This is a genomic window from Pseudofrankia coriaricola, assembly GCF_032027725.1.
Classification (GTDB): Bacteria; Actinomycetota; Actinomycetes; order Frankiales; family Frankiaceae; genus Pseudofrankia.
Genome location: NZ_JASNFO010000019.1, coordinates 173,014 through 219,036, shown reverse-complemented (window position 1 = coordinate 219,036; position 46,023 = coordinate 173,014). Strand labels below are relative to the sequence as shown.

Below are 46,023 nucleotides of genomic sequence, written 5' to 3'. Positions count from 1 at the left end.
CCCCCCCCCCCGGGGGGGGGGGGGGCGGGGGGGGGGGGGGGCCGGGGGGGGGGGGGGGGGGGGGCGCCCCCCCCCCCCCCACGCCGGTGCGATTGCTGGATCTGGCGGATCCGAGTGCCGGAGTGGCGTGCTAGCTGGCGATCGGGGTGTTGCCGAGGACCTTGTACGCGGCGGGCTGGCCCTTGTCGTCGAGGGTGGTCGACAGACCGCCGAGGACGCAGACGGCCTGCTGGTCGGGGATGGCCTTGCCGTTGCAGCGGAACTTGATGCCGCCGCCGCCGGGCAGCTCGGTCTCCTTCATGCCCTTGATGGCCGAGGTGATGGTCGCCGGGGTGATGTCCCCGGTGATGCCCTGCGTCGCGGCCTGGAAGCCGGACATGATCGTGAACATGATCATGCCGTCCTGGAAGCTGAGGTCGATGTCCTTGCCGTAGGTCTCGGCGACCTTGGTGTAGAGCTGCATCGACGGGCTGTCCGGGCCGATCGGCACGGTGGCGCTGATGACCATGTCCTTCAGCGTGGCTCCCGGGACCGACTTGCGGGTGGAGTCGGTGATGCACTGGGAGATGGCGCTGATGGTGCCGGTGAAGCCGACGGACTTGAGGCCGTTCATGGCGCTGATGCAGAACGAGTCGTTGCCGATGATGAAGACTTCGTCCGACTTGTTCGAGACGATCTGCTGCATCTGAGGCGTCATGTCGGCGGTGCCGGGCGCGACGCGGACGAGCTCGTAGCCGATGCCGGCCTTCTGGAACAGCGGCGGCGCGATGTCCTGGGCGGAGTGCAGGGCGGCGGGCACGTCGATGACGACGGCGGTGACCTTCTTGTTGCCCTTGTCCTTCGCGACCTGGATCGGCAGGTCGATGATCGGGAAGGTCGGGTTGCCCAGGACGAACGTCGTCGGGCTGGCGAGCAGACCGGGGTCGCTCGAGCCGTAGAGCATGACCGGGATCTTCGCGTCGTTCAGCGGCTTCCAGGCACTCTCGACGACGCCGGAGGTGCCGATGAGGACGGCGGAGACGCCCTTCTCGACCATCTGGTTGCCGCAGTCGGAGGCCTTGGAAAGGTCGCCGAGGGTCTCGCAGATGGTGATCTCGATCGGCCGGCCACCGATGCCGGCCTTGTGCTCGTTGAGGTACTTGGCGGTGGCCTCGGCGACCTTGTTGTCGTTGGTGTGGTCGGCGGTCGGGCTGGGCCCGTCCGTGATCACACCGATCTTGACGGGCGCGCCGGTCGCCTTCGCAATCGGGCCGAGAACGTCCGCCGACCCGGCGGAGCCGCTGGCCGCGGGGGTGTCATCGCCCTTGTCGTCGGAGCCGCCGCCACAGGCCGAAACGAAGGCCAGGCTCGCGGCCAGAACGGCGACGCCAGCCAACCGTAACCTGGCCGGGCGGGTGGACGACTGCGCGGATGCAACGGGCTGGAGCGGCTGCTCGGGCGTTCGCCGGCTGGCCAGTCGCCAGAGATGCGACATGTTTCCCACCTTGTCGTCGGACGTCGGGTGACTGCGAAGATCGCCAAACCCGGATGCGAGGCGTAACTGGCTGACGGGGCAAGGCCTCCCGGGCACCTGTTCGTTCGGGTACGACTCGCTACGGGTTCACCGATGGTTCGCCAATGGAGCTGCGCGTGCAGCGACCAGATGGTCGCAGTGTGGTGCTGCATGTGAATACTCGATTCCGACGTCGGCGTCAACAGATGGTGGTCCGCCAACGTGTGAGAGGGGCCACGACCTGCGCGTTTTCGCGGCGATGGCCTGGCGGGTCGGTGGGCCGGCGGCCTGATCTTGCGCCACCGCGTGGGCCGCCCGCGCCCCATGATCGTTGTCACCTCTGGCGCGACGACCTGAACGTCTCGGAGTTGGCGTAACGCGAAACGGCCCCGTCGCACGCGACGGGGCCGTTCGGGACGGGACACCTGCCGGGCGGGGCGCTGACGAGGCCCGCCCGGCAGGTGCGCCGGTCTAGAGGGCCAAAGGGTGTGCGAAAATGATCTTCCTTCGCACGCCCGGCGGCCGTTGTCCCCAGGATCACTAGAGGGCCAAAGGGTGTGCGAAAATGATCTTCCTTCGCACGCCCGGCGGCCGTTGTCCCCAGGATCACTGATGGGTGGATCGATGTCGGGCGGGGCGTGCTAGCCCTCGATCGGGGTGTTGCCGAGGACCTTGTACTCGGCGGGCTGGCCCTTGCTGTCCAGGGTCGTCGTCAGGCCGCCGCGGACGCAGACGGCCGGAGTGGCCGGGTAGGCCTTGCCGTTGCAGCGGAACTTCAGCCCGGCGCCGCCGGGAACCTCGGTCTCCTTCATCGCCTTCATGGCGGCCGTGATGGTCGCCGGGGTGACGTCGCCCGTGAGGCCGTCCAGGGACGCCTGGAAGCCGGACATGATCATAAACATGATCATGCTGTCCTGGAAGCTGAGGTCGATGTCCTTGCCGTAGGTCTCGGCGACCTTGGTGTAGAGCTGCATCGACGGGCTGTCCGGGCCGAGCGGGGCGGTGGCGCTGACGACCATGCCCTTGAGGGTGGCGCCGGGGACCGACTTGCGGGTGGAGTCGGTGATGCACTGGGAGATGGCGCTGATGGTGCCGGTGAAGCCGACGGCCTTGAGGCCGTTCATGGCGCTGATGCAGAACGAGTCGTTGCCGATGATGAAGACCTCGTCCGACTTGTTCGAGACGATCTGCTGCATCTGGGGCGTCATGTCGGCGGTGCCGGGCGCGACGCGGACGAGCTCGTAGCCGATGCCGGCCTTCTTGAACAGCGGCGGCGCGATGTCCTGGGCGGAGTGCAGGGCTGCCGGGACGTCGATGACGATGGCGGTGACCTTCTTGTTGCCCTTGTCCTTGGCGACCTGGATCGGCAGGTCGATCACGGGGAACTCCGGGTCACCCAGGGTGAAGGTCGTCGGGCTGGCCAGCAGCCCGGGGTCGCTCGAGCCGTAGGACACGACGGGGATCTTGGCGTCGTTCAGGGGCTTCCAGGCGGCCTCGACGACGCCGGAGGTGCCGATGAGGACGGCGGAGACGCCCTTCTCGACCATCTGGTTGCCACAGTCGCCGGCCTTGGCCAGGTCGCCGAGGGTCTCACAGATCGTGACCTCGATGGGCCGGCCGCCGATCCCGGACTTGCGGTCGTTGAGGTACTTGGCGGTGGCCTCGGCGACCTTGTTGTCGTTGGTGTGGTCGGCGGTCGGGCTGGCCCCGTCCGTGATCACACCGATCTTGACAGCCGCGCCGGTGGCCTTGGCGATGGGGCCGAGAATGTCCTCGGACCCGGCGGAGCCGCTCGCCGTCGTGGTGGAGCCGTTGTCGTCGGAGCCGCCGCCACAGGCCGAGACGAAGGCCAGGCTCGCGGCCAGGACGGCGACGCCAGCCAGCCTTAACGCGGTCGGGCGGGTGGACGACTGCGTGGACGCGACGGACCGGAGCGGCTGCTCGGGCGATCGCCGCCCGGCCAGCCTCCAGGGATACGACATGTTTCCCACCTTGTCGTCGGACGTTGTGTCATCGCGAAGATCGCCAAACCCGTTTGCGAGGCGTAACTGGCTGAGGGGCAGGCCTCCCGGGCACCTGTTCGTTCGGGTACGACTCGCTACGGGTTCGCCGATGGTTCGCCGATGGAACTGAGCGTGCAGCGACCAGGCGGTCGCAACATGGTGCTGCATGTGAATACTTGATTCCGACGTCGGCGTCAACAGATGCCTCTCGTGACGACACGATGATCATGAGCGCTGCCGGTCGGGCGGGTGTTGATGATCACTGGTGGTGTAAGGGAACCGGCGTCGGTGGATCCGCCGAGAGCACCGCCCGGAAGATCCACAGGAAGGGCCCGGCAGCCGTGGCATGGCTGGTGCTGGACCGCACGCCGTCGGCGCGGTCACGCAGGTCGTGCACACCACGGCCAGGGGATTTGGCTCGCCAAGTACAGCATTCAGCGCGGGGATGACCGGTTCGGCGCCGTACATCCCCGCGCTGCCCTACCTGGGAGTGATCGCCGCCGCCGCTCTTCTGGTCCTGCTCACGTCCCGCACCATGGACGTCGGCCGCGGGGCGCTTACCGATCCCCTTCGGGGAGGAGCGCGCATCCGCCGCGAAGGGGACGACGCGGGCTGGCGCCCTTCCCTTTCGCTGCGCTCGCTGGTCGCCGCGCTGCCGCCAGGTCTCACCGTCGACCTGGACGTCCCCGAACCGGTGGGGCGGCCATCGGAGGCCAGGTTGGACCGGGCCGCCGCGGAGACGCTGCGCCGGGTCGTCCAGGAGTCGCTGACCAACGTCCTGCGCCATGCCGGGCCGGACACCCATGTCCGGGTCACGCTGACGGTGGACGCCACGCACGCGGAGGTGGAGGTGGAGGTGGTCGACGATGGTGCCCGCGCGTCGGCCGCGCCGACGCCGACCATGGTCCCGCCGTCACAGCGGCCGTCGACGCCGCCGCTGCCGGATGGCGCCGGCGGCCGCGGCTTGGTTGGCATGCGGGAACGGGTGGCCCGGCTCGGCGGGACCTGCCAGGCCGGACCGGTCGAACCCACCGGCTGGCGGGTGCGCGCCCGCCTCCCGGCGAAGGCGGTCTGAGTGATCCGCGTTCTGCTGGCCGACGACGAGGAGCTCATGCGGGCCGGGCTCCGGATGATGTTGCACACCCAGCCCGACCTGACCGTCGTCGGTGAGGCCGGGGACGGCCGCGAGGCCGTGCGCCAAGCCCGGATCTGCGCAGCGGACGTCATCCTGATGGACGTGCGGATGCCGGTGATGGACGGCGTCGCCGCGACTCGTGCCATCCACGCCGACGCCGACGCCGCCGGGGACGGGCGCGTCCCTCGTGTGCTGGTGCTCACCACGTTCGAGTTGGACGAATACGTGTTCGCCGCGATCCGCGCCGGTGCAGCTGGGTTCCTGTTGAAGCGCACCCCACCGGAGGCCCTCATCGAGGGCATCCGTACCCTCGCCGCCGGCGACGCTCTGCTCGGCCCCTCGGTGACCCGGCGCCTGCTGGCGGAGTTCGCGCGGGCCACTCCCGCAAGCCCCGGCCCCGAGATACGCCACCGTCTCAACAAGTTGACCGAGCGCGAACACGAGGTGCTGCTCCTACTGGGACGAGGCCTGTCCAACGCGGAGATCTCCGCCCGGCTGCACGTCGGCGAGGCGACGGCCAAGACCCACGTCAGACGGATCCTGGACAAGCTCGGGCTACGTGACCGCATACAGGCCGTGGTGTTCGCGTTCGATCACGGTCTGGTGAGGCCGGGCCAGGGTCCGGTTCCCGGGACCTGACGTCCGCCAGGCCCGCGGGCCTCTGTACTACGACGATCTCGAGGCCATCGACCGCGGCGTATTCCACATCGCCGACTGGTTCACCAGGCACCTGGCGTGAGGGAACTCGGCCAACGTCATCGGCGCTGCGGCTGCCGGGGTAGCCGGGCACCAACTCTGCCTGCTCCGCCGGCACCCACCTGACTACATCGAACTCATCGCCGTGCCGGCCAGTGGGATGGGGCGAGATCATCGCTCGTCGCGGCGAGGTGGCGTCCGGGTCACGGGAGTGGCTTGTCGCTGTGGTCGTACTCCTCGCGTGCGGTGTCGACCTCGGTGAGATGGCCTGTGGACCAGGTGACGAGGGAGGCGAAGACGGGGGCCAGGCTGCGGCCGAGGTCGGTGATCTCGTACTCCACGCGTGGGGGGATCTCGCCATACATCGTGCGGGAGACCAGGCCGTCGCGCTCGAGCTGGCGCAGGCGTTGGGTGAGCACCTTCGGGGTGATGCCGCCGACCAGCGCACGCAGGTCGCTGAAGCGTTGGCGGCCGTGGGTGTTGAGCTGCCACAGGATCGGCGTGGTCCAGCGACTGAAGACGATGTCGACCACGGGGGTGATCGGGCAGGACGCCAGGGTCGGCGCCGCCGTGGCTTCGGATGTCATGCGCCGCACTCCCGATAGTTTCCTCTAGGTACCTAATGTCGCAGTGTAACTAACGTGGCGTCGTCCCGGTCCCAAGAACCTGGAGGAGACGACCGATGACGACCCTCGACCTCGCCGCGGCCACCGACGACCGGCCAGCCGCCTCGCCGGCTGGATGGGCCGCGACCCGGCGCCATGGCGATGACCGGGCTCGAAACCGGATCGGCGACGATCGCCGTGCGGGCGGGCCGTGCGCAGGCCATGGCGCGGTATCCGTCAGGATCAGGTCTGACGGAGCAGGGCGGCGCCGAGGCTGGCGTCGGCGCGCGGAGGGCGGCCAGTGCGGCACGAGGGGAAGACCGAGGCGCGGCTGTCCCGCATCCGCGGATCCGAGCCGCCGCGGCGGCACAACGCGCGGACGATCGCGGCGCTGACCAGCAATCCGGGGTGCGCGCGGCGGGCGGTGCTGGACGCCGCTGGGGTCGACAAGGAACGGCTCGCGGAGCGGGTCGGCTTCCCGGCGGCGTTCGGTCAGTCGCGGTTCGCGATCGTGCGAGGCAACGCGTTCGAGCGTCAGGTCAAGGCTGACGGCTGCGCCGAGCTGCTGCGGCTGCTGCGCGACCTGCTCGCGCTGGACCTGCGCGACGCGGCGTACACCGACCTCGGCGCGGACGGTTCCGGGGAAGGCCTGGACGCCCGGCACGTCGCGGCGCGGGAGCGGCTGACCCGCGCGCCGGGCGGCGAGGACGGCGAGGGCAACCCGGGCGGCGAGGGCAACCCGGACGGGGCCCTGTTCGACCATCCGCTCCTGCGGCTGGAGGTGGCCGGGCAGGCGGTCTACCTCGAGCCCGACCTGGTGGCGTTCCAGCACGGCGGAGCGTTCCACGTCGTCGAGATCAAGTCGTTCCCGGTGATCGACGGGCAGGCGGACGCGGAGAAGGTCGCGGCGGCGGCGGTCCAGTCGGCCGTCTACGTCTTGGCGCTGCGCCGGCTGCTCGGCCGCGACGACGCCGTCTCGCACGAGGTGGTGCTCGTCTGCCCGAAGGACTTCTCCAATGTGCCGGTCGCGGTGCGCCTCGACGTCCGTCGCCAGCTCATCGTGCTGGAGCACCAGCTCGCGCGACTGACGCGGATCGACACCCTGCTCGACGCCCTGCCGGACGACCTGGCGCTCGATCTCGGGCAGGACGGTGCCGGGACGCCGGTGATGGCGGTGGACCCGCTGACGGCGGCACTCGGCCGGGTGACGGCGCGCTACGCGCCCGGGTGCCTGTCGACGTGCGAGCTGGCCTTCTTCTGCCGGCGGGAGGCCTCGGGGCGCACCGCCGCACTGGGGATCGGCGTCCGGGAGGAGCTGGGCGGGGTGGAGACCGTCGCCGAAGCGCTCGGGCTCGCGCACGGGACGGCGACACCCGACGACGACCAGGCCGAGTCGGCGGCGATGCTGCGGACCACCGCGCGGGTCTACGCCGAGGCGCTCGGAGCCATGCCGGAGACGCCCGCGGGCGGGGCGGCTGGATGAGCGTGATCGGCGCGTACGCGCGGGCGCTGGCGGTGCGGACCGGGTTCGCCCAGCCGGTCGCGTCGGTTCGGCACATCCACCTCGCCGAGGCGCCACTGGTGCTGGTGCCGCTGAGGATGGCCGGCGAGGCGAACGCGCCGCTCGCGGCCATGGCCGGCACCGACGAGCTCAGCGGGACCTTGCTCGTCGTCCCACAGCCGCGCGACCGCGATCTGCGGTTCGCGTTCGCCGGCCTGCTCGGGGACCTTCTCCTCGGTTACGTCGAGCGGTGCGCGGCCGCGGGCAGCGAGCCGGTGAAACCACCGAGGACGCCGAGGCAGCCAGCCGGTAGGCCTCTGCCCGACAGCCTCCTGTCCGGCAGTCCCTCGTCCTCACCGGGTGGTGCCGGCGGTGCGGCGGTCGCGGCCGGGCCCGAAGGGACCGCCGGCGCCGCCGACGGAGACCTGCGCGCCGACGAGGACGCGCTGGCGGCGGCGGAAGCCACCGGGCCGGAGCGGTTCCTCGACGCGCCCCAGGTGCTGGTGCCCAACCGGGCCGGCGTCGAGTTCGCGCGGCTGTTCGGCCGGTCCACGCGGTTTCGCTCGACACTCGGGGAGTACGCGGTTCCGGCCGGGGTGCCGCTGCTGGGCCGGTGGCTCACCTTCCTCGCCCAGCGGGCCGAGCATCCGGGCTCGTCGGCGCTGGTGGCGATGACGGAGGCGCTCACGCTGCACTGGGCGACCGGCCAGAGCGCGCTGGAGGACGCGAACCTTGCCGCGCTGATGGCCTGGATCGACCCGCCGGACGGCCTGTCCGGCCCCGAGGCCGCCCGGTTGGCCGAGGACCCGCGGACCTGGCCGCCGGCGGGTCCGACGACCGACCCCCAGTTCGACAACCGGGTGCTCGCGCCCGCCATCGCGGCATACGACGAGGCGATCGCGCTGCTGCGGGAGCAGGCAGGGCTCGCCGGCGCTCCCGACCCGTTGCTGGCGGATCCGGACGTGATCGACAGCCGCTTCCGAGCCGCGGACCTCGGTGCCGCGCGGGTGTGGCCGGGGGCGCCCGACGCGCCGGTTCAGTCGTGGCTGCGCGCCCGGGACGAGGTCGAGCGCGCGGTGCGCGGGCAGATCGAGCCGACGTGGCGGCTGATGTGGCGGGCGGTGCGGCGGCTGCGCGAGCTGCCGGATGCGGCGTCCGTGCCGCGGCGCTGGGAGCAGGACAGGACGCGGTTCACCTCTTACTACGCCTACCTGCGGGACGAGGACGGCGGGCTGCCGCAGGCGCGACGCGACGGCGCGGTCGCCGCGGCCCGCCGCCTCGCCGTGCTGGAGCGAGAGCTCGCCGCGTACGAGGCCGACCAGGCCTTTGACGACCCGCTGGTGCTCGCGAACCAACGGGTGACCGGCGACGCCTTCGTAGGCACGGTGGTCGCCGCCGAACGGGACCGCCGGATCGCGAACGAGCGCGGAACGCTCGTCACCAGGCCCCTCGTCGAGGTGGTCACGGTGGACCCGGTCCGGCTCCCGATCGGTACGAAGGTCTGCTCACCCGCGCGGGTCGGCCAGACCGGGGTGATCATGTCGCTGGAGCCGGCGGCGGACGGGCTGCTGGTGTCGCTGGAGCTCAGCGGCGGGATGGGGCGGGCGAAGGTGCCGCCGCCGGGCAGTGTCCCGGACATGGACGAGGTGATCAGCTACACCAGCGTGCTGCCGGACGGCGCGTTCTCCGCCGCGCTGCCCGCGCCCGAGGACACTCCCTGGACCCACGGCGGGCCGCCGACACCCTATGAGCCTACCGACGGCGACGCCGAGGAGACCTGGGCGTGACGGCCGGAGCGAGTGCGGCGACGGAGCGAACCCGAGATGCGGCGAGCGCCGCCGCGCGGGTGCCGCCGACGCCTCGGAAGGGGACCCGGGCATGCTGACCGTCCGGCCCGGTCCGCGCGACTCGCCGGCGGCCCTGGCCGCGCGAGTAACGGACGCGATCCTGGCGGACCTGCGGTCGCGGCGGCACCGGGGAGTGGTCGTCGACTCGCCGCCGGGGGCCGGCAAGTCGACGCTGGTGGTGCGGGCCGCGACCGAGTTCGCGCTGGCCGACGAGCCGCTGATGATCGTCGCGCAGACGAACGAGCAGGTCGACGACCTCGTCGAGCGGCTCGCCGCGGACCTCGCCGACAAGGCGCCCGAGGCGCGGGTCGGCCGGCTCGGCCGCGCCGGCTACGTCCCACCGCCGCGGATCGACGGGCTGCCGAACGTCGCCGTCGGCAGCGACCTCAGGACGCTGGGAGATCCGCACCTCGTCGTCGCGACCGCCGCCAAGTGGGCCTACGTGAAGGACCGGGCCTGGCGGTGGGCGATCGTCGACGAGGCCTACCAGATGCGCTCGGACGCCTTGCTGGCGATCGCGAGGCTGTTCGAGCAGGCGCTGTTCGTCGGCGACCCCGGCCAGCTCGACCCGTTCTCCACCGTCGACAACGACCGCTGGCGCGGCCTGACGTGGGACCCGATGCAGAGTGCCGTCGCCGTTCTGCTGCGCAGCAACCCGGACCTGCCCGTGCACCGGCTGCCGGTGTCGTGGCGGCTGCCGCGCAGCGCGGAGCGGGTCGTCGCCGACGCGTTCTACCCGTTCACCGGCTTCCAGACCGGCAACGGACCGGGCGATCGTCTGCTCACCTTCACCGGCACGTCCCGCCCCGGCGCGGCTGGCCCCGGCACGGCGCGTGCCCGCCCTGGCGGCTCGGGCGGGACGCTGGGCCGCGCGCCGGCCGGAGCGGTCGACGACGTGCTGGACATGGCGGCGGCGACCGGATGGGGACTGCTGGAGCTGCCCGCCCGGCACACCCTGCGGACCGACGCCGAAGCGGTGCGCGCGGTCGCGGACGTCGCCCGGCGGCTGGTGGCCCGCGGCGCCGTGGCCCGCTCGCTCGACCGCGGCGGCGAGGAGCATCCGGTGACGGCGAGCCGGATCGCGATCGGCACCGCTCACCGCGACCAGGCGGCGGCGGTGCGCGCCGCGCTCGGCGACGACCTGCCGGGTGTCGTCGTCGACACCGCCAACCGGCTGCAGGGCCGGGAGTACGACGTGACGGTCGTGCTCCACCCGCTGTCGGGCCGCCGGGACGCGACGGCGTTCCACCTCGAGGCCGGCCGGCTGTGCGTGCTGGCGTCGCGGCACCGCCAGGCGTGCGTCGTCGTCGCCCGCGCCGGCATCCGCGACCTGCTCGACACCCACCCGTCCGGCGAGCCCGTCCACCTGCACGAGCCGGTCCGTTTCCCCGACGGCTGGGCCGCGAACCAGACCGTGCTGGCCCACCTGGAACGCCACGCGGTCCGGCTGTGAGGCGGTCCCGCGGCCGGACGCTTCGCGCTCGCGCCGGAACGTTCACCCTCACGCGACCATTGAGCCAATCGGCGGGGACCCCGCGGAGGAGTCAGGGCAGAAGAGCCGCCCCCGTGGTGGCGAGGCGGAGGTGGCAGACAGTGGATGGGACGGGCACGGCGCCGGTGGAGGTGCTGCGCGCCGAGGGCGTCGACCTGGTGCGGGGCGGGCGGTACCTGCTGCGCGGGCTCGACCTGACCGTGCGGGCAGGGGAGCACTGGACGCTGCTTGGCTCGAACGGGGCGGGCAAGAGCACCCTGCTGGGCCTGCTCGGCGCCGTGAACCACCCGACACGCGGCACGGTGCGCGTGCTGGGCCGCCAGCTCGGCAAGGTCGATGTCCGCACGCTGCGCGCCGACATCGGGCACGTCAACCCGCGCCACCCGCTGCTGTCGCCGCTGACGGTACGTGAAGTCGTCCTCACCGGTGCGACGAGCACGATTGACCTCGTTCCCCGCTGGACGCCGTCCGCCGAACAGGAGGGCGACGCCGACGAGCTGATCGACCTGCTTGGTATCGATGGCCTCCGGGACGCGCGCTGGCCGGACCTGTCGCAGGGCGAGCGCGGGCGGGCGCTGATCGCCCGCGCGCTCATGCCCCGCCCCCGGCTGCTGCTCCTCGACGAGCCGACGACCGGCCTGGACGTGGCCGCCCGTGAGCAGCTGCTCACCGGGCTGGACGAGCTGCGCGCCGAGCACCCCGACCTCGCGAGCGTCCTCGTCACCCACCACCTCGAGGAGATCCCGGCGAGCTCCACGCACGCCGTGCTGCTGCGGGCCGGCGAGGTGGTCGCCTCCGGCGACATCGACGAGGTGCTGACCACCGACCGGGTGAGCGCCTGCTTCGGCCACCCGATCCGGGTCGCGCGCCTCGACGGCCGCTTCGTCGCCCGCGCCCAGCCCGGCCGTTCCCTCACGGACCGCCGCTCCCGGCCCGCACAACGCTAGAGGGCCAAAGGGCGTGCGAAAATGATCTTCCTTCGCACGCCCGGCGGCCGTTGTCCCCAGGATCACTAGAGGGCCAAAGGGCGTGCGAAAATGATCTTCCTTCGCACGCCCGGCGGCCGTTGTCCCCAGGATCACTGAGGGGCGTCCCGGCGCGTGGCCCCGCGGGCACGCGTGTCAGGGAGGGCGCCTGCCAGCGCAGGGCGGGCCCGTGCCAGGGCAGGAGCGGCGTCAGCTGGCGGGGCCGCAGGCAAAGGCGGGGTCTTCGGGGGGCGGGCCGGGCGCCGCCGCCCACGCGGCGGCCGGCTGGGGAGCGTGGGCGGCGGGGACCGGCGCGGCACAGGTGCGGTAGGACGGAGCGCCGACGCCGGCACAGGCCGCCCAGGTCAGGAGGCAGCCGGCGGCGACGGCGACCAGCCAGAGCAGCTGCGTGCCGCCTGGCTCAGGGGCGCGGGCACGGTCATTGGTCATCGCGGCTCCTCGGGGACTGGCTGGGACGTGGCGGGTGGGGCCGCCAAGCGGTCCGTGGCGCGTCCCGCTCGACGCTGGGTGGGGTACTGGTGCGGACGCCGGGCATGTGGGGTGATGACAGAGATGCGGATCGCCGTGGGTTTGACAACGGCGGCGAGGCGGACGGGGAAAGCCGTTGGCTGAAACCTGAAATCGGGCCGCGGCGCGTAACCCGGGCGATAGGCGCGGCCTCGGTATGGCGGCGCCCCGGCGCGTCGCGCGAAACGGTGGAACGCCAGGTGGTGGGGAATGGCGCGCCTGACGGCCGTCGCGCCGGACAGATATCTCGCTGGACAAACATCGCGCCACACCAGGCCGTCGGTTGTCAGGTGCGCGCCCTGGGGTGCGGTGTGGAGGCGACGATAGCCGGGGTCGGGGAACCCGGCAAATGGCGGCGTTTGCGCGCGGGGACCGCGCCGACCACGCCGGATAGGTAGGCAGAGCCGCCTGAGCGGCGGGGCCCGGTGACGGTATGTGGCGTCGCGGCGCGGTCGGCGCCGGGATGGCGGGCTGCGCGGCCCGACGGGTGCCCGATCGGGTAGGTGTCCGCTCGGCGGGGGCCCCAGCCGTGGCGGCGCCCCCGCGGCCGTCGGCGGGGGCAGTGAGTCGGGGAGGACACCGCTGGTTGGCCGTGCGACGGCGGGGCTGGTCGGATGTGTTCTCCTCGTTACCGTCGGCGGGCATAGGGGGGTGACCAAGCGGCCGGGACGTTCGGGCGGGACGTAGGGCTCTCGATCGATCACTTTATGTAATCTTCGTGTGGATGGTTCCCTCGATCGGCGCGCGATACTTGGTTGGCGCGCCCCGATCCGGCACGATGGCCGACATGAACGCGGTGGGTGAGGGACAGCAGGGCCCGTTACGGGTCCGCAGCGCCCTGTTCGTCGACTTCGAGAACATCCACATGGGGCTCCAGCGGCTGGATCCCGCCGCCGCCAACCGGTTCGCGGTCAATCCGCAGGGCTGGCTCGGCTGGCTGGAGAAGCTCGGCTATCCCGCACTGGCATCGGACGACTTCCGCCGCGATCTTCTTATTCGGTATTGTTATCTCAACCCGGTGAGCTCGGCCCGTTACCGAGCCTATTTCACGCGGGCGGGCTTCCACGTCGTCGACTGCCCGCCGCTCACCGCCGCGGGGAAGAACTCGGCCGACATTCACATCGTCATCGATGTTCTGGACATCCTCGTTCATCCGACCCGGTTCGACGAAGTCATCCTGCTGTCGGCCGACGCGGACTACACCCCGGTCATGCTTCGACTGCGCGCCCACGACCGCCGAACGGTGATCATCACGAGTGGGCCGTCGGCCCGGGCGTTCCGCGCGGCCTGCGACCACGTGGTCGGCGAGGACGCGTTTATCGACGAGGCGCTGTCCGCCGACTCCCGGCCGCTCAGCAGCAACGGCGGCGCGCATGGCTACAGCGGTACACAGAGCTACAGCGGTACACAGAGCTACAGCGGTACACAGAGCTACAGCGGTACACAGAGCTACAGCGGTACGCATGGCTACGGCCACGACGCCACCCCCGCGCTGAACGGGGTCGGCCACGCGGCCGGCCATGTCGCCAGTCCGCCGGGCATGGCGGTGCATCCGGGCGAGGCGGGCGCGCTCGTCCACGGTGGCCAGGCGACACCCGAGGCGGCGGACCCCGCCCCATCCGCCGCGGACCGGCCGGCGAGCGACCCGGCGCCGGCCGGCAACCCGGCCGGCGCCGGCGCGGTGCCCGACAGGCAGTGGGAATCCCACGCTGACGGCCCCGTGCGGTCCTTATCCACGTCCACCGACGTCACCACGGGGCACTTATCGGTGCCCCCGCGCTACCTCGCGTCCCCGCGGCCGTCGCCCGCATCGCCCCCGCACTCCCCGGCGTCGCTGCCGGTGCCGACGCACCCGCCAGTGCCGACGCATCCGGCCCTCCCCGGGTTCGTACCGATTCCGGCACCGCCGAACGGCCAGTACGACGGCCAGCTGCGCCGCGTCATCGCCGCGAAGGTCGGCGGACTGGTCGCCGCGTCCGACCGGCCGATCACGCTGGCGTCGGCCGCCCAGCTGGTGCGCGCCGACCTCGGCCAGGACGTCACCGACGGCTGGGCGGGCACCGGCTCGTTCAAGAAGCTGCTCGCCCAGGCCGACCTGCCGGGGCTCGCGATCTCCGCCGCGCCGGAGTACATCTACGACCCGCGCAGGCACAGCCCCCCGCCCAGCGGCCAGACCTCCGGCGCGGGCCAGCCCGAGCAGGACGGCCCGCGCTTGGACCTCGTCAACCGGATCTCGCAGGTCACCGACATTCCGCGGCTGTCCGCGCGCGAGTTCCGGGCGCTGTTCGAGGAGCTCGCCGCCGAGGTCGCCGAGCACGGCTTCAGCCGCACCGGCACCTCGCGCGCCGTCCGCGACCGATGCGCCGAGCGCGGTGAGCACGTCGGCCGGGGCGCGGTGAACTTCGTCCTCAACGGTCTGCTCTACGCCGGCCGCCCGCCGCGCCCGGGCGACGACGCGGGCACACTGGCCTGCGCGTTCGCCGACAACGCCATCGTCCTGTGCCAGAACGCGCGGATGGAGCTGTCCGCCGACGAGGTCGCCCACCTGCGCGCCTGGATCGTCGACGCGCCGGTCGTCGTCGCCGACGCCCCCACCGAGCGTGCTGAGCCGGCTGAGCCCGCCGTTCCCGCCGGGCCGATGTCCGCCGCTGAGCCGGCGGCCCCTGCCGAGCCGGCCGCCCTCGCCGAGCCGGCTGTCCCTGTCGAGCCCAGCGCCGATCTGGTCGGCCAGGCCGGCGCGTGACGCCCGGCCGCGGTCCCGGGAGGGAACGGCCCGACAGCCCTCGGCCCCGCCCGGTGGCCGGGCGGGAGCCGAGGGGGCCATGGCGTCAGTGGGACGGCTGCGCGGCGACGCCGAACTGCGCCAGCAGACCGGTGTAGGGCTTGGGCGGCGGCGTGGCGTACTCGCCGCGCGGGCTGGTGACCAGGCCGAGGCGGATCAGGCCCTCGACGAGGACGGTCGCGGCGGCCACGCCGTCGATGACGGGGACACCGAGCTCCGCCGTGAGCGTCTGGCACAGGTCGGCCATGCCAGCGCAGCCGAGGAGGATCACCTCCGCCTCGTCGTCGGCCACCGCCGCGCGGCATTCCGCGAGGATCTTCGCGCTCGCCAGTGGATCGGTCTCCAGTTCCAGTACGGGCACCTCGCAGGCCCGGACGCCGCGGCACAGCGCCCGCAGACCGTACCGGTCGGCCAGGTCCCACGTCCGGCCGCGGGAACGGGCAAGCGTGGTCACCACGCTGAACGACCGGCCGAGGAGGCTCGCCGCGTGCATCGCGGCCTCGGCGATCCCGACCACCGGGCCGCGGGCCAGTTCCCTGGCCGCGTCGAGGCCCGGGTCGCCGAAACAGGCGATGACGTAACCGGCAGCCCCCGCCGCCTCGCCGCGCGCGATCTCGGCCAGCACGCCGGGCACGGCGAGCGCCTCGTCGTAGTGGCTCTCGATCGACGCCGGCCCCATCGCGGGGCTGGTCGCCTCGACCCGGGTGCCCGGCCCGGCCACCTGCCGGGCGCTGGTGCCGATCAGTTCGGTCATCGCCCGCGAGGTGTTCGCGTTGATGAGCCGGATGAGCGGCCCGGCCGGGGTGGTCGGGATCGCCGCCAGGCCCGTCGTGGCCGCGGGGTGTGTCCCGGCCGCGGGAACGGCCCCCAGGGTCAGGGCGGGCTGCTCTTCCTGCGTCGTGGGCATCGGGGGCGGCTACGCCTCGGGCGTGACCGGCGCCGCGTTCGGCGCCGGCTGCGCGGGGATGCTCGCGGTGGCGGTGGCGGTGGCGGTGGCGGCGGCGGCGTCGAGGGCGGGGTCGCCCGCCGGCCGCAGTGACGTCGCGGTGATCGGCGAGCGGCTGGCGAGCAGGTAGTAGACGACGAAGCCCAGCCCCATCCCGATGAACCAGCTGTACTGGGCCGCCGTGCCCATCCAGCCGACCGCCGAGTCGGGGACCACCACGGGGATGACGGCGATGACGGCGCCGACGGCGGTCGCGATGACCGCGGGCGGGTTCACGCCCTTGCGGTAGAAGTAGGTGCCGCGCGGGCTGAGGGTGAACAGGTCGTCGACGACAACCACCTTCTTGCGGATCAGGTAGAAGTCGCAGATCAGCACGCCGAACAGGGGGCCGATGAAGGCGCCCAGCGTCTCCAGCGTGTAGTGGATGACATCCGGGTTGTTGTAGAGGTTCCACGGCGTGATGAGGAACGAGCCGACCGCGGCGATCATGCCGCCGGCGCGCCAGCTGATCCGCTGCGGGCTGACATTCGAGAAGTCGAACGCGGGGGAGATGAAGTTCGCCACGATGTTGATGCCGATGGTGGCGATGGTGAAGGTCAGCGCGCCGAGGACGATCGCCGTCGTCGAGTCGATGCGGGCGACGGTCTCCACCGGGTCGGTGATGAGCTCGCCGTACACCGGGACGGTCAGCGAGGCGGTGAAGACGACGAGGAGGGAGAACAGCAGGAAGTTCACCGGCAGGCCGAGGAAGTTGCCGGTGCGCACCGAGCCGAAGTTCTTCCCGTAGCGGGAGAAGTCGCCGAAGTTGAGCATCGGGCCCGAGAAGTAGGAGACGACGAGCGCGATCGCGCCGAGCATCAGGGAGAACGTCGAGTCGCCGCCCTTCCTGGCCCCGCCGAGGTTCAGCGACAGCTCGCCCCAGCCGGCCTTGTAGATGAGGTAGCCGGTGAGCGCGAACATGACGACGTAGACCGCCGGGCCGCAGAAGTCGATGAACCGGCGGATCGTCTCCATGCCGGTCCAGAACACCGCCGCCTGCAGCACCCACAGCACCGCGTAGGTGATCCAGCCGAGCGTCGACAGGCCGAGGAAGCCGTGCTGGTCGACATCGGCGTACGGGGTGAGGCCCGACCACAGCTTGATCAGCACGACGTTGAGCGCGGCCGAGGCGAGGTAGGTCTGGATGCCGTACCAGGCGACCGCGATCAGTCCGCGGATGATGGCCGGGACGTTCGCGCCCAGCACACCGAACGGCGCCCGGCAGATCACCGGGTAGGGAACCGCCGCCTGCTGGCTCGGCCGGGCGACGAGGTTGCAGAAGAAGTTCACGATCGTGATGCCGACGACCAGCGCGACGAGCACCTGCCAGCCGGCGAGGCCGAGGGCGAACAGGCTGCCGGCCGTCACGTACCCGCCGACGCTGTGCACGTCGGACATCCAGAACGCGAAGATGTTGTACCAGGACCAGGTCTGCTTCCGCAGCGGGGCCAGGTCCTCGTTCGACAGCCGTGGGTCGTACCCGGGCTTGAGAAGGCCCGCGCCGATGGGCATTCCCGCGGCCTCCGCCAGGTCGTCGTGTCCGGCGGTCGCGCCCGGCGGGCCGGGAATCGCGGCGAGCTCGCTCATTCTCGCTCACTTCCTTACTTGGCGTCTGGTGGCGTCCCCGCCGCGGGTCTCCGTGTCATCTCGGTCGCCGCCCGGCCGTAGAGGGGCGGAATTCCCCGCGGGTGGGCGCGCGGAGAAGCCGCCCGCGCACGGATTTCCGGGGCGGCCGGCGGAACTGGGAAAGGAAGGCGGAAACCCGCTCAGGGGACCGGTGTTCGGACGTGTGGGGATGGTCAGGCGGGGCGGCCGGCATGCCTGGAATCAGGCTAGGATCTTGCTGTTTCGCCACCGTCACCGGCGAGATATATCTGCGTCGGCAACTGTCCACCGGCGCCGGGGCGCCGGCCACGATGGTGACGGCGCATCAGCGCGGCGCCCGGGTCCTGCCGGATCGGCGACAGATCCCTGCCGGATCGGCGACAGGGTCCCTGCCGGATCGGCGGAGCCGATCTGGGAGGTAAGCGATCTGGAAGGTAAGCGATCTGGGAGGTCTGTGGCGCACCGCCAGCCTCAAGCGGGGAAACGGGCCGATTCGTCGGGGAGCGCGGCGACGACGGTCTGCAGGCGGGAATGGTGCGCGCGGGAGGCGGCCAGCAGAGCCCCGACGTCGCGGGCGACGAAGGCGCGCAGCATTCGTTCGTGGTCGGTGACCAGCGCCTCGACGGCGTCCCTGGACGCGTAGTCCATCGGCCGCACGGGCTCGGTGACGTTCCAGGCCGAGACATACATGTGCTCCAGCCGGGCCATCCCGGCGGGACCGACCAGCGCGAGGTGGAAGCGGCGGCTTTCCCGGTGGTGGCCGCGCGAGTCGCCCGTCTCGACCGCCAGTGCCATCGCCTCGTGCGCGGCGAGCGCCCGGGCGTCGTCCTCGGCGGTCGCCTGCCGCACCGCCGCCGTCAGCGCCGCCGCCTCCAGCACCTCCCGCACGACGTAGAACTCGCGCATCTCCGCCGGGGTGAGCGCCGCGACCGTGTAGCCACCGCGGGCGCGGTGCACGACCAGCCCCTCGCCGACCAGGCTCATCAGCGCCTCGCGGACGGGGATCCGGCTCACCTGGTAGTGCGCGGCGACCTCGTCGACGGGGATAGGGGAGCCCGGCGCCGCCGCGCCGTCCAGGATGACCCTCTTGACCTCGCGCAGGATCACCTCGCGGACGGAGCCGCATCCCCGCGCGTCGGTGTTCAGCGTCCCGGCCCACGCCGCGCTCGGCCGTGGCATCCGCATCTCGCCCGTCCTTCCGCTCGGGACTCCTCCGGCGGGCGCGTCCCCGGTGCCGGCGCCGTCCGGCCGGACCATCCGCCCCCGACTGCCCCCGACCTTCGGTACGCGCACGTGCGGCGGGACGATAGTTGCCGACTGTTTCGGACTGTCGGCGATCCGATATCCGCCGGTTGACATCCCTCGGGGCGTGGCGGAGTTCGGCCGCCCGGACGGGGGCGCCGGCGCGACGCCGCGGTCCAGACGTGTTCCCGCAGGGCGGCCCGGCGGGCTCTCGGCCCGGAACGCCGGACGGCCGTCGAGGGGGAACACCAGTGGTGCCGGACCGGGTGCGCTCCGGGGCGGTTCGCGTCGGCGCCCCGGCGGTAATGTGACCACGAACAGCGCGGAACGGGGCCGGGGCACGACGGCGGAAGGCACGGCGCCGACGGGTGGGCCGCCGCGCGGCGCGGTGGGCCGCCGCCGCGCCGGCGCGAGGCGACGGTCGGGACAACGGCGGGTCTAGACAGCATCGGAGAGCGGTCGGCGTGCAGGACATCGCGTTGCCGGTGCGGCTGGGGCCGACGACGCTGATGGCGCGGATCGGCGCCGGCGGAATGGGCATCGTCTACTACGGCCTACTCGGGCAGACGCCGGTGGCGGTGAAGGTGATCCGCGCGGAGCTGGCCGACGCGCCCGAGTTCCGCGCCCGGTTCCGCCGCGAGATCGAGCTGATGCGCCGGGTGGGCGGCGTGTGCACCGCCCGGGTCCACGCCGCCGACCCCGACTGGTACCCGCCCTACCTCGCCACCGAGTTCCTCGCCGGGCCCACGCTCGCCGACTGGATCCTGCGCAACGGCCCGGTCACCGGGCCGTCGCTGCGGACGCTGGCCGTCGGGCTCGCCGAGGCGCTGCTGGCCGTGCACCGCGCCGGCGTCGTGCACCGCGACCTGAAGCCCGGCAACGTGCTGCTCACCCAGGCCGGCCCGAAGGTCGTCGACTTCGGGATCGCGCTCGCCACCGACGTCACCGTCCTCACCCGGGTGGGCACCCCGGTCGGCACCCCCGGCTACATGAGCCCCGAGCAGCTCAACGGCATCGACGTCGTCGGGCCGCCCGCCGACGTGTTCGCCTGGGGCTGCACCGTGGCCTACGCGGCGACCGGGCGCACCCCCTTCGGCGCCGGCCCAACCGACGCGGTGCTGTTCCGGGTGCGCCACGACCCGCCGAACCTGGCCGGGATCCCGGACGACCTCGCCGGGCTGGTGGACGAGACGCTGCGCAAGGATCCGGCGGCCCGCCCGGACGCGGCCGAACTGCTGCGCCGGCTGCTGGCGCTCGTCCTCGGCCCGGACTGGGCCAGCGCCAGCCCCGCGCGCACGGGCGGCCCGGCCGCTGGCGACGTCCTCGCGGACGCCGGCGCCGCGGGCGACGGGGAGCGGGGCTGGACACCCGAGACGGACGCGGATCTGGCCCGCGGCGTGCTGCTCGTGCTCGATCGACACTGGCCGATCCGTACCTACCTGCCTCCGCCGGTGGTGGCGCCGGCGCCCGCGGCCGCCGGCCCGGCGCGCCCCACGCCCGCCGCGCCGCCGGCGGCACCGATGGCTCCCGCCGCGCCACCAGGACCCGTGCCCGCCTCTCGGCCCGCTCCCGGCCCTGGCCAGGCTCCCGGCCCCGGTCTGGCACCCGGTCTCGCGCCCTGGCCCGCCCGTCAGTGGCCGCCTCCGGTCGGCCCGCCGGTGGGTCCTCTGCCGGTCCTCGGCCGGCCGGCGGCTCCGCTATCGGCCGCGGGGCCGGTGCCGACCGGTGCCCCACCGCAGACGGGTGCTCCACCGCTACCGCAGCCGCCCGTGCGGACGGGGATGCCGCTGCCGCCGGGCGCGCGGGGTCCGCTGGGCCCGCCCCCGACGTCCGGCCCCCCGTCGTCCCCGTTGGCCCCGGCGCAGCGCGGGCCGGGCGGGCACGGGCCGGGCGGGCGTGGGCCGAGCAGCCCTCCCTCCGGGCCGCATCGCCTGCCGACGGGCGTGCCCGCGTCGGGTGGTCCTCGGGCCTCGGGCGGCGTCTGGCGACGCCCTCGCCACGGCCTGGTCGGCGCGGGTTTCGTCGCGGTGGTGGCGGTCGTGGTGGTGTTGGTGCTGGTAGCCGTCTCGCTGGTGGCCCTGCGGCTCTTCACCCATGACGACGACGGCGGGACGCCCAGCTCGACGCACACGCAGCAGGGGCCAACCGCCCCGGTAAGCACGAACCCCGTCTCCCCAGGGGACGGCGCGACGCCACAGGCCGGGCCGAAGACCGCGGACGGACCCGGCGCCGTGAGCTCCGCGGGGCCGTGCCGGTACGTCGCCACAGACGCGCGCGGCCCCGCCGCGCCCATCCCGCCGTCGGTCGGGCACCTGCCGACCGGCACCGCGACGATGACCATCCAGACCAACGGCGGCATCATCACCGCGGAGCTCGACGCGGCGCTCGCCCCGTGCGCCGTCTACGCGCTGCGGCATCTCGCCGGCGAGGGCTACTACGACAACAGCCTCTGCCCCCGCCAGACGGACGGGCCGAACCAGGCCTACTACATCCTCCAGTGCGGCGACCCGACGGGAACCGGGTCGGGCGCGCCGGGCTTCGCCTACGACGCGGAGCACCCTCCCAGTGACTTCCGCCGAGGCGTGATCGCGGTCGTCCACGGCTCGTCCGGCGCGAACGGCGCCCAGTTTGTCATCAGCTACGCCAACCCGAGCCAGGAGGGCCGGGAGGAGATGGCCGACCGCTACACCCCCGTCGGCCGGGTCGTCGACGGGTTCGACGTCCTCGACGACCTCGTCGCTCCCGGCGCGGATGGCGGCTACGACGGGCCGCCGGCCAGCGACGCGCGCATCCTGTCGCTCACCGTCGAGCCGTAACCCGGCGTATCCCGCCGGCCCCGTGGCGGCGTCACCGGGAGCTCTGATGTCCGTCAGCGCGCCGGGGACACAACCGATCGGCAACGCTGACCCCCCTTAACGGGGGATGAGCCGTACTTAAGCAGTCACACAGCAGGGCTTCCTAGTGTCCCGGACGGCTCACACGCCCGACCCGTCCGCGATCCCCGCGGGTCCGGCCAAGGCCCTATCCGGACCCCCACCTGGACCGCAGGGAGACCCATGCTGTTGACGTACGTCCGCCGCGAGCTCAGGGGGCGACTCCGGCAGACCGCGATCGTGGCGGTCGGCCTCGCGCTCGCAGTCGCCCTCATCCTCGCCGTCACCGCCGCCTCCTCGGGGGTGCGCAACGCGCAGTCGAGCGTGCTCGACTCGATCTACGGCGTCGGCACCGACATCACGGTCACCCAGTCCGCGCAGCCAGGGCAGGGCGGGGGCGAGCAGTTCACGTTCGGCGGGCAGGCCCCTGGCAGCACCTCCTCCGACGCCAACACCAACGTGTCCTCGGACAACCTGCGCCTCGCTCCCGGCTCGGCCGCGATCAAGGACGCCTCGGTCAACTCGGTGCGCTCGACGCAGGGCGTCGCCGACGTGACGGCGACGCTGATGCTGCGCCAGACCAACTTCAGCGGCCAGGTCTCGGGGCAGAACCTCGACGACCTGCGCCAGCAGTTCCGTGCCCAGCGCGGCGGAGGCGTCACCGGCCCGCAGGGCTTCACCGGCTTCGGCGGCGGCGACTTCAACGTCAACAGCCTCACCGTCGAGGGTGTCCAGCCCGGCGCCACCGCCCTCGGGCCGCTGTCGGGCGCCGAGGTCGTCAGCGGCGGCCGCGCCTTCACCGCCGCGGACGCGAAGGCCAACGTCGCGTTGCTGTCCAAGAGCTACGCGGACACGAACAAGCTCGCCGTCGGCGGCACCGTGACGGTCAAGGGCACGGCGATGAAGATCGTCGGCCTGCTCGACTCCGGCACGTCCGGCACGTCGCTGTCCGACGTCTACCTGCCCCTCGGCGTCGCCCAGAGCCTCGCCGACCTGTCCGGCCAGGTGACCAACCTCTACGTCCAGGCGAGCTCCTCCGGCTCCGTCGACACCGCCGCCGCCGCGATCAAGAAGGTGCTGCCGGACGCCACCGTGCAGACGCAGTCCGACCTGGCCAACGGCATCTCCGGCTCGCTGTCGAGCGCGTCGTCGCTGGTGAGCAAGCTCGGCAAGTGGCTGTCGATCGCCGTTCTCGCGGCCGCGTTCGTGCTCGCGATCCTGTTCACCATCTCCGGGGTCACCCGGCGCACCCGGGACTTCGGCACCCTGAAGGCGATCGGCTGGAGCAACGGCCGGATCGTCCGCCAGGTCGGCGTCGAGTCGCTCGTGCAGGGTGCGATCGGTGGCCTCGTCGGTCTGGGGGCGGGCCTGATCGGGATCTGGGCGATCAACTCGTCGCACATCAAGCTTGCCGGCACGACCAGCTCGGGCGCGTTCAGCGTGGCCCGGGGGGCGGCCTTCGACGGCGGCGCGGAGGGCGGCGGCCCGTTCGGCGGTGGCGGTGGCGGGTATGGCGCTGGCGGCGCCGGCACCGGTGGTGGCGGCGGCGCTCGGCGGACCGCGAGCAGCACGGTCGACGTCCTGCTGCACGCGCCCGTGCACTGGTCGGTCATCGGACTCGGCATCGGCCTGGCGCTCGTCGGCGGCCTGCTCGCCGGGATGTTCGGCGGCTGGCGCGCCTCCCGCCTGCGCCCCGCGGCCGCGCTGCGCAGCCTCGACTGACGGCGGCGTCGACCGGCGGCGGCCTCGACCCGCTGGTGACGGCGCATCAGCGCGGCGCCAGCCACCTTCTCGACCAGTTCTCTCGGCGCGACGGAAGAGACAAACAGACGATCATGTACACACTTACCGGCGTCACGAAGACGTACTTGAACGGCAAGAAGGCGGTCAACGCCCTGCAGGGCATCGACCTGAACATCCCCGACGGGCAGATGGTCGCGGTCCAGGGCCCGACGGGCGGCGGCAAGTCGACGCTGCTGCAGATGCTCGGCGCGCTGGACCGACCCACCTCCGGCTCGGTCCTGCTCGGCGACGAGGACCTGGCCAAGTCGTCCAACTCGCGGCTGACGAAGCTGCGGGCCAGCAACGTGGGCATCGTGTTCCAGAGCTTCAACCTCATCGCGACGCTGACGGCACTGGAGAACGTCGAGGCCGCACTGGTCCCGCTGGGCGTACCCAAGGCACAGCGCCGCGAGCGTGCCACCGCGGCGCTCGCCTCGGTGGGGCTCGCGGACCGGATCGGTCACCGGCCCGCCGAGCTGTCCGGCGGCCAGCAGCAGCGGGTGGCGATCGCCCGCGCCCTGGTGAAGGACCCGAAGGTGCTGCTCGCCGACGAGCCGACCGGGAACCTCGACGAGGAGACACGCGACGAGATCATCGCGCTGCTCGAGGGCCTGTGGCGGGACCAGGGCCTCACCCTGGTGATCGTCACCCACGACTCCCAGGTCGCGGCCCGGGCGCAGCGGCGGCTGCACATCGCCAAGGGCAAGCTGCGCGACACCACGCCCGCGTCGAAGACCCCCGCCCAGGCGCGGCCGCCCGCCGACGAGCAGCCCACCTGGGCAAAGCCCGCCGACGATGCCTCCCCGCCCGCCGATGCCTCCCCGCCCGCCGAAGCCGCCGCGGCCTCTCCAGCTGCTGCCGCCTCTCCAGCTGCTGCCGAGTCCCCGGCCGCTGCCGTCTCCCCGGCCACACCGGCCGACGAGGCATAGCTCCACGCCGCCCTGACATCGGCCTGCCCCGCGCCGATCCGCGCCGGACCCCAACCCGGCGCACGCGGCCCCGTGGCTCGATCCGGCGCCTCCCCCCGACCGGACCGGGCTGCGGGGCCGCCGTCTGCCCGTTGGCGACGGACGCCGTCAGCGCGGCACCGCGCCCCGGACATCGATCACAGGCCGTGACCGGCTCGGCCATCCGGGATCTCGCCCACATCCGCCATACCCGCGCGCCGGTTCGGCCGTCCACCGCCAGCGACCGGGGCGGACTTGCCAGGGCCCACGGTCGGGACATGCGTGACTGATCAGGACCACCCGTCGTTCTCTCCGCCGCGAGATCATCGGATTGAATGCCCACATACGTACCGTGACGGCGAAACCGTTCTTCGCCACCGGAGTGACGCATCGCCTGGCCGTCGCGCGGCGGCGTGCACCATCGTCCGCCGGCGCTTTCACTGGCGAACTCGACGGACCAGGCCGGTCATGTTACGTCGGGGTGTCGGATACGAGCATCTTGCACCGCTCTGCTACACTTTGCGGCAAGGCGACGGGAAGACGAGGTACTACCGGGGGGGAGAAGAAGCCCGGAGGCTACCTTGCCGCGTGCGACGTCAATACTCGATGTGGTATCGCCACGCAATGTGCACGGTATAGCAATGCACCAAGCCGCGGATCCGGCGGTCCGGCCAGGCGTCACCACTGATGCGACCCTGGGTCACATCGCCGGCATATTTGGTTACACCGCGTTTTTCTTCATGGCGGCCACCGTCATCTGGGGCCTGTTCCTCATCACCCGGCTGCCGGAGCGGCATATCCGCAGGCAGACGCTGTACGGCGGCCACATGATGCTGGCGATTCTGGCGCTCGCCGCGTCGGTGGTACACGCCCAGGTGCACTACTTCCGGCACGACGCTTACTACACCGAGAGCCGGATCTGGTTGGTCTGGGGCGGAGCCAAGGCGGACGTCCTGCCCGGCATCCTTGGCCTTGAGGTCCTCGTGCTGGTGGCGTTCTCGATCTGGTTCCAGCGTCGCATCGGCTATCGGCGGTGGCACCGGTTCCACTGGTTCGCGTACCCGGGATTCGTCCTGATCGCGATACACAGTGCCTGGGCTTCGCGGGAGCAGCACTTCGGTGTCATCTGGGCGGCCATGGCGGCCGCGATGTTCGTTCCCCTGGCGCTGTTCGTGCTGCGAGTGCTCTCGCCAGCCGGGCGCAGGGACGAGGCCGACCCCTGGTTCGACGTCGTGGAGGCATTCGAAGATGGCATCTACCGCCGGTAACGACAACCAGCCTCACGATTTCCGGCAGACTGCCTGGGACTCGCGGTGGATGCGGCCCCCGTCGCCGGGCGAGGACCTTCGCCAGCCCGGGCCGCGCACTCCGCCCGACCCGGGTTTCACGGTGACGGGCCCGGCCTGGTCGCTGCCTCCGGAGCCTTCACCGGGGGAGTGGCAGGCCGCGTCAGCAACGTCGCCGCCGGTACCGGGGCAGTCCCCGCCACCGGGATCCGGTCCGTCGGGGCCGGCCGGGCCGCCCTGGTCCTGGCCGCCGTCGCCGCCGTCGGTGCTGCCGCCGGGAGAGGGGCGCGTTTCCGCGGGATCGCCCGGCGACTGGCGCATGGTCCCGCCACCGCCGCCCCCGCGTTTCGACGAGTCGCACCCGTCCTGGCCGCGTGACGCGATCGCCCCGGTGCCGTTCACCGGCCCGGCTCCCGTGCCGTCGGTGCTGCCGCCGGGAGAGGGGCGCGTTTCCGCGGGATCGCCCGGCGACTGGCGCATGGTCCCGTCACCGCCGCCCCCGCGTTTCGACGAGGCGCACCCGTCCTGGCCGCGTGACGCGATTGCCCCGGTGCCGTTCACCGGCCCGGTTCCCGTCACCGGCACCGGCTCGATGCCCATACCGGCCACCGGGCCGCGGTACCCCTTCGCGAGCCAGGCCACGCACGTCGACCCGGCGCCGATGACCGGGCCGGTACCGACCGCCGGCCTGGCGCCGAGCCTGGGCCCGGCCAGGTCGGACACCGGGCCTGGCGTCGTCGTGCCGAGTTCCTCGCTCCCGGTGCCCGCGGAGCGCACCGGCCCGCTCGCGGCGGGAGCCGGGACCGGCCCCCGTCCCGCGATGGGCACCGGCCCACTGGACGTCACGCCGCTGGCCCGCCTCGGCGGCTCGGCCGTGGGCCGGCAGGCTGGCCGGCCCGCGTTCCAGCCCAACCTGCGGCGAAGGCCCGGCGGCCCGCGGCGCCGGTCCGAGCCGGCGGTGGTGAGTGTCGACAACAACCGCTGCCATCTTTACGCCATCTGCCAGCAGGAGGCGCCGTCGAGCTTCCTGCTGGCAGATGACCACCGGCTCTACTACGACGCGTCGCCGCCGTCGCACCAGATGGCGAGCGTCCGGCAGGCGGCCCGCCTGTGTCCCATGCAGGCGATCACTCTCGAGAACGGCGCGAGATGACGAGGCCTCGGCCCAGGCCCGACATAGCGCACGCACTGGCACGCGTCGGCTGGGCCAGGATCGAGCACCGGCCGCGGCCGCACTCCGTCGTCATCGCGGGTGCGGGCATCGCCGGGCTGCGCGCCGCGGAGCGCCTGCGCGAGCGCGGTTTCGACGGGCAGATCGTGTTCGTCGGCGAGGAGCCCCACAAGCCCTACAACCGCACCCCGCTCTCCAAGCAGCTGCTCGCCAGGACGGGCCGCCTCGGTGACCTGAAGCTGCCCGTCTTCAGCGACCTGGACGCGATCTGGCGGCTCGGTACCAGGGCACTCGGCCTGGACGTCGCCCGCAACCGGCTGCTGCTGGCCCGCGGCGAGGAGGTCGAGTACGACGGCCTGGTGATCGCCACCGGGGTCGAGGCCCGGCACCTCCCCGGCACGCCCCTCTGGTCCGACCACGTCTGGACGCTTCGTGACATGACCGACGCGCGCGGCCTGAGCCGGCGGCTGGCCGACGGTGCCCGGCACATCGCCGTGATCGGCACCGGCTTCATCGGCTGCGAGATCGCGTCCAGCCTCCGCGGCCGGGGCCTGGACGTCACCGTCATCGGCAGAGGCGGGGCGCTGATGTCGTCCGCCATTGGTAAGCAGGTCGGCGGCCTGATGACGCGCCTGCACCGGAACAACCAGGTCGCCCTGCTGCTCGGCCGCAACCCGGTGCGCTGGGCGACCGCGGACTCGCTCACGGAGCGGCCGCGGTCCGGCGCCGGCGTCAGCATCTGGCTGGATGACGGCGGCCGCGTCGACGCGGACGTCGCCGTCGTCGCGGTCGGTGCGCTGCCGGCGACGCGCTGGCTGCAGGGCTCCGGCCTGGACGTCACCGACGGCGTGCTCACCGGGCCGACCACCCACGCGGTCTACATGGACGGCACCACTCCGGTGCTCGCGCCGTCGGTGGTGGCCGCGGGCGACGTCGCTCGCTGGCCGAACCTGCTGTTCGACTGGACGCCTCGGCGCGTCGAGCACTGGATCACGGCGTCCGAGCATGGCCAGGCGGCCGCCGACGCGCTGCTGCTCGGCCCCGACCAGGCGTCGGCGTTCACCCCGACCCCCCGGTTCTGGACCGAGCAGTTCGGCGTCCGCCTGCAGGGTGTCGGCCGCCCCGGCCTGGCCGACGCCTGCTGCCTGGCGGAAGGCTCGACCAAGTCCCTCGAGTTCGTCGCCGTCTACACCCGCCAGGGCGTGGTCGTCGGCGCCGTCAGCGCCAACGCCGGCGTGCGCCTCCTCGAGTACGCCGACCTCATCGGCTGGCCGCTGGACGCCCCGACCCCGGCTGGCATGCCCGCCCCCCGAACACCGATGGCCACGGTCTGAGCGACGTCTCTCAGTCGAAGAGGTGGCGGACGTCGTCCTCGGTGAGGGTGGCGCCGAAGGCGGCGCCGTCGTCGATGACGCTGGTGAACAGGTGCGCCTTGCGGGCGGCCAGCGACATCACCTTGTCCTCGATGGTGTCACGGGCGACCAGCCGGTAGACCATGACGTTGCGGGTCTGACCGATGCGATGCGTGCGGTCGACGGCCTGCGCCTCGGTGGCCGGGTTCCACCACGGGTCGAGCAGGAAGCAGTAGTCGGCCTCGGTGAGGTTCAGGCCGAAGCCGCCAGCCTTGAGGCTGACGAGGAAGACGCTCGCGTCGCCGGACTTGAACCGTTCCACCACCGTCGCCCGGTCGCGGGTCTTGCCGTCGAGATAGCAGTACTCGACGCCCGCGGCGGCAAGCCGGTCGCGGATCTTGCCAAGGAAGCCGGTGAACTGGCTGAACACGAGCGCGCGGTGGCCGCCCCCGACGACGTCGGTGAGCTGCTCCAGCAGGCTCTCGATCTTGGCGGACGGCAGGTCGGCATGGTCGTCGTCGACGAGGCCGGCGTGCAGGCTCAGCTGGCGCAGCAGGGTGAGCGAGCGCAGGATCGTGAACCGGTTGCGGCCCAGGTCGCTGACCAGGCCGAGGACCTTCTGCCGCTCCCGCTGCAGGTGAGTCTGGTAGAGCCGGCGGTGGCGCGGATGCAGGTCGACCTCGAGCACCTGTTCCTGCTTCAGGGGGAGCTCGGGGGCGGCCTGTTCCTTGGTGCGGCGCAGCATGAGCGGCCGGATCCGCCCGCGCAGCCGGGCGAGCAGCTCCGGGTCGTGCCTGCGCTCGATCGGCTGGGCGTAGTAGTCGCGGAACCGGGCCGGATTCGGGAACAGCCCCGGAGCTGTGATCGACAGCAGCGACCACAGCTCCATCAGGTTGTTTTCCATCGGCGTGCCGGTGATCGCGAGCTTGAACGGCGCGGGCAGCCGCCGGGCGCACTGGTAGGCCTTGGACTGGTGGTTCTTCACCATCTGCGCCTCGTCGAGCACCAGGGCCGACCAGTCGAGCGTCGCGTAGTCGTCGATCTCGAGGCGGAACAGTGTGTAGGACGTGACGACGATGTCAGCGCCGGCCGCGACGTCGCGCAGCGCGGCGCCGCGACGCTTCGCCGTGTCGACGATGGTGACGGCCCGCAGGTCCGGCGCGAACCGGCGCGCCTCCGTCGCCCAGTTGGCCACGACGCTCGTCGGCGCGACGACGAGGAACGGCGCGAACGTCTGGGCCGGCCCGGCCGCCGGGTGCGGCCCGTCCTCGGTGCTGGAACTGGCGTCGGCGCCCTCCGGGGCGTCGGCGGGCGTCGCCGCGGCGGCAGAGGTGGTGGTGGCACCGCCTGTGGTGGCACCGGTAGTGGCGGCGGCGGTGGCGGTCTCGCGGGCGTGGCAGATGAGGGCGAGGGTCTGCAGGGTCTTGCCGAGCCCCATGTCGTCGGCCAGGATCCCACCCAGCCGGTTCTCCCAGAGGAACGCCAGCCACCGGAAGCCATCGAGCTGGTACGGGCGCAGCGTCGCGGCCAGCGCCGCCGGCGCCGCGAGGTCCGCGCGCGGCGCCGTGACCGCGAGCAGCCCGCCGACCTGCTCGCGCCAGGCGGCGGCCTGCCGCTCGACGACGCCGAGCGTGGCCAGCTCCTCCCACAGGCCGGCCTGGAACCGGCTGATCCGCGGGCTCTCGCCCGACCAGTCCCCGAGCGCCCTGGCCTCCTCGATGAGCCGGCGCAGCGCCGCGAGCTCTGGCTTCTCCAGGCTGAAGTAGGCGCCGTCGGGCAGCAGCAGGTACTCGTCACCCCGGTCCAGCGCGACGAACAGGTCGCGGAAGCTGACCTGGCGGCCCTCGACGGTGATGGTGACGCCCAGGTCGAACCAGTCGTTGTCGCCCTCGACGTCGTCGACGGACAGCGCGATGCGCAGGCTGTCACCGGCCTCCCGGTAGTCGGCCGCCTCGCCCTCGACCTCGACCCGCAGCCCCGGCCGTCCCGCCAGCAGCGGGAGCACCTCCGTCGTCACCCGCATCGTCTCGGCCCCGCGCAGCCGGGCGGTCCCTGGCGCCGGCAGCGACGACTGGCCGGCCACCCCGGGCGCGTCGCCGGGCCCGGCCAGGAACCGCTCCGCCTCGGCGGCCTCCGTGGCCGCGGCCAGCAGTTCGGCGGCGGCGGGCGGCAGGTCGAGCGCGGCGAGCACCCGCTGCTCGGCGCGGACATCCCGCGGCCCGGCCAGTGCCCCCGCCGCCAGGTCGCCCTCAGCCGCCGTGCCGCCGGGCGGACCGGCGGGCAGCAGCGGGGCGCGGACCTCCTCGCCGCCGATCTCGTACGCCCACTCCCAGAACAGGTCGAGGTCGTGGTCGTCGCCGTAGGCCGCCCGCAGCACCAGCGTGGGCGGGGACACCTCGGGCACGTCGAACGAGCCGTCGCTGGAGACGACGGGCGCCAGGCGGCGCAGACGCGGGTAGAACTCGGCGAGGAACCGTCCCTGCCCGGCCGCCGGCACGACCAGCCGCCGGCCCTCGAGCGTCATCCGCCGCAATGGCGGTGCGACGGGCTCGGCGAGGCGGGCGAGGTGGATGTGCCAGTCGCGGCGGTCATCGGTCGCGCGGGCTTCCGCCCGGTCGACGTAGACGACCCCGTGGCCGTTCTCGCCGATGAAGCAGAACGGCGCCAGCTGAGGGGCGAGCTCGCCGTCGAGGCGCAGCACGGGGACGATCGTCAGCGCCCCCGGTCCGCCGCCGTCACCACCACCGCGGCCGTCGTCGCTGCTCGGCTCGCGGGTGACGTCGAGGACCAGCTCGCCGTGACGGTAGGGCGCGACGTCGCCCAGTTTCTTGCGGCCGTGGACGAACCGCAGCCCGACCGTCTCGGCCTCGTCCAGCAGCGCCCACAGCGCCCTGCTGTCGAACGTCGACAGGTCGAGCCGCCTGCCGTCACCCTGGCGGTAGCCGTAGGGGTACGACGACTGCCGCGCCCTGGACAGCGCGAACATCTCCCGCAGCAGCTGGACGTGGGCCGGGGCGTAGTCGGTGACATGGTGCCAGGCGGTCAGCTGGTCCCAGCTGACGGCGTTCACCCAGCCGGTCCTGCCCTGCCTGACGAGCCGCGCGGTCACCCGAGGGTCCGCACCGGCGTCCGACACGAGGCTCAGCTCCACGGCGAGCGGTGTCGCTCCGGCGAGCGGCGGCGGCGTCCACCCGGCGCCGTGCCGGGCGTGCGGGTCGTCGTCCGCCTTGAGCTCGAGGAGCTCGCCGAGGGACCGCTCCCAGGAGGGCGGCGCCGCGGCCCGTCGTGCGGGCCTTTGCGTCGCGGCGGCGCCCGGCTGCTTCCTGGCGGTGCCCGGCCGTGCGGCGTTCACGCCCACGGAGACAGTGCCCGCCCGCCGTGCCGCCGCGGCCAGCGTCTCCAGCGCCTGCGTGGCCGCCCGCGCGGCGGAGGATGCCGACGCGGCCGGGCCGCCGCCGGCCTGGTCGCCGCCGGCGGCCAGAACCAGCGCGACGACGTGCTTGCAGTCGGCACCCACCGGGCAGGAACAGAGGCCCGTGCCGAAGCGGCGCGACGCCCCGTCGCCCTCGAACCGGACTATCGTCGAGTAGGGCCTCAGCCCGCTGCCGCGCACCCGGCCGAGCAGCTCACCCGCGGCCTCGTCCCAGCGGATGTCGACGACGTTGCCGCGCAGCGCGTACGACGAGCCCCGGGCGTAGGTCGCGTCGGAGACGGCCTCGCGCAAGCCGACGACGGTGGGTCCTAGGTTCGGCCCGGCGGCGGGGGAGCGCCGTGACAGGGGAGCCATGGTCGGCAACTTAGCAGCGGCGCCGTTTCCGCCGGCTAGGTGCTTTTGCTCCCGCGGCCACGGCCCACCACTGGCCCACGCACTCTCACGCTTCCGCGGGCCCGGGGTGTAGGCCACTGGCGGCCGGCGTGGCCTCGGGGTCGGAAGTGAGCCGCTGGGTGCCGACGACGCGTAGGAGGGCGAGAGCGTCGGCCTCGGGGGTGCCGGGCGGCGCGGAGTAGACGACGACGGACTGGTCGACGTCGGGGACGTGCAGCGCGTCGCAGTCCAGCGTCAGCGGGCCAAGCGACGGGTGGACGACGGTCTTGCGGTGGCTGCGCCAGCCGCCGGCCTGCCCGCTGGCCCAGAGGCGGCGGAAGTCGGCCGAGCCGGCGCGCAGCCGCGCGAGCAGCTCCGCCAGGCCCGGGTCCCGGGGGTACCGGGCCGCGGCGGAGCGCAACGCGGCGACCGCCTGCGCCGCGGTCGACTCCCGCTCCTCCTCCGTCTCCCCGACGCGGCTGCGGCGGGCGTCGAGCTCCGGGCCGGGCAGGAACCGCAGCAGGTTGATGTTGCGCCACTCCGGCGGGACGGCCGACCAGTCGCCATGCAGGGCACTGGCCATGGCGTTCCAGGCCAGCACGTCACCCTTGGCGCTCACCACGACCGTCGGCAGGTCGACGAACCGGTCGATGAGGCGCAGCACGCTCGGCCGGACATGCATCTCGATCATCCCCGGCGCGGGCGGTGCCCACCCGGCGAGGTGGAGCAGCTCGTCACGGCCCGCGGTGTCGAGGCGCAGCGCCCGCGCGAGCGCCTGCAGGACCTGCGTCGAGGGCCGCGGCCCGCGGCCCTGCTCCAGCCGGACGAGGTAATCGACGCTGATCCCGGCGAGCAGGGCGAGCTCCTCGCGGCGCAGCCCGGCGACCCGCCGGGACGCCCGCGGCCCGGCGGGCAGTCCGACGTCCTCCGGGCCGACCCGCTCCCTCGCGCGCCGGATCGCCGCGGCCAGCCCGGCACGGTCGACAGTCACGCTCCCAGCATGCTCCCGCGCGGCGCGGTGAGGCCGGCCGTGGACGGGATGAAGGTGGTACCGCCGGTCCCACGACCGCGCGGCCCTCCTGCCCACCGCGCGGCCGCCGGATGCTGGTCCCATGACAACCGCGCTGATCACCGGGGCCAACAAGGGCCTCGGCCTGGAGACCACCCGCCGCCTCGCCACCCTCGGCTGGACCGTCTGGCTCGGCTCCCGCGACGCCGACCTCGGCGAGAAGGCGGCGGCGTCGATCGCCGCCGACCAGCCCGGCGCCGACGTCCGGGCCCTGCCGCTCGACGTCACCGTCGACGACTCCGTCGCCGTGGCCCTCGCCGCCGTCCGCGACGCGGGCACCGGGCTGGATGTCCTGGTCAACAACGCCGGTCTCGCCGGCGCCCGCAAGCCGCCGGCTGAGACGGTGCCGGCCGACTTTCTCGCGGTCTTCGGCGTCAACCTGCTCGGCCCGGTCCGGATGACGCACGCCTTCCTGCCGCTGCTGCGCGAGTCGGCGGCGCCCCGGCTGGTCATGGTGTCCAGCGGCATGGGCTCGTTCGGGATCACGACGGACCCGGACCGGCTCGAGTCGACCCTGCACGGCCTCGTCTACCCGTCGTCCAAGGCGGCGCTGAACATGGTCGCGACGATGTACGCGAAGTCGCTCTCCGACATCGACGTCCGCGTCGTCGACCCCGGCTACACCGCGACCGGTCTCAACGGCTTCAGCGGCCACCAGACCGTCACCGAAGGCACCGACGCCATCGTCGAGGCCTGCACCGCGGCGACCGCCCCCGCGCTCTTCTTCGACCGAAACGGCGCCGTTCCCTGGTAGCCGTCCGGGACCGCCCGGCCGGGTGGGCGGCGGTGCGCCGGCATCGGGCCGAACCCGTGGGAACAGCTCCGCTGAGTCCGGTGGGTCAACCGTCGACGTCAACTGACGCCAAAGTCCCGGAAGAGCGCTCAACAAGCGCTCGTCTCGCGTTTTCGAGCGCTTGTTTTCGCTTTTCGGTCGCGATGGATACTGCACTCGAACCTCCCTTGCTCTCGGCGGGTATTAGAGGACCCTTCCGGTGGTCTTCCCGCAGGCCGGCGGGTTGGTGGAGGAAAAACGCCAGAATAAAGCGTCAACCGCTGGCCGATTTGTCGCATGCTGGTCGAGTTCCGTATGGTTGGCGGCATGCCGAGCGGGGCGCATGAAGCGCCGATCGAGATGGCCACCATGGGCCCGGACGTGGTGGTCAAGCTGCTGCCGAGATTCGGGCACCCGGCACCCGGCTCCCGAGTCTCGAGATGTCATCGAGCCGGGAACGGCGATGCGGATGATGGCGCCCCGCACCTACCATGCCGACGGGGCACAGCTGTTCCGCCATCCCAACGGCAGCGCGGAGCTGGGCGTCGTGCTCGAGGTGCAGCGTCGCTGGGACCCGGAGAAACAGTGGATCTGGCTGCTCTATGTGGCACACATGACCGTCAGGCTGCGGGTCAGGACGGTGCTGCTGGTCTATTGTTCCGACCCTGCGGTCGCTGCGCGCTACAAGAAGCTGTTCGACCCTGAGGACCGCTCCGTGCCGCTGCGGCCTATTATCTTCTCACCGCTCGACGTGCCGCGGGTCGTCGATGTCGAGGAGGCCAGGACGGACCCGGTGTTCGCGGTGTTCTCGGTGATCTGCCACGGCGGGGATGCCGACATCGATGACCTCTTCCCCGCACTGGCGGCGGCGCTGGAAACGGTTAGCACCGAGACCGGGACCTCGTACGATGACATAGTTCGCGCCGGGCTGCCGCCGGATGCCCGAGCACGTTGGGAGGCCTACATGGTCAAGACCGATGGCCACAGGTTCTACAGCGACTACTACCGTGAGCTCGACGCCCGGTCGCGAGCTGACGAGAGGAGTCGCTCGGTGCTGGCTGTGCTGGAAGAGCGCGGCGTGCCCGTGTCCGACGCCGCCCGCGAGCGGATCCTCGCCTGCGGCGACCTGGACCGGCTCGATACCTGGCTCCGCCGCGCGATCACCGCCACCTCTGTCGACGACGTCATCCGCGACTGAACCGGTACCGAGAGTGCACACCCAGACACCCAGGCAGCGGCAACTCGATCATCGCAACCCACCTCGGCGAACGTAGGTGGCCAGCGCACTAGCGGACGTTTCGGGGGCGGAACTGGACGCTGATGCGGGGGCCGACGGGTCGGGCCGTCTTGGGGACGGCGTGCTCCCAGGTGCGCTGGCAGCTGCCGCCCATGACGAGCAGGTCGCCGTGGCCGAGCTCGTGCCGGATCGGCGTCGTCCCGCCGGCCTCCGTGCCGCCGGGGCGGGGATAGGCGCCAGTGCCCCTGCCGCCCGGGCGCGTAACCCAGCGGGGGTCGGCGGGGCCGCCTGCGCGGGGGCGTAGCAGGAGTGCCCGCGGGGCGCCGAGTATCAGGATCGCGACCATCGTGTCCTCGGTGGAGCCGCGGCCGGTCCGGTCGCCGTGCCAGGCGACGCTGTCGCGGCCGTCGCGGTAGAAGGCCAGCCCGACGGTCGTGAACCGCTCGCCGAGCTCCGCCACGTAATGCTCGTCGAGGGCCTGCCGGGCCGCGTCCAGGACCGGATCGGGAAGCGGCTGGCCCTGGTCGTAGAAGCGGAGCAGCCGGGGTACGTCGATCGTCCGGTCGTACATCGGCCGCCGCTCGGCCCGCCAGGGGACCTCGGCACGCAGCCGCTCGAACAGTGAGTCCGCACCCGCGATCCAATGCCGCCGCACGTCGACCCACGCCCCGCCGGCCAGCCGATGCCGTCGCAGCCCGGCGCCCGGCGGCCTGACCCGCGCCGCCGCTCCCGCGCCCGATACGCCCGCGTCGGCGAAGCCAGCGTCGCGCGGGGCGGGGTTGAGCAGATCCACGTGCGGCAGGTCCGTGTCGAGCAGGTCCGTGTCGAGCAGGTCCGTGTCGAGCAGGTCCGTGTCGAGCAGGTCCGTGTCGAGCAGTGACGCCTGGAATGGTGCTCCCACCATGCGATCACCTTATCAAACAGGTGTTCGAACGTGTGGTGAAATGGCGTTGATGGCCGTCCCGAGCGTGCTGTGACCCCCAGCGATAGTTGGCGGATCCAAGCCCAACTTGGCGGGTGCGGGTGCACCCGCACCGGCGGGAGATCGCGTAGGCGAGAACGAGTACTACTTGTCGGCTATGTCCTGGTGGCGATGAGCGCCCCGACTGTGACGGCTTCGACGAGGTCGGCGTCGGAGAGTTCCTGCAGCGCGTCTGTGAGGGTGTGTTCGAAGGCGGACCGCTGGTCGCCGAGAAGGTGGCGCAGGGGAATCGAGGTCGAGTAGAGGTAGCCGATGATCCGTTCGATGGTCCAGCGCCGGGAGAACTCGTAGGTGAAGCGTTCGACATGCTGGAACGCGGAGCGGGCGAGGACCGACTCGGGGCCTTCGGCGGCCTGCGTGGGCGCCGCGTGGGAGGGATTGTGGTCAGGCCCGAGGAAGCGCTGTTGCACCGCATCGACCATGCGCTGCCAGGGGGTGCTCGCCTGGACCAGGCAGGAGTCGCCGACGATTACCAGACCGCCGTCGTCGGTGACCATGCCGGCGAGAGCGGCGAGGACCTGGTCCCGGTCCATCCAGTGGAACGAGCGGCCCATCGTCACCAGCCGGAACCGCCCGAAGTTGCCTGGCAGGTCGCCGGAGCGGTCCAGCGTCCAGGTCACGTTGGTGATCCCGGCGGCCCTGGCCTGCGCGGCCGCCTCCTGCAGCATCTCTGCTTCCGGGTCAACGCCGACTGCCTCGCCGACGTGACGGGCGAGCGGGAGAGCCAGCTGGCCGGTGCCGCAGCCGAGGTCGAGGAGCCGGCCGGTGCCGTCGAGACGGAAGCGCCGCACCACCTCATCGATGAGCTCTGGAGGGTAGCCGGGTCGAAATCGCGCGTAGTACCAGGCTGTCCCGGCAAACAGGGCCGTAGGTAGTCCAGGGCCTTGGCGAGCTCTTCTCGGTCGGCGGCCTTGCCGGAGGCCTTATCGGCGAAGATCCGGATGCAGCCGACCCGGGTCAGCTGGGCGGTCTGCCGGTCGAGGCGCTGGTCTTTGGTCGACACCCGGGCGTACCCGACGAGGGCGCCGGTGAGGATCGCGGGCTCGGCGTCTAGGAAGTCGTCGGCGGCCTGACGGATCACCTGAGATGGCGGAGCCGTCGGGGAGGGTCGTCACACCTGGAAAGTGTAGGGAAAACGGCTCCCTCCGAGTTGTTGAACAATCGGAGTTCTCAACATGTTTTTCCGACAGATTTTCCGGGGCTGCCAGTTTGCGCGGGGGACTTCGGGCGGGGTGTTGAGAATCGATCGATTCTCAACACCCACCAGGTGTCGGCACTCGCTCGAATCGGCCTGCCACACTGCGGGCATGAACGGAAACTCTCCCGATGACGGGCTCGCCGCGAACCGCGCCCTCTGGGATGCTCGTGCCCAGGCACACGGCACGACCCCCAACGACATGCTCTACGACGTCGATTCGTTCCTGGCGGGCCGGCAGACGCTCTACGGGATCGAGTTGGAGCTGGCCGGTGATGTGACCGGCCAGGATGTGCTGCATCTGCAGTGCCACTTCGGCATGGACACACTCAACTGGGCCCGTCTGGGTGCCAGGGTCACCGGTGTCGATTTCTCGTCGACGGCGATCGTCCGGGCACGCGAGCTGGCCGAGCTCGCGGGCCTGACCGCCGATTTCGTCGAGGCGGACACGCAGAATCTACCGTCCGGCTTGGCGGGCAGGTTCGATCTGGTGATCGCCACCTACGGGGTGCTGTGCTGGATCGGGGACCTTGACGCGTGGATGCGTGGTGCGGCGATGGCGCTGCGGCCGGGAGGAAGGCTGGTGCTGGTCGACCTGCATCCCGCCTACCAGACCCTGGCCACCTATGAGCCGCTCGTGGCCGACTGGCCCTACGGTGGAGGGGAGCCCCAGCGTGAGGTCGTCACGGGCACGTATGCGGACCCGGACCTGCCGATGACCGCACAGGAGGTGGTCCAGTACCCGCACTCGGTGGGCGAGATCGTGACAGCGGCCGCCGGATCGGGACTGATCATCGACCGGCTCGGCGAGCACACCGAGGCCGAATTCCCCGGAAGTCGCATCCTGCCCGAAGGACCCGACGGCACCCGTCGGTTCCCGTTCGGCGACACCTACCTCCCGATCCTCTACTCGCTCCGAGCGAGATCACCCCGAACGGCCCCTGCGTAGCCGCCCGCGCGGCACGGTGCCCCGCCCGCGCCCGGCTGGAGGTCGAGCACACGGGCTTGGACGGCGAGCGGACGTTCGTGGATGGTGCACGCGAACACAACGGGCACCCGCCAGGATTTCCTCCAGGCTCCGCCGTGGCGTTGTTGGATGGTGCTCCCGTCTCCGGCCAGGCAGTCAGGGCAGTAGCGGGTGGACTGGGTGAACACCCAGCGGACGAGTCCGGTGATTCCGCTGGCCTGGCGGATCCAGATATCGGGGGCAAGGTCAAGTGGCGGGTAGCGACCGCCAAGGTTGGCCAGGGCCAACGCCGCGGCTTCCTGGGAGCTCAGCCGGGTCGCGTCGGCGAATCGCTGTGTGGTGGCCGGGTCCATCCAGAGCAGGCGTCTGGCTGGGATCGACGATTGCTGCTGGGGAAGGAGAAGTCCGGTGATAGCCGCCAGGTGCCCAAGGGGCTGGTCCAGCCGGTGCGCCAGCCGCAGCAGGTAGCCAGGCAGCGTTTCGTCGGACAGCGGGTCGAGGCTGCGGGGCAGCGGGCGAGATCTCATCGGCGCAGTCAGGCGGTGGAAGAAGTGCCGGGGTCGTCGAAGACGGTGCTGCGTGGTCGACGACGTGTCTTGGTGGTCGGCCGGGGGTGGCCGGGGACGGTGGGCAGCTCGCCGGCGGTGGGATCGCGGCGCGGCGGGTTGCCGAGGTTGATCGTGACGCCGTCCAACAGGTTGGAGGTCAGCCGCTCCTCGCCGCTGTCGAGTGCTGCCGTGCAGCCGTCCTCGATCAGCCGTTCCAGCAGGCCGACGATGCCGCCAGCGCGGCGGAACAGGTATTCGGGCGTGTCCCCGGCCGTGAGCATGCCGGGCTCGGCGCGCAGCAGCCGCAGCTGGTTCTCGATCCCGGCCAGATGGCTGATCCAGGCGTCGATGTCGGTGGGGGTGTCGTAGCGGAAGGGATCGAGGTCGACCAGGTCGAAACGGCGTTCGGTCTGGGTGGCGGCCTCGTCGCCGGCGGCCCGGCCGCGGGTGCCGGCGGGTGGGAACACCCATTGGCCGGTGCGCGGGTCGTGGCGGCCTTCGCGCAGCAGCCCGGAGGCGGGGATGCCGACACCGACGAGGACCAGGGTGACCGACATGCTCATCAGGCTGCGGATCAGGTCGAGCACGTCCTGGTCGGCTTCGCGGTGCATCTTCAACCGGGTGATGTCGTCGAGGATCAACACCTTGGTCCCGTGCTCGTGCAACGCGGTCTTCACCGTGCGCACCAGCTGCGGGAGGGTCATGTTCTTGTGCTGCTCCCCGTAGAAGTCGAGGATCGCCTCGCAGGTGCTCTTCGGTTTCGCGGTGACCGGGGTCTGGACGTAGGCGACGGGGGCGTGCAGATCGCGGGTGCCGGGCAGTGCATCCGGGTTGAGCTGGTGGTGGAGCTCCAGCCACTGTTCCTCGAAGACCGCTGCGGTCTCGCAGACGGTCTCGGTCTTGCCCTGGTAGCCGCCGCCGTTGACCATCAGCCCGGCCCGGGTGCTCGGCCTGAATTTGATCGCGTTGCTGCGGATTCGGGACATCATCACCCGCGACACCGCGGCGCTCATCGGTGTTTCCTGGACCACGAGGTTCGCGTGGGTGGCGAGCCGGTGCAGGTCGTGGAGCTGACGCTGGCGCGGGCTCATCGCCCGCCACTGCGCGAACGTCAAGCTGTAGGTTCCTCCGTTGATCTTCCAGTCGGGGCGAGCCACCGGGGTTTCCCAGACTCGGTGTCACTAGGCGCAGCACTGACTTACTGGGTTCCGATGGCAGTTCTGCTGGATGTCGCCGGACAGGCCGGCGTCGAGCATTGCATGTCCAGCGAGTCCGGGACCTTGATCTAATAGCTGGACAGGAAGTGCTGAACTTCCGGGGCGGCGAACTGGGCGCCGTACCCGGCGTTGAGGACAAGGCAGGCGACGGCGATGTCCTGGGCTGGGTCGAAGGCCACGAACCAGCTGTTGGGCTGCCCCTGGTTGTCGACGTCCGCGGTTCCTGTCTTGGCGTAGACGGTCGGGCCGAACCCGAGCCCGGCGGCCGTGCCCTCGGTGACCACATCGCGCATCATGGTTTTCAGCTGCGAGTCGACGCTGGCGGGCAGGGGCGTCGCGGCGATCTGCGAGGCTCCGGGCAGCAGAATGGGCTGCTTGAAGGTCCCGTCCGCGACGGTGGCCGCCACTGAGGCCATCGCGAGCGGAGACGCGGTGATGTGGCCCTGGCCGAACATGTTCTGGGCCAGCTCGGAGCCGCTGGCGCTTGCCGGCTGGTTGTAGTAGGTGGCAGGCTTGCCGAGGCCGATGTCCCAGGGCTGGTTGAGGCCGAAGTACTCCTTGGCGACCGAGGCGAGGCGGCCGTTGCTCTCCTGCTGCCACCACTGGCTGAACGCGTTGTTGCAGGACTGGGCGAAGTCGTAGGAGAACGGCGTCGACGCCGGCTCGGACTCGTCCTTATCGTTGTGGTAGCTGATGCCCTGCACCGTGTAGACGGCGGGGCAGGCGACCGGGGTGCTCGCGGTGAGGACCCCCTGGATGATCAGTGCCGCGGCCGAGATGATTTTTCCGGTCGAGCCTGGTGCCACCGCGGCGGTGAGCGCGAAGTCGTTGTAGCCGGCGTTGTTGGCGATGGCCAGGATCTGGCCGGTGGACGGCTGGATGGCGACGATCGAGCTTTGCGGGTGCTCCGCGACGACGCTGCGCGCGGCCTGTTCCGCCTTGGCGTTGATGGTGGTGGCCAGGGTGGCGTCGACCGGCGTGGTGATTGCAGCCCGGGTGCCCTTGACCGGCGTGCCGTCGGCGGACTGGATCTCGACGGCGAGTCCCGGTTGCCCCAGGTCCTTGGGTGGGCTGGCCTTCAGTAGTCCCGCGATCGTGTTCAGGCCCGGGTCCTGATACGAGGTGAGACTGTTGCCGCTGGAGTCGACGACGGACGTCGCCTTCGGCGCCACCGGGACGGCGGCGAGGTGGGTGGTCGCGGTGAGGTTCGGCGCGAGAGCGTCAGGTGCCCACGCGATGGACCACGCTGGCGAGTCCGGCTTCTGGTAGGCGACCAGCGACGAGTGGTAGCTCCAGGTACCACTGATCGTCCCGGTGCCTGCCGAGGTCGCGACCAGGGCGTTCACCGCGAAGGCGACCTTGACCCGCGGCGTCGACGCGGTCTCGGGCGGCGCCCTTTCGGTCAGCTCAGTGGCGCCGGTGGGCGAGCCGCTCAGCGTCCCGAGATGGAGGCCCTCGCGGTACGCGGCGAGCGCCGCCCCGGCGGCCTGCGGGCTGTCGGTGTAGCCGGCCGCCAACCCGAGGCTGCCGGCCCCCCACGCACGCAGGAACGCGGTGGTGATCTGCTCGCCGTCCTGCTCGGGGGAGGCCCCCGTCGGTACGAACCCGACGACGGGATGGCTCTTCTTGCCTGGCGCGATCACGCTCACGATGGTCGCGGTGACGCCGACCACGAGGACCACGGACACGGTCGTCACGAGCGTGATGAACTTCCACGGCCTCCTCCGGCCTCGGTGGCGCCTGGCCGGGCGAGGCGCGTCCTGCCACCCGCGCTCCGTGTCCGAGGGGGGCGGGTTCCGCCACTCGTACGCCGTGTCGTACTCCGCCTCCGGGTCGGCTGAGTTGTCCGGGTGGGCTGAGTTCTTCGACTCGTACCCCGTGTCTGCCCATGAACGGTTTTCGGCCGGATCCGGCGTCCACGGGTCCATGCCGCGCACGCTACGGGTGGCGATTCATGCCGTCAAAGGCAGACACGAGCGTTATGTGATGGCCAACACGGGGCGTGGCAGCTCAACGCTCGGCGCGGGCCGCCGCCGCCCGGACGCCGCGGTCCGCCCTAGCCAGCCAGCGACGCCTGGCGTGCGGGCGGGCCCTCGGCTTCGGTGCCCTGCCGCGATGGGAATCGCCGCGAGGCGGGTGGGCCGGTGAGATCGGCATGCCCCGGCCGTGTCCTCTTCGAATGACGTCCCCGGCGCCGATCGGCCCGTCGTACTCCGGCGAGCAGGTCCACCGGGAGTTCAGTGAGCGGGCGGCGGCGGAGGCACCCGAGCGGCTTGTCCGGTCCGGGGTCTGATGGCGCTGGTGCCGGGTGGCTGATGGGGAGCCCGTCCGCGACGATCAGCGGCTCGTCGCGCCGGTTCTGATGACGGCCCTCGTCGTCGTCGAGACGGAGCACGGCGCCGAACGCCGCTTCGGACGCGGCCGCGCGGCTGTGCCGAACGGCTCTGACATGCTGGCGGCTGGATTGGCGACGACCATCTTCACCGGGCAGACGGCGGTTCTTCCTGCTGCTGACGAGGAGACATCGGCAATGTCCATTACCGGAGAGCTGGTCACCGAGACGTTGGAGTACGACGGTGGCCGGGAGGTCACGGTGTATCTCCCGTTGAAGCCGCCCGAGGCGGTCGTGTTCGCCGGCGACGGCCAGTTGATCTCGCAGTGGGGCGGTGTTCTGGAGGCGGCTGACGTACCGTCGACGATGATCGTCGGTGCGCATCGCCTCGTCGATGAGATGCAGCGGCTCCATGAGTACTCGCCGGGTTTCGACCCGGGACGGTTCGCCGCGCACGAGAGGTTCTTCGTCGAACAGGTCCGCCGCTGGGTGCGGACGCGTTTTGGAGTCGAGTTGCCCGCCGGCCGCACCGCGGTGTCCGGTGTCTCGGCGAGCGGAGAGCTCGCGCTCGCCCTGGGGCTCCGGCATCCCGATGTCTACGGTGCGATCTTCTGCGCGTCACCGGGTGGGGGCTACCGACCGCCTGGCGTGATGCCGAGCCCGGTCCCGCGTACGTACCTCGTCGCCGGCAGCCGCGAGCCGTTTTTCCGCGAGAACGCGGCGCGGTGGGCGGACGCGCTGCGCGACGCGGGAGCGGACGTCGTGAACTACGAGCGGCCCGGGTCGCACGGCGACACCTTCTGGCAGGAGGAGTTTCCCCTGATGGTGACGTGGGCGTTTGGCTAGAGAAGCATGGCGTCCGGCCGCTGATCCGTGCGGCCGGCCTCGGCACGGCGGTACCTGGACGGCGGCCACGCTCGCCGGACTCACCTCGCCCAGCCCGGTGGTGGCCTGTGGTGGTCTCGCGCGGCGGAGGCCTCGTGAGCTGCCCCCCGGGCCAGCCGGCGGGACGCTGTGGACACGCCCTGACGAGTGAGGCACCGGCGCACCGAAGCGATCACTCCAGCTCCAGCTGTAAGGGCCAGGTCCTCAACCCGCGAAGTCAGAGCCGTCTCTGCCGTAGTACCACTCGACCGGAGCGTCGCTGGCTGGAGCAGCAGCACGCCGCACAGGCCCTGGCCGCCCTGGTCGGGCGGGCTGGGCGGGCTGGGCGGAACCGACTGCGAAGCTGCCGATGACAGTCACGCCGTCCTGCTCGTAGACCGGGACCAGGGTTCGCTCTCCGGCCGCCGCCCGCGCCGCGACCTTCTTGTTCCATTCGACCAATGCGGCGGGCGGCAGACCGGTACCGATCGCAGCTTCGAGTTCGGTCCGCCTGACGTAGCCGCGCTTCCCGTTTCTGGTCCCAGCCGAGATCAGGTCCGGCCGGTCGCCTCGGGACAGGCCGTCCGCACCCGATCCGTAGGTCTCTCCGGCCGCATTCCTCGGCCAGGTTGGTCCCGACCCATCATCGGTCATAGCACCATTATCTACGCCCACCCGCCGTGCAATGCCTCCTCGCCGACACCGTGCGCCGCCCCGCGGCCAGGCCCGGGTCGCCGCGATGCGCCTCCCTCGTGGAAGCCTGTAGGGCGCCAGAACTCGGATACAGGTGTTGACCTGGGTCTTCAGAACTCGGCCACTGACGTTGGCCTGTCAGGTCCCGGGCTCCGCCGTGGTCTCGGCGAGTGCGTTGCCGTAGGCGTCGCCGATGCTGCCGACGGACGGGTCGACGCCGGCGAGGCTTGACGTCCACCACCGCGACCAGGCCGTCCTCGCGGGAACACAAGACGATCACAAAAGTGCTGCTGCCGTACTACGCCATCCAGCAAGCCAAGCCCGTCCATGTTGTATGGCCCGCCGGAGCGACCAGGGACTGACTGTCCGGCACTCCGATCCAGCCGCCCCTTCGGCGCGTCGGAGCGTCACATGATCGACTAGTCCGGCTGGCGGCATACCCGCCTTGCTCCGCGTACACGTTCTTCTGGGCTGATGAGCGGCCGGAGCCGAGATCCTATCGGCCGTGCAGCCATCGTCCTCCCGACTTTATATCGATTAGTTCCACTTCGAAGCGGACGTCGGAGTCGGGCGGAATGTAGCCCGCAATGCCTTGGCCGTACGCGTAGTCAGATGTGATGTCGAGCCGCGCCTTTTCGCCGAGCGACAGCTGGGGGAACCCCTTATCCCACCCCCTGAGCCCATGGAACGGGGCGGTACCGATCACGTGCGTCATCGGCCAGTCGCGCGGTCGATCACCGGACGAGGCGAAAATGTCGCCGGGGCGCGGGGGGTTGAGGCCGAACCAGTCGGCGTGCTTGACGGTGAGGAAGGTGGCGACATAGTGAAACGCCACCTCGTCCCCCTTCTTGGGGAAGGTCTTACCGTCCCCCGGCGAAATGGTTTCAATCGTTACGCCCATGCTGCCAGCCTCTCCTCGCTGATGGACCACCCGCGCGGCGGCAGCTCGGCCCTGTAGAGCCGAGCAGCCCGGCGTCACCGACCACCGCACCCCGCGCGTGCAGGAACCGGGGATCTCTAAGAAGTATGTCAGTCGACCTACCTCCTAGAGGTCTGGACCGGCGAAAGCCGTGAAGATCGAGTCAAGTTGACGTATCGTGACAGGCACCCGCTCCGCGCGCTCAGCTCCGGCAGACGAAGAACGACAGATACATCGGCGGCGCCGACTGCGACGACGACACCGCCATGACCGCCGACTACGGCCAGTGGATGATATACGGGCCGTTCCGGGACTGGCAGCGTGATGGGACGTGGAAGCGGGTCCTGAGCGGGTTGCAGGCCCGGGCGGACGCCACCGGGATGATCACCTGGGAGGTGTCGGTGGACTCGACGGTGGCGCGGGTGCATCAGCATGCGGCAGGGACGTCGAAAAAGGGGATCTTCAGCGGGACAGCCCGGGTGGCGTTGACACCGAACCGGAAGATCATGGGATCGGGCGGTCCCGGGGTGGGTTGACGACCAAGCTGCATCTGGCCTGCGAAAACGGGCAGAAGCCGCTGGCGTTGCTGGTCACTGCCGGGCAGCGCGGGGACAGTCCGCAGTTCACCGCGGTGCTGGAACGGATCCGGGTTCCCCGGTCTGGGCGGGGCAGACCGAGGACCTGTCCGGATCGGGTGCTGGCGGACAAGGCGTACAGCTCGAAGAAGAACCGGACTTACCTGCGTCGGCGTGGGATCCGCGCCACCATCCCGGAGAAGAAGGACCAGGCGGCGAACCGGAAGAAGCTCGGGAGCCGGGGGGCGGCCACCGTCGTTCAGCAAGGACGCCTACAAGCAGCGCCGCCCCGTGGAGTGCGGCATCAACCGGTTGAAACGCCACCGGGCCGTCGCGACCCGGTATGACAAACTCACCGTCCGCTACGAAGTAACAGTCACCATCGCCGCGATCAACGAATGGCTACCCTGACAGGCTTCCCAAACAGACCCTAGGTGGGGCCGAGCGGTCTCGGGCTGCGTGGCAGGGTATCGGGTATGCCCACTGATCTGCGTCAGAGGTGGAATCCCAACACGCATCATCACCGGTTGGTCCTAAACGAGGTTGCGCCAGGTGCAAG

The 46,023-nt window shown here is 71.9% G+C and carries 36 protein-coding genes and 1 pseudogene (1 of these 37 only partly in view); 20 read left to right on the top strand and 17 right to left on the bottom strand.

The features are described from left to right. Positions 1-130: 130 nt before the first annotated feature. Positions 131-1,474: an ABC transporter substrate-binding protein gene (locus QOZ89_RS12435; RefSeq protein ID WP_083418892.1), complete on the bottom strand. Its 1,344-nt coding sequence runs from the start codon at positions 1,472-1,474 to the stop codon at positions 131-133. Positions 1,475-2,133: 659 nt separating this feature from the next. After that, positions 2,134-3,474 (bottom strand): ABC transporter substrate-binding protein, encoded by a 1,341-nt coding sequence (locus tag QOZ89_RS12430; RefSeq protein ID WP_083418508.1) that lies wholly within the window; start codon positions 3,472-3,474, stop codon positions 2,134-2,136. Positions 3,475-3,841: 367 nt separating this feature from the next. On the opposite strand from QOZ89_RS12430, the gene QOZ89_RS12425 reads away from it, so the two are divergent. After that, positions 3,842-4,570: a sensor histidine kinase gene (locus tag QOZ89_RS12425; protein ID WP_083418509.1), complete on the top strand. Its 729-nt coding sequence runs from the start codon at positions 3,842-3,844 to the stop codon at positions 4,568-4,570. Next, positions 4,571-5,269 (top strand): response regulator, encoded by a 699-nt coding sequence (locus QOZ89_RS12420; protein WP_083418510.1) that lies wholly within the window; start codon positions 4,571-4,573, stop codon positions 5,267-5,269. It begins immediately after the preceding gene. A gap of 260 nt (positions 5,270-5,529) precedes the next feature. Here the strand turns inward: QOZ89_RS12420 and QOZ89_RS12415 are convergent, their stop codons facing one another. Continuing rightward, on the bottom strand, positions 5,530-5,913 hold the full coding sequence (locus QOZ89_RS12415) for a winged helix-turn-helix transcriptional regulator (RefSeq protein ID WP_071048409.1): 384 nt from the start codon (positions 5,911-5,913) through the stop codon (positions 5,530-5,532). 319 nt (positions 5,914-6,232) lie between these two features. Here QOZ89_RS12415 and QOZ89_RS12410 point away from each other — a divergent pair, with 319 nt between their 5' ends. The 4 genes from QOZ89_RS12410 (at position 6,233) to QOZ89_RS12395 (ending at position 11,718) form a co-directional block, all read left to right on the top strand. Next, complete coding sequence (locus QOZ89_RS12410; protein ID WP_312623811.1) at positions 6,233-7,414, top strand: hypothetical protein; 1,182 nt, start codon at positions 6,233-6,235, stop codon at positions 7,412-7,414. Beyond that, on the top strand, positions 7,411-9,219 hold the full coding sequence (locus QOZ89_RS12405; RefSeq protein WP_071048411.1) for a hypothetical protein: 1,809 nt from the start codon (positions 7,411-7,413) through the stop codon (positions 9,217-9,219). Before QOZ89_RS12410 ends, QOZ89_RS12405 begins: the two co-directional genes overlap by 4 nt. A gap of 91 nt (positions 9,220-9,310) precedes the next feature. Beyond that, positions 9,311-10,732 (top strand): AAA domain-containing protein, encoded by a 1,422-nt coding sequence (locus QOZ89_RS12400; protein ID WP_071048412.1) that lies wholly within the window; start codon positions 9,311-9,313, stop codon positions 10,730-10,732. A 140-nt stretch (positions 10,733-10,872) separates the two neighbouring features. Then, positions 10,873-11,718, top strand: coding sequence for an ABC transporter ATP-binding protein (locus tag QOZ89_RS12395; protein ID WP_071048413.1), 846 nt, complete (start codon positions 10,873-10,875; stop codon positions 11,716-11,718). Positions 11,719-11,946: 228 nt separating this feature from the next. Here the strand turns inward: QOZ89_RS12395 and QOZ89_RS12390 are convergent, their stop codons facing one another. Further along, on the bottom strand, positions 11,947-12,186 hold the full coding sequence (locus QOZ89_RS12390) for a hypothetical protein (RefSeq protein ID WP_312623810.1): 240 nt from the start codon (positions 12,184-12,186) through the stop codon (positions 11,947-11,949). A gap of 865 nt (positions 12,187-13,051) precedes the next feature. On the opposite strand from QOZ89_RS12390, the gene QOZ89_RS12385 reads away from it, so the two are divergent. Beyond that, positions 13,052-15,007, top strand: a complete 1,956-nt coding sequence (locus QOZ89_RS12385) for an NYN domain-containing protein (RefSeq protein WP_312623809.1) — start codon at positions 13,052-13,054, stop codon at positions 15,005-15,007. An 85-nt stretch (positions 15,008-15,092) separates the two neighbouring features. Here the strand turns inward: QOZ89_RS12385 and QOZ89_RS12380 are convergent, their stop codons facing one another. From QOZ89_RS12380 to QOZ89_RS12370, 3 genes are all read right to left on the bottom strand, one after another. Further along, positions 15,093-15,953 carry an aspartate/glutamate racemase family protein gene (locus QOZ89_RS12380; RefSeq protein WP_083418511.1) on the bottom strand — a complete coding sequence of 287 codons (861 nt, stop codon included), beginning with the start codon at positions 15,951-15,953 and terminating at the stop codon, positions 15,093-15,095. Positions 15,954-15,962: 9 nt separating this feature from the next. Then, positions 15,963-17,618: an NCS1 family nucleobase:cation symporter-1 gene (locus tag QOZ89_RS12375; protein ID WP_071048416.1), complete on the bottom strand. Its 1,656-nt coding sequence runs from the start codon at positions 17,616-17,618 to the stop codon at positions 15,963-15,965. A gap of 489 nt (positions 17,619-18,107) precedes the next feature. Then, complete coding sequence (locus tag QOZ89_RS12370; RefSeq protein ID WP_083418515.1) at positions 18,108-18,821, bottom strand: GntR family transcriptional regulator; 714 nt, start codon at positions 18,819-18,821, stop codon at positions 18,108-18,110. Positions 18,822-19,342: 521 nt separating this feature from the next. Here QOZ89_RS12370 and QOZ89_RS12365 point away from each other — a divergent pair. The 6 genes from QOZ89_RS12365 (at position 19,343) to QOZ89_RS12340 (ending at position 28,271) form a co-directional block, all read left to right on the top strand. Next, a complete protein-coding gene (locus tag QOZ89_RS12365; protein WP_312623808.1) occupies positions 19,343-21,694 on the top strand; it encodes a protein kinase domain-containing protein in 2,352 nt (783 codons plus the stop codon). 240 nt (positions 21,695-21,934) lie between these two features. Next, complete coding sequence (locus QOZ89_RS12360; protein WP_071048418.1) at positions 21,935-23,473, top strand: ABC transporter permease; 1,539 nt, start codon at positions 21,935-21,937, stop codon at positions 23,471-23,473. A gap of 113 nt (positions 23,474-23,586) precedes the next feature. Beyond that, on the top strand, positions 23,587-24,462 hold the full coding sequence (locus tag QOZ89_RS12355; RefSeq protein WP_083418516.1) for an ABC transporter ATP-binding protein: 876 nt from the start codon (positions 23,587-23,589) through the stop codon (positions 24,460-24,462). Positions 24,463-25,220: 758 nt separating this feature from the next. Continuing rightward, entirely contained in the window at positions 25,221-25,748 is a 528-nt protein-coding gene (locus tag QOZ89_RS12350; protein WP_241841662.1) for a ferric reductase-like transmembrane domain-containing protein, read from the top strand. Positions 25,749-26,085: 337 nt separating this feature from the next. Then, positions 26,086-26,919, top strand: a complete 834-nt coding sequence (locus QOZ89_RS12345; RefSeq protein WP_312623807.1) for a ferredoxin — start codon at positions 26,086-26,088, stop codon at positions 26,917-26,919. Next, a complete protein-coding gene (locus tag QOZ89_RS12340) occupies positions 26,916-28,271 on the top strand; it encodes an NAD(P)/FAD-dependent oxidoreductase (RefSeq protein ID WP_071048421.1) in 1,356 nt (451 codons plus the stop codon). Before QOZ89_RS12345 ends, QOZ89_RS12340 begins: the two co-directional genes overlap by 4 nt. A 10-nt stretch (positions 28,272-28,281) precedes the next feature. Here the strand turns inward: QOZ89_RS12340 and QOZ89_RS12335 are convergent, their stop codons facing one another. Together QOZ89_RS12335 and QOZ89_RS12330 are read right to left on the bottom strand one after the other, a co-directional pair. Next, positions 28,282-32,076, bottom strand: coding sequence for a DEAD/DEAH box helicase (locus tag QOZ89_RS12335; protein ID WP_083418513.1), 3,795 nt, complete (start codon positions 32,074-32,076; stop codon positions 28,282-28,284). Positions 32,077-32,161: 85 nt separating this feature from the next. Beyond that, positions 32,162-33,085, bottom strand: a complete 924-nt coding sequence (locus QOZ89_RS12330) for a helix-turn-helix domain-containing protein (protein ID WP_071048422.1) — start codon at positions 33,083-33,085, stop codon at positions 32,162-32,164. A 121-nt stretch (positions 33,086-33,206) separates the two neighbouring features. Here QOZ89_RS12330 and QOZ89_RS12325 point away from each other — a divergent pair, with 121 nt between their 5' ends. Together QOZ89_RS12325 and QOZ89_RS12320 are read left to right on the top strand one after the other, a co-directional pair. Further along, on the top strand, positions 33,207-33,917 hold the full coding sequence (locus QOZ89_RS12325) for an SDR family NAD(P)-dependent oxidoreductase (protein WP_071048423.1): 711 nt from the start codon (positions 33,207-33,209) through the stop codon (positions 33,915-33,917). 238 nt (positions 33,918-34,155) lie between these two features. Further along, the gene (locus tag QOZ89_RS12320; protein WP_241841663.1) at positions 34,156-35,133 is read left to right on the top strand and encodes a hypothetical protein; all 978 of its coding nucleotides are present in this window, start codon (positions 34,156-34,158) and stop codon (positions 35,131-35,133) included. Between the two features lie 88 nt (positions 35,134-35,221). On the opposite strand, the gene QOZ89_RS12315 is transcribed toward QOZ89_RS12320, so the two are convergent. The 3 genes and pseudogenes from QOZ89_RS12315 to QOZ89_RS47305 form a co-directional block, all read right to left on the bottom strand. Beyond that, positions 35,222-36,076, bottom strand: coding sequence for an alpha-ketoglutarate-dependent dioxygenase AlkB (locus QOZ89_RS12315; RefSeq protein ID WP_312623806.1), 855 nt, complete (start codon positions 36,074-36,076; stop codon positions 35,222-35,224). Between the two features lie 173 nt (positions 36,077-36,249). After that, a complete protein-coding gene (locus QOZ89_RS12310; RefSeq protein ID WP_071049913.1) occupies positions 36,250-37,017 on the bottom strand; it encodes a class I SAM-dependent methyltransferase in 768 nt (255 codons plus the stop codon). A 59-nt stretch (positions 37,018-37,076) separates the two neighbouring features. Continuing rightward, positions 37,077-37,157: pseudogene (locus QOZ89_RS47305) on the bottom strand (hypothetical protein); the annotation flags it as partial. Positions 37,158-37,461: 304 nt separating this feature from the next. On the opposite strand from QOZ89_RS47305, the gene QOZ89_RS12300 reads away from it, so the two are divergent. After that, positions 37,462-38,298, top strand: a complete 837-nt coding sequence (locus QOZ89_RS12300) for a class I SAM-dependent methyltransferase (RefSeq protein WP_071049914.1) — start codon at positions 37,462-37,464, stop codon at positions 38,296-38,298. Here the strand turns inward: QOZ89_RS12300 and QOZ89_RS12295 are convergent. The 3 genes from QOZ89_RS12295 to QOZ89_RS12285 form a co-directional block, all read right to left on the bottom strand. Next, positions 38,256-38,843: a TniQ family protein gene (locus QOZ89_RS12295; protein WP_071049915.1), complete on the bottom strand. Its 588-nt coding sequence runs from the start codon at positions 38,841-38,843 to the stop codon at positions 38,256-38,258. The genes QOZ89_RS12300 and QOZ89_RS12295 overlap by 43 nt on opposite strands. Positions 38,844-38,851: 8 nt before the next feature. Further along, complete coding sequence (locus QOZ89_RS12290) at positions 38,852-40,021, bottom strand: AAA family ATPase (RefSeq protein WP_198543315.1); 1,170 nt, start codon at positions 40,019-40,021, stop codon at positions 38,852-38,854. Between the two features lie 128 nt (positions 40,022-40,149). Then, positions 40,150-41,778, bottom strand: coding sequence for a penicillin-binding transpeptidase domain-containing protein (locus QOZ89_RS12285; RefSeq protein ID WP_241841865.1), 1,629 nt, complete (start codon positions 41,776-41,778; stop codon positions 40,150-40,152). A gap of 611 nt (positions 41,779-42,389) precedes the next feature. On the opposite strand from QOZ89_RS12285, the gene QOZ89_RS12280 reads away from it, so the two are divergent. Beyond that, positions 42,390-43,259, top strand: a complete 870-nt coding sequence (locus tag QOZ89_RS12280) for an alpha/beta hydrolase (protein ID WP_312623804.1) — start codon at positions 42,390-42,392, stop codon at positions 43,257-43,259. 243 nt (positions 43,260-43,502) lie between these two features. On the opposite strand, the gene QOZ89_RS12275 is transcribed toward QOZ89_RS12280, so the two are convergent. Together QOZ89_RS12275 and QOZ89_RS12270 are read right to left on the bottom strand one after the other, a co-directional pair. Beyond that, positions 43,503-43,931, bottom strand: coding sequence for a hypothetical protein (locus tag QOZ89_RS12275; RefSeq protein WP_312623803.1), 429 nt, complete (start codon positions 43,929-43,931; stop codon positions 43,503-43,505). A 535-nt stretch (positions 43,932-44,466) separates the two neighbouring features. Continuing rightward, positions 44,467-44,871 (bottom strand): FKBP-type peptidyl-prolyl cis-trans isomerase, encoded by a 405-nt coding sequence (locus tag QOZ89_RS12270; RefSeq protein WP_312623802.1) that lies wholly within the window; start codon positions 44,869-44,871, stop codon positions 44,467-44,469. 284 nt (positions 44,872-45,155) lie between these two features. Between QOZ89_RS12270 and QOZ89_RS48255 the strand changes: the two genes are divergently transcribed. From QOZ89_RS48255 to QOZ89_RS12255, 3 genes are all read left to right on the top strand, one after another. Beyond that, positions 45,156-45,425, top strand: coding sequence for a hypothetical protein (locus tag QOZ89_RS48255; RefSeq protein ID WP_241841463.1), 270 nt, complete (start codon positions 45,156-45,158; stop codon positions 45,423-45,425). Beyond that, positions 45,422-45,811, top strand: coding sequence for a transposase (locus QOZ89_RS48250; RefSeq protein ID WP_312623801.1), 390 nt, complete (start codon positions 45,422-45,424; stop codon positions 45,809-45,811). Before QOZ89_RS48255 ends, QOZ89_RS48250 begins: the two co-directional genes overlap by 4 nt. Before the next feature lie 129 nt (positions 45,812-45,940). Further along, positions 45,941-46,023 carry the start of a class I SAM-dependent methyltransferase gene (locus QOZ89_RS12255; protein WP_312623800.1) on the top strand. Its footprint extends 520 nt past the window's final position, so the window shows 83 of its 603 coding nt (coding positions 1-83); its start codon is at positions 45,941-45,943; its stop codon lies beyond the right edge, outside the window.

What these genes read in the sequence shown, in the direction of transcription:
- QOZ89_RS12435 (WP_083418892.1), bottom strand. Translation starts at nt 1,474, where the DNA reads ATGTCGCATCTCTGGCGACTGGCCAGCCGGCGAACGCCCGAGCAGCCG.
- QOZ89_RS12430 (WP_083418508.1), bottom strand. Translation starts at nt 3,474, where the DNA reads ATGTCGTATCCCTGGAGGCTGGCCGGGCGGCGATCGCCCGAGCAGCCG.
- QOZ89_RS12425 (WP_083418509.1), top strand. Translation starts at nt 3,842, where the DNA reads ATGGCTGGTGCTGGACCGCACGCCGTCGGCGCGGTCACGCAGGTCGTG.
- QOZ89_RS12415 (WP_071048409.1), bottom strand. Translation starts at nt 5,913, where the DNA reads ATGACATCCGAAGCCACGGCGGCGCCGACCCTGGCGTCCTGCCCGATC.
- QOZ89_RS12405 (WP_071048411.1), top strand. Translation starts at nt 7,411, where the DNA reads ATGAGCGTGATCGGCGCGTACGCGCGGGCGCTGGCGGTGCGGACCGGG.
- QOZ89_RS12400 (WP_071048412.1), top strand. Translation starts at nt 9,311, where the DNA reads ATGCTGACCGTCCGGCCCGGTCCGCGCGACTCGCCGGCGGCCCTGGCC.
- QOZ89_RS12390 (WP_312623810.1), bottom strand. Translation starts at nt 12,186, where the DNA reads ATGACCAATGACCGTGCCCGCGCCCCTGAGCCAGGCGGCACGCAGCTG.
- QOZ89_RS12385 (WP_312623809.1), top strand. Translation starts at nt 13,052, where the DNA reads ATGAACGCGGTGGGTGAGGGACAGCAGGGCCCGTTACGGGTCCGCAGC.
- QOZ89_RS12380 (WP_083418511.1), bottom strand. Translation starts at nt 15,953, where the DNA reads ATGCCCACGACGCAGGAAGAGCAGCCCGCCCTGACCCTGGGGGCCGTT.
- QOZ89_RS12375 (WP_071048416.1), bottom strand. Translation starts at nt 17,618, where the DNA reads ATGAGCGAGCTCGCCGCGATTCCCGGCCCGCCGGGCGCGACCGCCGGA.
- QOZ89_RS12370 (WP_083418515.1), bottom strand. Translation starts at nt 18,821, where the DNA reads ATGCGGATGCCACGGCCGAGCGCGGCGTGGGCCGGGACGCTGAACACC.
- QOZ89_RS12360 (WP_071048418.1), top strand. Translation starts at nt 21,935, where the DNA reads ATGCTGTTGACGTACGTCCGCCGCGAGCTCAGGGGGCGACTCCGGCAG.
- QOZ89_RS12355 (WP_083418516.1), top strand. Translation starts at nt 23,587, where the DNA reads ATGTACACACTTACCGGCGTCACGAAGACGTACTTGAACGGCAAGAAG.
- QOZ89_RS12350 (WP_241841662.1), top strand. Translation starts at nt 25,221, where the DNA reads ATGGCGGCCACCGTCATCTGGGGCCTGTTCCTCATCACCCGGCTGCCG.
- QOZ89_RS12345 (WP_312623807.1), top strand. Translation starts at nt 26,086, where the DNA reads ATGGTCCCGCCACCGCCGCCCCCGCGTTTCGACGAGTCGCACCCGTCC.
- QOZ89_RS12340 (WP_071048421.1), top strand. Translation starts at nt 26,916, where the DNA reads ATGACGAGGCCTCGGCCCAGGCCCGACATAGCGCACGCACTGGCACGC.
- QOZ89_RS12335 (WP_083418513.1), bottom strand. Translation starts at nt 32,076, where the DNA reads ATGGCTCCCCTGTCACGGCGCTCCCCCGCCGCCGGGCCGAACCTAGGA.
- QOZ89_RS12325 (WP_071048423.1), top strand. Translation starts at nt 33,207, where the DNA reads ATGACAACCGCGCTGATCACCGGGGCCAACAAGGGCCTCGGCCTGGAG.
- QOZ89_RS12315 (WP_312623806.1), bottom strand. Translation starts at nt 36,076, where the DNA reads ATGGTGGGAGCACCATTCCAGGCGTCACTGCTCGACACGGACCTGCTC.
- QOZ89_RS12300 (WP_071049914.1), top strand. Translation starts at nt 37,462, where the DNA reads ATGAACGGAAACTCTCCCGATGACGGGCTCGCCGCGAACCGCGCCCTC.
- QOZ89_RS12295 (WP_071049915.1), bottom strand. Translation starts at nt 38,843, where the DNA reads ATGAGATCTCGCCCGCTGCCCCGCAGCCTCGACCCGCTGTCCGACGAA.
- QOZ89_RS12275 (WP_312623803.1), bottom strand. Translation starts at nt 43,931, where the DNA reads ATGACCGATGATGGGTCGGGACCAACCTGGCCGAGGAATGCGGCCGGA.
- QOZ89_RS12270 (WP_312623802.1), bottom strand. Translation starts at nt 44,871, where the DNA reads ATGGGCGTAACGATTGAAACCATTTCGCCGGGGGACGGTAAGACCTTC.
- QOZ89_RS48255 (WP_241841463.1), top strand. Translation starts at nt 45,156, where the DNA reads ATGACCGCCGACTACGGCCAGTGGATGATATACGGGCCGTTCCGGGAC.